Annotated in this window: 50 protein-coding genes and 3 tRNA genes (2 of these 53 running past the window's edge); 39 read left to right on the top strand and 14 right to left on the bottom strand. The window is 55.0% G+C overall.

The annotated features are described in order from the left end of the window. From CRO08_RS10710 to CRO08_RS10775, 14 genes are all read left to right on the top strand, one after another. Positions 1-1,661, top strand: the 3' portion of a protein-coding gene (locus tag CRO08_RS10710) for a tetratricopeptide repeat protein (RefSeq protein WP_097036184.1). Its footprint begins 565 nt before the window's first position; the window shows 1,661 of its 2,226 coding nt (coding positions 566-2,226); its start codon lies off the left edge, out of view; the stop codon is at positions 1,659-1,661. A 46-nt stretch (positions 1,662-1,707) separates the two neighbouring features. Beyond that, a complete protein-coding gene (locus CRO08_RS10715; protein WP_141398335.1) occupies positions 1,708-5,553 on the top strand; it encodes a tetratricopeptide repeat protein in 3,846 nt (1,281 codons plus the stop codon). Between the two features lie 187 nt (positions 5,554-5,740). Next, the gene (locus CRO08_RS10720) at positions 5,741-6,361 is read left to right on the top strand and encodes a MotA/TolQ/ExbB proton channel family protein (protein WP_072807802.1); all 621 of its coding nucleotides are present in this window, start codon (positions 5,741-5,743) and stop codon (positions 6,359-6,361) included. A gap of 40 nt (positions 6,362-6,401) precedes the next feature. Continuing rightward, the gene (locus CRO08_RS10725; protein ID WP_097036185.1) at positions 6,402-7,295 is read left to right on the top strand and encodes a biopolymer transporter ExbD; all 894 of its coding nucleotides are present in this window, start codon (positions 6,402-6,404) and stop codon (positions 7,293-7,295) included. 2 nt (positions 7,296-7,297) lie between these two features. After that, complete coding sequence (locus CRO08_RS10730; protein WP_088637637.1) at positions 7,298-7,846, top strand: biopolymer transporter ExbD; 549 nt, start codon at positions 7,298-7,300, stop codon at positions 7,844-7,846. A gap of 3 nt (positions 7,847-7,849) precedes the next feature. Further along, entirely contained in the window at positions 7,850-8,785 is a 936-nt protein-coding gene (locus CRO08_RS10735; RefSeq protein ID WP_097036186.1) for an AgmX/PglI C-terminal domain-containing protein, read from the top strand. Between the two features lie 118 nt (positions 8,786-8,903). Then, positions 8,904-10,196, top strand: a complete 1,293-nt coding sequence (locus tag CRO08_RS10740) for a hypothetical protein (protein ID WP_097036187.1) — start codon at positions 8,904-8,906, stop codon at positions 10,194-10,196. A gap of 85 nt (positions 10,197-10,281) precedes the next feature. Next, complete coding sequence (locus tag CRO08_RS10745) at positions 10,282-10,662, top strand: hypothetical protein (protein WP_072808000.1); 381 nt, start codon at positions 10,282-10,284, stop codon at positions 10,660-10,662. A gap of 50 nt (positions 10,663-10,712) precedes the next feature. After that, complete coding sequence (locus CRO08_RS10750) at positions 10,713-11,735, top strand: rod shape-determining protein (RefSeq protein ID WP_072807807.1); 1,023 nt, start codon at positions 10,713-10,715, stop codon at positions 11,733-11,735. 18 nt (positions 11,736-11,753) lie between these two features. After that, a complete protein-coding gene (gene mreC / locus CRO08_RS10755) occupies positions 11,754-12,584 on the top strand; it encodes a rod shape-determining protein MreC (RefSeq protein WP_097036188.1) in 831 nt (276 codons plus the stop codon). Further along, on the top strand, positions 12,574-13,065 hold the full coding sequence (gene mreD, locus CRO08_RS10760; RefSeq protein WP_097036189.1) for a rod shape-determining protein MreD: 492 nt from the start codon (positions 12,574-12,576) through the stop codon (positions 13,063-13,065). The genes mreC and mreD overlap by 11 nt, the downstream gene beginning before the upstream one ends. Next, positions 13,058-14,905 (top strand): penicillin-binding protein 2, encoded by a 1,848-nt coding sequence (gene mrdA / locus CRO08_RS10765; RefSeq protein WP_097036190.1) that lies wholly within the window; start codon positions 13,058-13,060, stop codon positions 14,903-14,905. The genes mreD and mrdA overlap by 8 nt, the downstream gene beginning before the upstream one ends. Continuing rightward, positions 14,902-16,155: a rod shape-determining protein RodA gene (rodA, locus tag CRO08_RS10770; protein ID WP_097036191.1), complete on the top strand. Its 1,254-nt coding sequence runs from the start codon at positions 14,902-14,904 to the stop codon at positions 16,153-16,155. Before mrdA ends, rodA begins: the two co-directional genes overlap by 4 nt. A gap of 67 nt (positions 16,156-16,222) precedes the next feature. Beyond that, entirely contained in the window at positions 16,223-16,939 is a 717-nt protein-coding gene (locus CRO08_RS10775; protein ID WP_097036192.1) for a ComF family protein, read from the top strand. 116 nt (positions 16,940-17,055) lie between these two features. Here the strand turns inward: CRO08_RS10775 and CRO08_RS10780 are convergent. Next, a tRNA-Ser gene (locus tag CRO08_RS10780) sits at positions 17,056-17,136 on the bottom strand. 96 nt (positions 17,137-17,232) lie between these two features. On the opposite strand from CRO08_RS10780, the gene CRO08_RS10785 reads away from it, so the two are divergent. Then, positions 17,233-18,396, top strand: coding sequence for an HD domain-containing phosphohydrolase (locus tag CRO08_RS10785; protein WP_073114531.1), 1,164 nt, complete (start codon positions 17,233-17,235; stop codon positions 18,394-18,396). Between the two features lie 114 nt (positions 18,397-18,510). Here CRO08_RS10785 and CRO08_RS10790 read toward each other — a convergent pair. Then, positions 18,511-18,583, bottom strand: a tRNA-Phe gene (locus CRO08_RS10790). Between the two features lie 169 nt (positions 18,584-18,752). On the opposite strand from CRO08_RS10790, the gene CRO08_RS10795 reads away from it, so the two are divergent. The 5 genes from CRO08_RS10795 (at position 18,753) to CRO08_RS10815 (ending at position 23,795) form a co-directional block, all read left to right on the top strand. Then, positions 18,753-21,254 carry a CotH kinase family protein gene (locus CRO08_RS10795; protein WP_097036193.1) on the top strand — a complete coding sequence of 834 codons (2,502 nt, stop codon included), beginning with the start codon at positions 18,753-18,755 and terminating at the stop codon, positions 21,252-21,254. Positions 21,255-21,369: 115 nt separating this feature from the next. Further along, entirely contained in the window at positions 21,370-22,071 is a 702-nt protein-coding gene (locus tag CRO08_RS10800) for a ubiquinone/menaquinone biosynthesis methyltransferase (protein ID WP_097036194.1), read from the top strand. Continuing rightward, entirely contained in the window at positions 22,068-22,694 is a 627-nt protein-coding gene (locus CRO08_RS10805) for a UbiX family flavin prenyltransferase (RefSeq protein WP_097036195.1), read from the top strand. The genes CRO08_RS10800 and CRO08_RS10805 overlap by 4 nt, the downstream gene beginning before the upstream one ends. Beyond that, on the top strand, positions 22,688-23,581 hold the full coding sequence (locus CRO08_RS10810; protein WP_097036196.1) for a 4-hydroxybenzoate octaprenyltransferase: 894 nt from the start codon (positions 22,688-22,690) through the stop codon (positions 23,579-23,581). The genes CRO08_RS10805 and CRO08_RS10810 overlap by 7 nt, the downstream gene beginning before the upstream one ends. Continuing rightward, the gene (locus CRO08_RS10815; protein WP_073114535.1) at positions 23,568-23,795 is read left to right on the top strand and encodes a hypothetical protein; all 228 of its coding nucleotides are present in this window, start codon (positions 23,568-23,570) and stop codon (positions 23,793-23,795) included. The genes CRO08_RS10810 and CRO08_RS10815 overlap by 14 nt, the downstream gene beginning before the upstream one ends. A 1-nt stretch (position 23,796) precedes the next feature. Here CRO08_RS10815 and CRO08_RS10820 read toward each other — a convergent pair whose 3' ends face one another. The 4 genes from CRO08_RS10820 to CRO08_RS10835 all read right to left on the bottom strand — a co-directional run bounded on the left by CRO08_RS10820 (position 23,797) and on the right by CRO08_RS10835 (position 27,285). After that, entirely contained in the window at positions 23,797-24,675 is an 879-nt protein-coding gene (locus tag CRO08_RS10820; RefSeq protein ID WP_097036197.1) for a biotin--[acetyl-CoA-carboxylase] ligase, read from the bottom strand. 45 nt (positions 24,676-24,720) lie between these two features. Then, positions 24,721-25,176 (bottom strand): hypothetical protein, encoded by a 456-nt coding sequence (locus CRO08_RS10825; protein ID WP_176495129.1) that lies wholly within the window; start codon positions 25,174-25,176, stop codon positions 24,721-24,723. Positions 25,177-25,264: 88 nt separating this feature from the next. Then, complete coding sequence (tsaD, locus tag CRO08_RS10830; protein ID WP_097036198.1) at positions 25,265-26,272, bottom strand: tRNA (adenosine(37)-N6)-threonylcarbamoyltransferase complex transferase subunit TsaD; 1,008 nt, start codon at positions 26,270-26,272, stop codon at positions 25,265-25,267. Continuing rightward, on the bottom strand, positions 26,269-27,285 hold the full coding sequence (locus CRO08_RS10835; RefSeq protein WP_073114538.1) for a YbbR-like domain-containing protein: 1,017 nt from the start codon (positions 27,283-27,285) through the stop codon (positions 26,269-26,271). Before CRO08_RS10835 ends, tsaD begins: the two co-directional genes overlap by 4 nt. Positions 27,286-27,327: 42 nt before the next feature. On the opposite strand from CRO08_RS10835, the gene CRO08_RS10840 reads away from it, so the two are divergent. Genes CRO08_RS10840 through CRO08_RS10860 form a run of 5 tightly spaced genes read left to right on the top strand, consistent with a single transcriptional unit; the run spans position 27,328 to position 32,778 of the window. Continuing rightward, positions 27,328-28,215: an ABC transporter permease gene (locus tag CRO08_RS10840; protein ID WP_097036199.1), complete on the top strand. Its 888-nt coding sequence runs from the start codon at positions 27,328-27,330 to the stop codon at positions 28,213-28,215. 3 nt (positions 28,216-28,218) lie between these two features. Beyond that, entirely contained in the window at positions 28,219-29,448 is a 1,230-nt protein-coding gene (locus tag CRO08_RS10845; RefSeq protein ID WP_072807822.1) for a murein hydrolase activator EnvC, read from the top strand. Next, a complete protein-coding gene (locus CRO08_RS10850; RefSeq protein ID WP_255252331.1) occupies positions 29,430-30,569 on the top strand; it encodes a DNA polymerase III subunit delta' in 1,140 nt (379 codons plus the stop codon). Before CRO08_RS10845 ends, CRO08_RS10850 begins: the two co-directional genes overlap by 19 nt. Next, on the top strand, positions 30,569-32,266 hold the full coding sequence (gene recJ / locus CRO08_RS10855; RefSeq protein WP_097036201.1) for a single-stranded-DNA-specific exonuclease RecJ: 1,698 nt from the start codon (positions 30,569-30,571) through the stop codon (positions 32,264-32,266). The genes CRO08_RS10850 and recJ overlap by 1 nt, the downstream gene beginning before the upstream one ends. A gap of 5 nt (positions 32,267-32,271) precedes the next feature. Then, positions 32,272-32,778: a hypothetical protein gene (locus tag CRO08_RS10860; protein ID WP_097036202.1), complete on the top strand. Its 507-nt coding sequence runs from the start codon at positions 32,272-32,274 to the stop codon at positions 32,776-32,778. Between the two features lie 196 nt (positions 32,779-32,974). Here CRO08_RS10860 and CRO08_RS10865 read toward each other — a convergent pair whose 3' ends face one another. Both CRO08_RS10865 and CRO08_RS10870 read right to left on the bottom strand, forming a co-directional pair. Next, positions 32,975-33,400, bottom strand: coding sequence for a hypothetical protein (locus CRO08_RS10865; RefSeq protein ID WP_139258829.1), 426 nt, complete (start codon positions 33,398-33,400; stop codon positions 32,975-32,977). An 18-nt stretch (positions 33,401-33,418) separates the two neighbouring features. Then, positions 33,419-33,501, bottom strand: a tRNA-Leu gene (locus CRO08_RS10870). Between the two features lie 125 nt (positions 33,502-33,626). On the opposite strand from CRO08_RS10870, the gene CRO08_RS10875 reads away from it, so the two are divergent. The 7 genes from CRO08_RS10875 (at position 33,627) to CRO08_RS10905 (ending at position 44,826) form a co-directional block, all read left to right on the top strand. Further along, a complete protein-coding gene (locus tag CRO08_RS10875; protein WP_097036203.1) occupies positions 33,627-34,151 on the top strand; it encodes a hypothetical protein in 525 nt (174 codons plus the stop codon). A 176-nt stretch (positions 34,152-34,327) separates the two neighbouring features. After that, on the top strand, positions 34,328-34,897 hold the full coding sequence (locus CRO08_RS10880) for a Tfp pilus assembly protein FimT/FimU (protein WP_097036204.1): 570 nt from the start codon (positions 34,328-34,330) through the stop codon (positions 34,895-34,897). A gap of 7 nt (positions 34,898-34,904) precedes the next feature. Then, complete coding sequence (locus CRO08_RS10885; RefSeq protein ID WP_097036205.1) at positions 34,905-35,414, top strand: hypothetical protein; 510 nt, start codon at positions 34,905-34,907, stop codon at positions 35,412-35,414. Positions 35,415-35,528: 114 nt separating this feature from the next. After that, positions 35,529-39,626: a hypothetical protein gene (locus tag CRO08_RS10890; RefSeq protein ID WP_097036206.1), complete on the top strand. Its 4,098-nt coding sequence runs from the start codon at positions 35,529-35,531 to the stop codon at positions 39,624-39,626. A gap of 215 nt (positions 39,627-39,841) precedes the next feature. After that, a complete protein-coding gene (locus tag CRO08_RS10895) occupies positions 39,842-41,023 on the top strand; it encodes an acyltransferase (protein WP_097036207.1) in 1,182 nt (393 codons plus the stop codon). A gap of 197 nt (positions 41,024-41,220) precedes the next feature. Beyond that, positions 41,221-43,398, top strand: coding sequence for a glycosyl hydrolase family 8 (locus tag CRO08_RS10900; protein WP_255252332.1), 2,178 nt, complete (start codon positions 41,221-41,223; stop codon positions 43,396-43,398). A 324-nt stretch (positions 43,399-43,722) separates the two neighbouring features. Next, the gene (locus CRO08_RS10905) at positions 43,723-44,826 is read left to right on the top strand and encodes a VWA domain-containing protein (protein ID WP_097036209.1); all 1,104 of its coding nucleotides are present in this window, start codon (positions 43,723-43,725) and stop codon (positions 44,824-44,826) included. On the opposite strand, the gene CRO08_RS10910 is transcribed toward CRO08_RS10905, so the two are convergent. Continuing rightward, on the bottom strand, positions 44,827-45,942 hold the full coding sequence (locus CRO08_RS10910; protein ID WP_097036210.1) for a GGDEF domain-containing protein: 1,116 nt from the start codon (positions 45,940-45,942) through the stop codon (positions 44,827-44,829). It lies immediately after the preceding gene. Positions 45,943-46,125: 183 nt separating this feature from the next. On the opposite strand from CRO08_RS10910, the gene CRO08_RS10915 reads away from it, so the two are divergent. The 4 genes from CRO08_RS10915 (at position 46,126) to CRO08_RS10935 (ending at position 50,879) form a co-directional block, all read left to right on the top strand. Next, the gene (locus CRO08_RS10915) at positions 46,126-47,154 is read left to right on the top strand and encodes a VWA domain-containing protein (RefSeq protein ID WP_097036211.1); all 1,029 of its coding nucleotides are present in this window, start codon (positions 46,126-46,128) and stop codon (positions 47,152-47,154) included. A gap of 468 nt (positions 47,155-47,622) precedes the next feature. After that, positions 47,623-49,173, top strand: a complete 1,551-nt coding sequence (locus tag CRO08_RS10925; RefSeq protein ID WP_097036213.1) for a pitrilysin family protein — start codon at positions 47,623-47,625, stop codon at positions 49,171-49,173. A gap of 3 nt (positions 49,174-49,176) precedes the next feature. Continuing rightward, on the top strand, positions 49,177-50,220 hold the full coding sequence (locus tag CRO08_RS10930; protein ID WP_097036214.1) for a hypothetical protein: 1,044 nt from the start codon (positions 49,177-49,179) through the stop codon (positions 50,218-50,220). After that, positions 50,217-50,879, top strand: a complete 663-nt coding sequence (locus CRO08_RS10935) for an RNA methyltransferase (RefSeq protein WP_254794673.1) — start codon at positions 50,217-50,219, stop codon at positions 50,877-50,879. Before CRO08_RS10930 ends, CRO08_RS10935 begins: the two co-directional genes overlap by 4 nt. Before the next feature lie 24 nt (positions 50,880-50,903). Here CRO08_RS10935 and CRO08_RS10940 read toward each other — a convergent pair whose 3' ends face one another. From CRO08_RS10940 to CRO08_RS10950, 3 genes are read right to left on the bottom strand one after another with little or no spacing between them, the layout of a single operon-like run. Further along, the gene (locus CRO08_RS10940; protein WP_097036215.1) at positions 50,904-52,931 is read right to left on the bottom strand and encodes a hypothetical protein; all 2,028 of its coding nucleotides are present in this window, start codon (positions 52,929-52,931) and stop codon (positions 50,904-50,906) included. Next, entirely contained in the window at positions 52,928-53,560 is a 633-nt protein-coding gene (locus tag CRO08_RS10945) for a hypothetical protein (protein ID WP_097036216.1), read from the bottom strand. Before CRO08_RS10945 ends, CRO08_RS10940 begins: the two co-directional genes overlap by 4 nt. A gap of 2 nt (positions 53,561-53,562) precedes the next feature. After that, positions 53,563-53,916 carry a hypothetical protein gene (locus CRO08_RS10950; RefSeq protein ID WP_097036217.1) on the bottom strand — a complete coding sequence of 118 codons (354 nt, stop codon included), beginning with the start codon at positions 53,914-53,916 and terminating at the stop codon, positions 53,563-53,565. 233 nt (positions 53,917-54,149) lie between these two features. On the opposite strand from CRO08_RS10950, the gene CRO08_RS10955 reads away from it, so the two are divergent. From CRO08_RS10955 to CRO08_RS10965, 3 genes are all read left to right on the top strand, one after another. Continuing rightward, a complete protein-coding gene (locus CRO08_RS10955; protein WP_097036218.1) occupies positions 54,150-54,890 on the top strand; it encodes a hypothetical protein in 741 nt (246 codons plus the stop codon). Between the two features lie 16 nt (positions 54,891-54,906). Next, the gene (locus CRO08_RS10960) at positions 54,907-55,524 is read left to right on the top strand and encodes a JAB domain-containing protein (RefSeq protein WP_097036219.1); all 618 of its coding nucleotides are present in this window, start codon (positions 54,907-54,909) and stop codon (positions 55,522-55,524) included. A gap of 145 nt (positions 55,525-55,669) precedes the next feature. Beyond that, on the top strand, positions 55,670-56,113 hold the full coding sequence (locus tag CRO08_RS10965; RefSeq protein ID WP_141398338.1) for a hypothetical protein: 444 nt from the start codon (positions 55,670-55,672) through the stop codon (positions 56,111-56,113). Positions 56,114-56,181: 68 nt separating this feature from the next. Here the strand turns inward: CRO08_RS10965 and CRO08_RS10970 are convergent, their stop codons facing one another. Together CRO08_RS10970 and CRO08_RS10975 are read right to left on the bottom strand one after the other, a co-directional pair. Continuing rightward, entirely contained in the window at positions 56,182-56,796 is a 615-nt protein-coding gene (locus tag CRO08_RS10970) for a BspA family leucine-rich repeat surface protein (protein ID WP_097036221.1), read from the bottom strand. Positions 56,797-56,852: 56 nt separating this feature from the next. Next, a protein-coding gene (locus tag CRO08_RS10975) for an IS3 family transposase (protein WP_176495013.1) crosses the window boundary here: on the bottom strand, positions 56,853-57,671 show its 3' portion. Its footprint extends 30 nt past the window's final position; 819 of the gene's 849 nt are visible here — the last part of the coding sequence; its start codon lies off the right edge, out of view — the gene reads right to left on this strand; it ends in the stop codon at positions 56,853-56,855.

Raw genomic sequence — 57,671 nt, forward strand, 5'->3', positions numbered from 1 at the left:
TGGTGCTCTTCACCGAAAGTGAAGCCTACAAGATTCCCGCGAACCTGAACTTCTCCTTGTTCTACCGCGGTCTTAACAGGAGCCTCGAAGCGAAGATCGAAGCATCCTTCATTGACATCATGCACGATGACGAGGAAGGCGGCGAAGGCTTCAACCTCGAGACCAGCTTCACCTTGACCTACTACCTCTCCCCGCACTTGGGCGTGCGTGGCCGTTTCACCAAGGAAGGTTACTTCGTTGCTGGTGCTACGGTGAACGTGAAGGACGTGAGCATCTTCCGTTACCTCCAGTTGGATTTGGAAATGTCTCATGACGACCTCTACGCCAAGAAGAACCGTGGTTTCATCTGGGCCGTGAAGATTACTTCTCGCTTCGGTGACACCCGCGAAGAGAAAATCGGTGAGGAACGTTACCGTCGCTTGAAGATCGAACCTGAAAACGACTACCGTGCCGCAATGCGCCTGTACTTGAACCGTCAGTTCCTCGAAGCTGCTTACGCCTTCGGTAAGGTCCAGACCAAGTACCCCGCATTCCACCTCGTTGACCAGGCTGCGTTCTACAAGGCAAAGTCTTTCGAAAACCTCCGCATGCACAAGGCTGCAAAGTCCGTGTACGAAGACGCTATCAAGCGCTATCCGCAGAGCGACCAGAAGGCCAAGTACCACTTCCAGTTGATGAACATCGACTATAAGGAAGGCAAGTACACCGAAGCCATGAGCAAGTACCAGAACATTGCCCAGAAGTTCGGTGAAAGCGACGTGAAGGCCGACGCCGACTACGTTGCCGGCCAGATCAAGTTCGAACAGGGCCTCTACCAGGAATCTGTCGACCTGCTCGCCGCCATCCTTCCGGGTAACGCGAACTACTTCTATGCCCGTTACACCATGGGTATCGCCTACAGCCGCCTCGGCAAGTTCGAAGAAGCTGAAAACTGCTTCCGCGACATTACCGAGCAGCAGTACTCCAACCAGTCCGAACAGGACCTCCAGGACGCTGCCCGCGTGAAGCTCGGCCACCTCTACTTCTCCGGCGAGAAGGCTGACATTGCCGCCGCCGCCCAGATGTATGGCCAGGTGCAGGCCGGTTCTCCGGTGTACGACGAAGCTATGCTCGGCATTGCATGGTCCTTCCTCAAGGTAAACAAGCCGGACGAAGCCATGAAGCCTGCCCAGTGGATCATTTCTAACCTTCCGGAATCCTTCCTCGTGTCCGAAGCCTACCTCGTCCAGGGTTACTGCTACTTCATGAAGAAGGACTACCAGAATGCTGCCAAGTCTCTCGAACAGGCTGAAGCCAAGACCGAGAAGCCGGCTGTGTCCGTGGCTGCCCGCGATAGCGCCCGCCAGGCATACGACGCTATGCAGAGCGAATTCGACTCCGTGCAGGTCCAGGCACTTGACCTCGCTCGCCAGCTGCCCACCCCGCGTGTGGAAAGCAAGCGTGAGGCTCTGCGCCCGACCTTCGACAAGGCCAACCAGGCTATCGAAGACTACGCCGCGTTCACCCAGAGGGCCATCCAGAGTGACCGCTTTGAATCCAACCGCAAGCGCATCCTCGAAGATGCGGGCTTCACTCTCGCTACTGTGAAGACCAAGATGGGCCAGGGCTCGACTTCTTCCGAAGCGGCTCAGGAACTCGAAGAATTGGAGGACCTGGAGTAATCCGGGGCCTTCCCTTTTTTATGATTATATAGGTGGATAGAGAACGATGAAAAAAATCATTCTTGTCGCTGCGATTGTTTGCTCCTTTATCGGAACTTCTTTCGCCGCATCGGATCCTTGTAAGGAAAAGACCAACGAAGCAAAGAAAATGCTTGCCAAGTGCAAGTCCATCGGGAAGGGCAAATCTGGTTATGAGCAGTGCGCCAGTTCCTATAAGGTAATCAAGAACCAGGCCGAACAGGCATGCCGTTCCGGCGGCCTCGACGAACAGGGCATGGTGAAGGCCATCGAGCAGTGGGAAAAGCTCGCCAAGGGCGAAACCTGTAAGGGCAAGAAGTCCGACCGCTGTGCCGGTGCTCTCCAGCAGCTGGGTCACTACCAGTTCATGCTCGAAGAAAAGCAGTTCCTGGATATCCAGGGCCAGTACGAAGAAGATGTCGCCTGGTGTGCCGACCGCGATAACAAGCCGGCCAAGTGTGCGAACATCGGCCAGTACCCGAAGGCCGACCACCAGAAGTCCCTCGGCTACTTCCTCGAGTACATCGACAAGTACCCGAAGGCTCCGAAGATTCCGGTGGTGCTCTACCAGGCCGCTGCCGTGCAGGAAGCTAGCGGCGAAGACGAAAAGGCGTTCAAGCTCCGCGATCGTCTCGTCAAGAACTTCCCGAACGACGGTCTCGTGCCGAAGGCATGGCTCCGTATTGCCGAATACCACTTCATGAACCGCAAGTTCCGTGACGCTATCGCCGCCTACAAGAAGGTGACCGGCTTCGAGAACCTCACCGGTAAGGAAGCGGCTCTCGCCATGTACCACTTGGCTGAATCCTACTACAACATCGCCGAATACGAAACGGCTGCTTACAAGTACTACGAATATATCATCGGTGCCGACAAGGGTAAATATCCTAACGACTTGCGCGCTGAAGCTATGGACTTCATGGCTGCCTCCTTCTCTGACCTTGAAGGTGGTGGTGTCGCCGAAGCTGAAGCCTTCCTCAAGGACAAGAAGGTGCCGTTCAAGGATTCCGTGTACTACCGCATTGGTATGAAGAACAAGGACCACGACCGTAACGAAGAAGCTGTCCAGTCCTTCAAGCGCTTGATGCAGATCAACCCGGACTACATCGACGCTCCGCTCGCCGATATTGCCATGATCGAGATCTTGCTCGTCCAGCAGAAGTTTGACCAGGCTCAGGAATACCGCTATGTCGTGGTGAAGCGCTACGACAAGAACTCCTCCTGGCGCAAGAAGAACGCCAAGTATAAGGAATCCGTCGCGAACGCTGACAAGGCTATCCGTGGCGCTATGCTCGAAATTCCGCACTACCATCACCAGCAGGCTGCCAAGATCACCAAGGAAGGTGATATCGAAGGCGGTAAGCGTCGCTATGCCGAAGCTATCAAGGCTTACGAGGCATTCCTGACCCGCTACAAGAACGAGCCGACTTGGGATGAATACACCGTGCATATCGACCTCGCTGCTGCTTACCAGGAAATGGGCCAGCATGCGAACGCCGCCAAGATGTTCAACTGGATTGTCGATACCGACACTACCCGTTATGGCCGTCGTGCCCTCGGTTCCGCTGCCCTCCTGAAGAAGGAAGAAGCCGCGTACAACGCCGTGCTCATGATGGACCAGGCCCGCGAAGCCGCTCTCAAGAGCAAGGCTAACGGCGATACGGTCAAGGCTTACGACCTCCCCGAAACGAAGGCTTACTTCGCCCAGGTGGACAAGTACATGCAGAAGTTTGGCCAGAACAAGGAAGCTGCCGAACTTTCCTACAACGCAGCCCTTGTCCATTACAATGCCAAGAAGTTTAAGACTGCGGTTACGGTTCTTCGCGAACTCCGCCAGAAGTACCCGAACCACCAGTACATCTTGCTCATCAGCCAGATGCTTGCCAAGTCCTTGCTTGAATCCAACCAGCTCGATGAGGCTCTCACCGAATTCGAATGGCTGTTGAAGCAGTACACGCAGGTGAAGGCCACCAAGAACGACTCGATGGCTAAGGAAACCGAAAAGGCTATCGCATTTGTGCTCTACCAGATGGCTGAAAAGGCTGTCAAGGAAGGCCAGTACGAGAAGGGTGCCAATGCTTACCTGGCTCTCGTGAAGCGTTACCCGAAGGTCGAGATTGCCGACAAGGCTATCTTCGAAGCCGCTGCCGCGTTCGAAAACGCGAACCAGTACAACAAGGCTGCCGAAACCTTCATGATTCTCCCGAAGCAGTACGCAAGTTCTCCGCTCACTATCAAGGGCGTGCTCCGTGCCGCATCCGCATACAAGAAGGACAACAAGCCGCAGATGGCTGCGACCACGTTCCTCTTCATCACGAACAACTTCCCGCAGGATTCCATGGCGTTCCAGGCAATCGGCTTTGCTGCCGCCGTGTATGACTCCATCCCGGATAAGAAGAACGCTGCTGTTACCTACGAACTTGCCTACAAGCGCTACCCGAAGAACGAGAAGACCCCGAGCTTCCTGTACAGCGCCTGCTTGAGCTACGACGAAGCGAAGATGACCGACGAAGCCATCCGCTGCTCCAAGGACCTCGTTCGCGACTACCCGAAGAGCACCTACGCTCTTGACGCCGCGTTCTCCATCCCGATGGCTTACGCTAACGCCAAGAAGTGGGACCTTGCCGCCTCCGAATACCACAACTTCCTCAAGATGTACCAGGAAGACAAGGAAAAGCTGATTGCCGCCTACATCGGTGCAGCCCGTGCCTACATGGAACTGAAGGAAGAAGACAAGGCTATCGAAGACTACCGCAAGACTCTCGAAGCTTACGACAAGTACGGTTTGCAGATCAAGAACGCCGACCCGGGTATCCCGGCCGAAGCCGCCTTCTACATGGGTGAACACGAGTTCCACAAGATGGACCCGATTGTGCTGAAGGGTAAGGAAAAGGACAAGGCCAAGACCATCAAGACCTTGGTGGAAATGCTCCAGAAGGCTATGGGTCACTACTCCAAGTCTGCTGCCTACGCTTCTGAAAAGTGGACCTTCCGCGCCACGAACAAGATGGGTATGCTCTTCGTGACCATGGCCGCCAAGATCCGCGAACAGGAAATGAACGCGAAGAAGGAAGAAGAGAAGTTTGCCGAACGTATTACCATCGTGCAGCAGCTGCCGAGCTACTACGAACAGGCTCGCCCGATCTTCCAGAAGAACATCGACCTTGCCCGCGACCAGGGTTTCTACAACAAGGACGTGATCGAGGCTGAAGAAGGCTATATCGAGATGTTCTACCAGGGCTGCGCCGTGTTCGTCGAGGTTGCCGATGCATTCGCTAACGCACCGCTTCCGGACTCTGCCGCCATCGTTCAGGAATACATCTACGAAGAGATGGTGAAGGCCGACGCTATCGAAGCCGCTCACGAAGACCTCGAGGCCTACCGTGAAGAGCTCCAGAACAAGTCGAACGCCGCAAAGGAACTCGCCGTTCCGCAGTGCGCTACCGGTATCAAGGCTTCTGCCCACTATGGTATCGACAACCAGTGGACCGCGAAGTTGTTCGAAACGTTGAAGTCTCTCGACGAAGCGAACGAAGTTCTCGCCACGAAGATCGAAAAGTTTGACCCGTCGACTCTGTTCTCTGACCCGAGCTACTTCAAGACGAAGGCCCGTATCGAACAGATCTCGAAGTCCGAAGTCATGACTCCGGAAGAAAGGATCAATACCTTCCGCGAAATCATCAAGGATGCCAAGGCTGAAAACGAAAAGTTGAAGGCCGAACTTGAGGAACTCAAGAAGCAGCTGATGGGTGCTCCGGCCCCGTCTGCCGAGCCGGAACCGTCCATGGACGAACCTGCTGCTGCTGAAGAGGCTGCCCCTGCTCCGGCACCTGCCAAGAAGAAGGCTGGTAAGAAGAAGGGCAAGAAGAAGTAGCGGTAAAAACTATTTTACGGGGACCTTGTTCATAGGTTCCCCGTATTTTTAGGGCTTTAGGCGGGTTTCTGACGCGGTAAATAAAGTTTTACTCCGTTGACCCTCCAAAAACGCCCAAAAAAAAATAAATATGAACAAAGATTTCAAAAACAAACACAAAAACAACACTCGAAAGGAGTAATCTAAAATGTCTAAAATGCTTCAATCCTTCAGCCCTGAATCCGATGGTTGGCAGTTCATGTGGATCATCCTGGCCGTGTTCATCATCGGTCTCGGCATCTCCATCGAACGTATCATCTACATCCTGGTGAAGAGCTCCAAGGGCCGTGCCAAGTTCCTCGCTGATTTCGGTAAGCTCATCAGCTCTCAGCAGTATGACCAGGCTCTGAGCCTCGCCAACGCTACCAACCTCCCGGTTGCCCGTATCATGTCTGCTATCGTTGCCAACCGCGCCGGTGGCCGCGAAGGCATGCAGGCTGCTTGCGATGCAGTGTTCCTGACTGAAGCTCCGCGTCTTACTCGTTACATCTCCCTTATTTCTGTGATGGCTTCCATCTCTACGTTGCTCGGACTTATGGGTACGATTTACGGTCTGATCTACACCTTCGACGCTGTGGCTAACAAACCCGCTTCTGAACGTGCCAAGGCTCTTTCCGACGGTATCGCTATCGCTATGGGTACGACGCTTGAAGGACTTCTCTCCGCAGTGCCTCTCCTGGTCATTGTGGGCTTCCTCAACATGAACTCCGAACGCCTCATCCAGGAAATGGAAGAAAAGGGCCTCAAGATTATCAACTCTCTCGTCTAATTTTCTTTGAGAGTTAAGTCTTTTAACGGAGTTTTAAAAAATGGCAAAAGAAATCAAGAAACCAGCAAAGCCTGAAGAACCGGACCTGTTGCCGGCGATGGGCTTGTTCACGATTCTGATTCCTATGCTTCTCTCCATGGCTGCTTTCTCCAAGCTGGCAATTGTTCAGGTGAACCTGCCCGAGCGCAGTATGATCAACCCGAACGATGAAACACCTCCGCCGGATGAGCAGGCATTGAACTTGAGCCTCGCGATTACCAACGAATATCTCGTGATTGGTGCTCGTGGTGGTTTCCAGCCGAACGTCTATTTCAAGGAAATGTGGACGTTCCGCTGCAAGTCCGATGCTAAGCTGATTACCCATGCCGTCGAAGATGTCAAGGCCGCAGTTGAAGCCGGACATGGTCCGAAGTGCAAGGACGGTAGCGAGATGGATAAAGAGAAGTATCTCTACGAAATCGAAGCTATCGAACTCTGGGCTATCCAGAAAGAATCTGAAGAGGATCCGGGTCGCGTGATCTGGGCGCTCTACACCAACGGGGGTACTCCCGAAGAACCTGTTGCCGACAGTGCTTATGTTGACGGCAACAACAACTTCCTCGCTCTCCCGGGTGAAGGCGCTATGGGCCTGACTCCGCCGCCGGCTCTCAAGAAGCCCGCTGCAGGTACGGCTCTCGCAACCCTTACCCCGAACTCTGCTCGCACGCTCAAACCGGACGTTGCGGCGAAGAACCTCATTCATCCGCTTTCCGCATACGATCTCATCGCAAAGGATCTGATCGCAATCCATACGCAGTTCATCGACCTGGAAGACGTCGACAACATCATCATCGTGGCTAACGACGATACGCAGTTCGACAAGATCATCCAGCTCATGGACCGTTCTAAGGAAGCGGGCTTCAGCAAGATCAACCTTGCAAAGTTGGGAGGTTAATCATGGCTAGAAGAACTCGTAAATACGCTGACGACGTCCCGTTCTCGATTACCTCGATGATGGACATGATGACCATCATCCTGGTGTTCATGATCAAGAACATGGACGCTGAAGGTCAGCTTTTGACCCAGGCCGAAAACCTGATCCTTCCGGTCTCCACGTCCAAGGTCCAGCCGACAGAAGTCTCTCTGACGGTCGTGATCGATAAGGAGTACGTGGTGGTCGACAATGAGAAAGTCGTGCCGACTCCGGACGTGCTTGCTCAGGAAGATCTCTGTGTTCAGCCTGTTCTTACTACCCTTTACGGGAAACGTAAGGCCGAAGTGGACCAGCACTTGCGTCAGGGCCAGCCTGCCGACGAAGCCGGTAGCGTTGTTGTCCAGATTGACAAGAGCATCCCCTACGACGCCATGTATAAGGTGATGGCTACCTGCGGTATCGCTGGCGTGCCGTCCTGCACTTCTTCCGAAGGCGAAACTGGCTACGAGAAGATGAGCGGCTATACGAACGTTTCCTTTGCCGTTCTCGAAAAGAACGGAGGGGAGGAATAATCTATGGCTAAGAAAAATACTCCTGTAGATCCGTTAGTTGCGGCTCTTATGCCTGAATCCGACAAGAAGATGGCCACCATCGCTGGTGCGTCTGTGCTTGTCGCTCTTGCCCTTTCTTTCTGGGCCTCCATGTACGAAGTGGTCGTCGATGAAGTTATCTTCGACTCTTCTGAAGGCCCCGACCTGACCGCCCAGATGTCTATGGACGAGAAGAAGGAAGAAAAGAAGGAAGAGAAGAAGAAGGAAGAGCCCAAGAAGCCCCGCAAGAAGGCGGGTGGTGGTGGCAAGCCCCGTGGTAAGGGCCAGCCGAACGCTCCGCAGACTCGCGGCGTGCTCAAGCTCCTCACTGCTCAGACCAAGACTGCTAGTGCTGCTGCCTACGACCTTATGAAGAACCAGAAGTTCACCAAGGACATCGATAAGGTTCTTAAGGACGTGGCTGGCCTCCAGACGACGGGTAAGACCGTTCTCGGTGGCCGTCGCGGTAAGGCTGACGGTGGCTTCAACGAAGGCTACGCTGAAGGCGGTGCCGGTGGTATCGGCGACGGCCTCGCAGGCCTCTTCGGCGGTGGCGGTGGCGGTATTGCTACCAAGGCCAAGGGTAACATCAAGACCCCGTCTGCCCGTGACATTGACATGGGTGCAGGTGGTGGCTCTCGTTCCGCAGCGGACATCATGAAGGTCGTCCGTCAGCGTACCCCGGGTCTGCGCCACATCTACAACAAGTTCCTGAAGAAGAAACCGGGATTCCAGGGTAAGGTTACCCTGAAGTTCACGATCGCTCCGGGTGGCGAAGTTATCAGCATTTCCATTGCGTCTTCCACCACTGGTTACGGCGAATTCGATGCTCAGATCAAGGGCGCCGTCTCCAACTGGACGTTCAGCAAGGTTAAGTCCGGTAACACCACCGTTACGATTCCGTTCACCTTCTCCGAATAACGGAAAACCTGTTGAAAAAAGGCCACGCTCAAAAAGCGTGGTCTTTTTTTATTTTTCTATTGCGTTTTTCTTTAATTTAATCTAACTTTATATCAGAATTTTTAATAGGAGTCCTCAAATGAAGTTGAGATCAGCAATTGCCGTTGGCGCTGCTTTTGGAATCCTCGGGGTAGGTTCTGCATTCGCTACCTTCGCTCGCGTCGAATCCATGGGCAAGAACACGACCTACATCATGGATGATGTGAGTATTTTCGACAACCCTGCAAACATCAATCTCTACCCGAACTACTTGATCGGTGAGTTCGGACCTTACACGCAGGATGTCGATACGGGTAAGAACCAGGACCCGATGCACCCGAACTTCGGCGGTATCTTCTCGCTCTCCCTCGGTGACGAGAACAATCCGGATCCGCGTCTTTCCATTGGTGGTCTCTTCGGCCGCATCAACGAGGAACTCGCACGCTACCTGCCGAACCGCGTGATTGCTGAAAATGGCCGCGACATCTCTAACGTTCCCGAAACCGTTACGAACTTCGACGGCTTCCTCGGGTTCACGCTCTCTAACGGCGACGCTCTCGGCTTGCACATCTACATTGCACACCAGGACGGTGGCTACGAGACCCCGAGTGGCATCTACCAGGTCGATGACAATGCATACGCTTCCATCGTGCAGGCTGATGCAGGCTTGAACATGCAGTTCGGTGCGAACATCGACTTCGAGTTCACGTTCGCTCTCGCTCGCATCCAGTTCGGCCCTGACCACAAGAACTTCTTCGATGATGGCGACTTCAGCTTCCTTGCTAAGTCCCGCGCCTTCTTCACCCTCGAGGCAATCGACGGCGAACTGGTACCCGCGGTTTCCGCTAAGTTCATCGAAGCTCCGGGCATCGACAACAAGCGTGCCCAGGTCGGCCTCGGCATCAACGTCGCTCTCGACCGCGGCTTCTTCTGGTTGGGTCTCGACTTCATCTGGGACAAGCTCGAGGCTCATGACTGGAGCATTGACTACACCACTGGCGAGAGGGTCTACAATTCCTACGACAACGACGATCCGGCTTGGGATGAACGTCGCGACATCGGCGGCATGATCAGCTTCGGTATCGAACGCAACATCTGGTGGGACTGGTTCGTAATCCGCGTCGGCGGTCAGAAGTCCATCCTCTACACCGACTGCGACCAGAACGAAAAGAACAAGGGCCGTTCGGGCATCTGCACCGACAGCGGCAACTTCTTCAGCACGAACCCGCTTGCTAACGGCACTGCCGACGACCACGTGGGCTTCGGCTTCGGTATCAACATCGAAGAAAAGCTGAAGATCGACGTGACTGTCGCCGAAGACCTGCTGTTCCGCAACCCGTTCCAGGGCGAAGGCCGCATCTTCTCGAGAATCTCTGCTACCTACTCCTTCTAGTAGGCAAGGACTGGCTATTGAGGAATGCTCTCCAACCGGAGGGCATTTCTTTTTTTTTGTTGCGATGATAACTATTTTTCCAACCATGAAATACTTGCTTATTTTGCTTACGGCGATTGTCTTGTTAGGTTGTTCTGAAAGGACGGAACGTATTGAGAATAAATTAAACGCGTATGTCCAGGAAGACCTCAAGTTTATTGTGGCTCAGACCATCCATGCATCGGGTGACCGTAGCGGAATCCTCGATACGCCCTACTACCGCGTGAAGGACTTCAGGCTGTTTGCGGGCGACACTGCCGCCATCTATTCGGCGTATGCCGAGGTGGACTTCTTCATTTATCAGGACATCAACATGCACGAGAAGCGCAAGTACCGCTACGACGCCCATGCGCGCCAGTGGGACCGCTATTACAAGGCGCTCAAATTCGGGCAGGATTCCTTGGATCGCAAGGAAAAGCAGAAATAAAAGTTTTATATTTTCGCTTGTAAGGATTCACCTTTTCAAAGGACCATATTTTGTTCGGACTCTTCTCCTGTGATATCGGTATCGACTTGGGTACGGCGAACACTCTCGTTCACGTGGCAGGCCAGGGCATTGTCATTAACGAACCTACGGTGATTGCCGTGGACAGCAAGAACAATCGCGTGTCGGCGATTGGTTTCGAAGCGAAAAAGATGCTCGGCAGGACCCCGGGCGAGACGCGTGCCGTGCGCCCCATGCGCGATGGCGTGATTGCGGATTTTGAACTGGTCGAAACACTCCTCCAGACCTTCATTAAGCGCGTGCAGAAGTACCCGCTATGGATTGTCAGACCCCGCGTTGTTGTGGGTGTGCCGAGCGGCATTACCGAAGTGGAAACCCGCGCCGTTATCGATGCCGCCAAGCAGGCTGGTGCGAAGGAAGTCCACCTGGTTCACGAACCGATGGCTGCCGCTGTCGGTATGGGCATCCCTGTGGAAGACCCTGTGGGTAACATGATTGTGGATATCGGTGGCGGTACTTCCGATATCGCGGTGATTGCCTTGAACCACACCGTCTGTAGCGCGTCTGTGCGCGTGGGCGGCGACGAGATGGATGAAGCCATTGTTCGTTACCTCCGCACGATGTATAACCTCCACGTGGGCGAAAGCACTGCCGAACAGATCAAGATCCAGATTGGTTCTGCAAGCCCGCTCGAGGAAGAACTGACCATGGAGGTCAAGGGTCACGACTTTATTGCCGGCATGCCGCGCACGATGACGATTTCGAGCACGGAAATCCGCGAGGCCTTGAACGAACCCGTGACTGCGATTATCGAGGCTGTGAAGCAGGCTCTGAGCATTACGCTCGCCGAACTTTCTGCCGACATTTACGACAAGGGTATCATCATGACTGGCGGTGGCTCTCTGCTCCGCGGTTTCGATGAACGTATCCGCAAGGAAACGGGACTCTCGGTGAATGTGATTGACGAAGCGCTCACCTGCGTTTGCAAGGGTGCCGCTCGCATTCTCGAGGACCTCGACAAGTATCGCCCCGTGTTGGTAGCATCTTCCAATTAACGGGGATTCTACTGTTCGATGCTTAGGGCGTTCCGCTTTATAGTTGAACTGTTTACTCAAAGGCATGGCGTTGTCGCTTTTGCCTTTTTCTTGCTTGTTGGCCTCTTGATGCGGCAGGCTCCGCAGACGGTGCGCGAGAACATAATCTCTACGGCGCTCGGTACGGTGTTCTATCCGGCACAGATGGTCGTATCTTCGGTGGGCGCATACCATTCGGTAGTTGAAGAGAACGAGCGCCTGAAAGAGGAAAATGCACGCCTGCGTCAGGAAACGTACTACGCGAGCGAGGGCTTGCAGGAACTGACAAGACTGCACACGTTGGTCCGGTTCGATGACAAGTGGGATTACCCGATTGTGACAGCGCGCGTGGTGGGGCATAACCCTGGCAGGTTCCTTACGACGCTCGTGATTAATCGCGGTACGGTACAGGGCGTGAAGGAAGATATGCCCGTGTTCTCGATGAACGGGCTCGTGGGCAAGATTACGAAGGCGACAAGCACGCATTCGCGTGTGCAGTTGCTGGTGGACCCGAACCTTAAGTTGTCTGTACTCGAGAAGAAATCGCGCGTGGTGGGGTTCCTTGAATCGGTTGACGGCCACCTGCTTACGGCGCTGATTCCTTCGCATGCGGGCGTGGAAGTGGGCGATACGCTCATTACTTCGGGACTTGGCGGGATATTCCCGAAGGGGATTCCCGTGGGTACGGTGAAGGCGGTGCGCAAGTCTGACCTCGATGTGATGCGCCAGATGGACGTGGTGCCGTTCCAGGAATTCTCGGCGCTCGAGGAAGTGTTCGTGATGGAAAAGGAACCGGAATGGATTATCCAGGAGTTGCTCGATGAACAATAGCTGGAAATGGATTCGTGTTCTTATTTTGTTTGTAATCTGCTTCGCGTTGCAGACGACGGTTGCGGATTGGCTCTCCATTTTTGGAGCAGGGCCCGACTTCGTGCTTATTTTGATTGTGTCGATTGCGATAAAGCACGGGCCTGCGGCCGGTGCGCTGTGGGGATTCCTTGCGGGCTTTACGCAGGACGTTTACGCCCCGGTGGAATGGCTCGGCGCAAATACGATTTCGATGACGGTGCTCGGGTTCTTTGTGGGCCAGCTTGAAGAGCGGTTCCTTACGCTGAACCTGCCCGCGAAGGTGGGCGTGCTCGGTTTCGGGTTCCTCCTTTGCGACATGCTCTATTTCTTCTTGACCGGACTAGAGAAGGACGTGGTCACGAACCTGTTCTTCTCGAAGACATTGCCGGAATGCGCCTATACGATGGTTATCGGGGCCGTTGTGTTCCACTTGTCTGTCGGAAAGAAGAAACGCCATGCTTAGCATGTCGGATAACGACAGCGTCCAGACCAGGAACTGGAATGTGCTGGTGTTCATGGCCGGCGTGGTGATTCTTTTTACCGTTCTCCTGGTTCGACTCTTTAGCTTGCAGTATCTCGATTACGACGAGAACTTCCAGCGCTCCGAGAACAACCGCCTGCGCCGTGTTGTGCTTGTGGCGGAACGCGGGTTCATTTACGACCGCAATGGCGAAGTGCTGGTGCGAAACCGCCCCTCTTACCAGATTGCCTTGCAGGCGATGCACTTGCCGCGCAGGGATTCTGCCCGCGCGATTATTTTCAACCGCCTCTTGCAGATTGTGGACAAGAACGGCGAGCGCATGTTCGACTCGCTTTCGCTCGATACGGCATTCCAGAGGGCGCACTGGATTAAGAACCGCCCGATTCGCATTCTCGAGGACGCATCGCCCGAGCAGGTGGCGATAATCGAGGAACACTCGAGCGAACTCCCGGGCGTTACGACCCTCATCGAATCGAGACGCGAGTACCCTTACGGGACGCTTGCTTCGCACGTGCTCGGTTACACGAGCGAGATTTCGGAAGAACAGCTGAAGTTGCCCGAGTTTGCGGATTACTCGCAGGGCGATCGTATCGGCCAGAAGGGTCTAGAGCAGCATTACGATAGCGAGTTCCGAGGCAAGAACGGCCTGAAGCTTGTGGAAGTGAACGCGATGGGCCGCGAGGTGGGCCTGGTGCGCGGTGTGGAGAGTGAACCGCCTGTCCCGGGACTGCACCTGGTTTCTACGATTGACCTCAAGTTGCAGAAGGTGGCGGAAGAGGCGATTGCCGACAGCGTGAAGGGCGCGCTCGTGGCGATTGACCCGCGCAATGGCGAGATTCTCGCCATGGTGAGTTCGCCGCGCCTCGACCCGAACATTTTCTCGTTGAAGAAGCGCGAACGCAACAAGGGCTGGGCACAAGTGGCGCTCGATTCCATGCGCCCGCTCACGAACCGTGCGATTTCGGGAACGTACCCCCCTGCATCGGTGTTCAAGCTTGTGACCGCCGGCGCGGGTCTCGAGAGCGGAATACTTTCGGAAACGAAGTATTACCCGAAGCCCTGTACGGGCGGCTACCAGTTCGGTTCGCGTTACCAGAAGTGCTGGGGCGTGCACGGCAACCTGAACGTGGTGCATGCATTGAGGCTTTCGTGTGACGTGTTCTTCTACCAGGCGGGTCTCGATATCGACATGGCCCGCATCAACGAGTTCGGGCGCCGCTTCGGCTACGGCGAGCAACCGCTCGGCATTGACATTCCGGGCGAGAAGAGCGGCTGGCTCCCGGATTCGGTGTCGTTTAACGAAAGGAACAAGAGGCTCGGTTGGCGATGGGCGCGCGGACTTATCCTGAACCTCTCGATTGGGCAGGGGCAATTGGTTACCCCGCTGCAGCAGGCGACGTTCATCGGCTCGCTTGCGACGAACAAGGGTGTTTACCGCCCGCACCTCATGAAGGAACTGCGTGACTACAAGGGCAACGTGGTGAAGGAATTCGAACCCGAGATAGTGCGGCCCGGGAAGATGAAGCCGGAAACGCACAGGATTCTCCTTGCGGCGATGGATTCCGTGGTGAACCATCCGGGCGGCACGGGCAAGCGCGGCGCGCTCCCGGGTATCCGGGTGGGCGCGAAGACGGGTTCCGGCGAATGGAAGAAGGGCGAGAAGACTCACGCCTGGTATGCGGCTGTGGCCCCGCTCTATGACCCGCAAATCGCGGTCGCTGTGATTCTCGAGGCGGCAGGCGGTGGCGGCGCGAAGGCGGCCCCGATTGCGCGCAAGGTGATGATGGCGTATTTCGGGCTTGAAGAGGAGGCGAAGAAATGAAACTGAACCATTTCCTCGACAATACCAGGAGAGTGGACTGGCTGTTCCTCGGTATAACGCTTGCCCTCATGACGTGTGGCGTCTGCCTGGTGTATTCGGCGACGGCGAGCGACAACCTGCCTTTTTACGAAACTCTCTGGTTCAAGCAGATTCTCTACTTTGCTGGCGGATGCGTCTTGGCCGCGGGTATCGTGTTCCTGAAGATTGACTGGCTGAAAAGGGCGACGGTTCCCCTGTATATTTTGTCCCTGGTGTTTCTCTTTGTGGTGCTGTTCGTGGCGGGTGACGTGGTAAAGGGCGCCGGGCGCTGGATTGACCTCGGGTTCTTCAAGCTGCAGCCTTCCGAATTCGCGAAGATTGCCTACCTGCTCACGATATCGTACTGGCTTTCCCGCCACCCGGTGAGCCTCTACAAGGTAAAGACCTTTGTGGTTCCTGCCCTGTTGTTCATTGTGCCTTTCGCGCTCGTGCTGAAACAGCCAGACCTGAGTACGGCCCTCGTGTTCATCGCGGTCACGTACGTGGCGTTCTTCTTTGCGGGCCTTACGCTTACCGACATGTTCCTGCTTGCAAGCCCGGTGCTTTCGGTGCTGTTCTCGCATTCCCAGGACATCGTATTCCAGGTGCTGTGGGGCCTCCTGATTTGCGCGGTGGTGTTCGCGCTGGTACGCCGCAGGCTCCCGAAGGTGCTGACGGTGCTTTTCCTTGCGGCGAACATCCTTGCGGGTTACGCGAGTTCGATGGCGTGGAATATGCTGGAACCTCACCAGCAGAAGCGCGTGCATACGTTCCTCGACCCGACGAGCGACCCGAAGGGTGACGGTTACCAGGTGCTGCAGTCGCTTACCGCGATTGGCTCGGGCGGCCTTACGGGCAAGGGCTTTGGTCAGGGCACGCAGACAAACCTCGCGTTCTTGCCCGAAGAACACACCGACTTCATTTTCAGCGTGCTCGGGGAACAGTTCGGCTTTGCGGGCTGCCTGTTCATACTCTCGCTCTACACGCTGTTCCTGTGGCGGGCGAGTTCCACGTGCAAGCTGTTCGCGGACCCCTTCATTACGCTCATTACCATGGGGGCCTGTACCATATTCCTGTTCCACATGATAGTGAACATCGCGATGACTATCGGGCTCATGCCCGTGACGGGGCTTCCGCTCCCGTTCCTTTCGTACGGCGGGTCGTTCGCCCTTACCTGCATGGTGCTTGTGGGCGGAATCCTCTGCATGCGATTCCAGGGCTGGCGTCAGTAAAAAAAACAGGCATTTTGGCTCATTTTCCGTTTGAAGCCGTTTATAGGTATAGGAGGGCGGTTTCATTATGGAAATTATCCGTCGTTGTACAAACTTTCTTTTTGGTATGGAGTGCCTGGGCTGCGGCCGGGCATCGGAACAGCTGGACCCCTGGCTGTGTTCTGCCTGCAGGGAAGAACTTGCCCGCGAGGCGCTGGCATATTCGTTCCCTTCGCCCGATGCCATGTGCATGTTCCCCGTGCGCCCGCTTACGCGCAGGCTCGTGCATGCGCTCAAATACAGGGGGATTCCGGGAATGGCGTCGTACCTGGTAAGGCGATCTACCGCGGTGAAGGGGGGCGAAATCGCGCAGAGCATGGCGTTGCTTGCAAGGCCGTTCTACTTTGTGCCTGTCCCCCTGCACAGTTCGAGGTTCAGGGAACGCGGATACAACCAGGCGCAGAAGATTGCATCGGCGCTCGCCACCTGTACCGGGGGCCGTGTTTGCAACTGGCTTTCACGTACGAACTTCAGGGTGTCGCAGACCAAGCTTTCGCGCGAGGAGCGCGGCTATAACGTGGCGGGCGCGTTCGAGCCGAAACTGCCGAGGAATATGCCTTCGCGGGGGACTATCTTTGTGGTGGACGACGTGTACACGACCGGGGCGACTACGGGGGCGTGCGTGCATGCCCTGCGCCGCGGGACGGTGCTCGATACGAAGGTATGCACGCTCCTTTATGACGAGCCCATATCCGCGACGATGGACTTCGTGGCGGACTGCCGGATGGAATGGGATGGCAATTGAGTTACTAGTTCCGAGTTCCAAATAAAAAAAGCGGGCTTCGATATGCTTCTCGAAACCCGCAATTCAAATAACTAGTAACTATTGACTAATAACTGGCACCGAAGGTGCCGAGGTAGCGGAGGAAGAGGGACTCGAACCCCCAAGCCTTACGGCGGCGGTTTTCAAGACCGCTGACTTACCAATTAGCCTATTCCTCCGGATTCAACGCCAACAATAAAAAACTCACGCCATTTCGTCAATGGAATTTGGGCGATTGTCTTTGGCTGGAATGAATATTAATTAAATTTTTCAATATGGAGACAATTGCAGAAAATACTGTGGTGGAGAACAAGCGGGTCCTTGACCTCCTGTTCTCCTACATGCCGAAAATCGCCGCGGAAAGGAAGATGGACAACCTGCTCGTGCTTATGGCCGACATGGGTCGTTCCCTTGTCCAGGCGGACCGCTGCTCCCTGTGGCTTACCGACGAGGAGCACGGGGAACTGTGGACGAAGGTCGCTCATGGGGTGAGCGAGCTTCGCATTCCGATTGCGGCTGGTTTTGTGGGCTGGTCTGTGAAGAACGGCCAGCCGTTGCTGATTCCCGATGCCTACCTTGACCCGAGGTTCGACCATCGCAGCGACGAGAAAACCCACTACCGTACGACGTCCGTGATGACCGTGCCCCTGTTCGATTCGCAGGGAAAGGTGATGGGGGTTTTCCAGGCGATAAACAAGCAGGGCGAGGAGAAGGTGTTTTCGAACCAGGACCTGGAGCGCCTCTCGCTTACCGCCGTGTATTCTGCAAAGACTGTGGAATCCGCCCGACTGACCTCGGAGGTCGAAGACTCCAAGGATGAACTCGAGGCGACGCAGGAAGAACTGATTCACATCCTGGGCGACGTTTCCGAATCCAGGAGCCGCGAGACGGGTGACCATATCCAGCGCGTGGCCGAAATTTCTTACAAGCTGGCGCAGTATTACGGGCTCAGCGAAGAGGAGGCGCAGCGCATTCGCCTTGCCGCCCCGATGCACGACCTGGGGAAGGTCGCCATTCCCGATGCCATCCTGAACAAGCCGGGCAGGTTCACCGACGAGGAATACGAGGTGATGAAGTCCCACGCCATCAAGGGCGAGGAAACCCTCATGAAGTCGAAGCGCGACCTGTTGCGCTTTGCCGCGACGCTTGCGGGCTCGCATCACGAGCGCTGGGACGGCAAGGGCTACCCGCGTGGACTCAAGGGCGAGGAAATCCCGCTGGCTGGCCGTATCTGCGCCGTGGCCGACGTTCTGGATGCCCTCTCGAGCCCGCGCTGCTACAAGCCCGCGTGGCCCGAAGAGAAGGTCAAGGAAGAATTCATCAAGCAGCGCGGAGCGCAGTTCCAGCCGGAACTCATCGACGTGCTTGTGGAGCACTGGGACGATGTTTTCGAGTGCTTCAGGCAGGCGCGCGCGAAGTTCGAGGCTGCGGCTGTTTAAGACCGTTTATATTGCAAAAAATTTACGGGACCCGGGATGAAGGGGTTCCGTTTTTTTGTTTTTCGGTGTTTTTTGCAAAAAAGAAAACCCCCGACTTTGGGTCGGGGGCCTTCGTGGTTCCGATTGGAGTTGAACCAACGACACGCGGATTTTCAGTCCACTGCTCTACCAACTGAGCTACAGAACCATTTGGTAAGCCAAAGATAGAAGAAAACGTGATATTTGTCAAGGGTAAATAGAATATTACCGAAAAAATTTTGATTTTCTAGAATATTCTTCTAAATTTAGGGTAGGATGTTCGATTGGTTGTGCGCGGCGCTTTGCTCCGTGGGGCTTAACATTTTATAGGCTTGAATATGCGAAACAAATTCCAGATTAGGACCCTCCTTGCAGTCGGGACACTTTGCCTTGGGCTCTATGCCTGTTCCTCCGATGAAGGTAGCGACAGCCCGGTTGTTCCTCCGTTATCGGGTGACGATCCCTCTTCTAGCGATAGCCAGCCGGGTTCGGATAATCCTGGTTCCTCGTCTGCGATTGAAATCGACACCGTTCGCAAGATTGTTAATGGTGATACAATCTTTGACACGATTCATGTCGTTGTGCCCAAGGATACGACGCCCCACTGGGTGGGCAACTCTGCACTCCGCATTACTGAAATTTCTCCGCTGAACCTTTCGTGGCTGGATGAATCCGGCGAGGACCCCGCATGGGTGGAAATCTACAACGCGGGCGATGTCGCTGCGAACTTGAAGGGCTATGCGCTTGTCGAAAGCCTTGAGAAGCCCCGCAAGTGGGTGTTCGGCGACGAGCTTATCGCTGCGAAGTCCTTCCGCATCGTGTTCTGCGACAAGAAGAATATTACCGAAGTCAAGGGCGCAGATAACGGCGACATGCACGCCCGTACCCACACCAGCTGGAAGATGGACAAGGCCGGCGGAACGGTTTACCTGATCGATGCCGCCTACGGCATCCGCGATTCCGTTGCGTTCCCCGAAATCACGAAGGGTGACCTGAGCTGGGGTATTACCGACGGTGGCATCTGGAAGTATTTCGACAAGCCGACTCCCGAAAAGCCCAATACCGGCTCGACCGCTTATGACGCGCTTGCTCCGGAACTCGACCTGAGCCAGATCAAGGGCGGTTTCTACAATGATCCGGTAACAATCAATCCGCCTTCCCTGCCGAGTGGCGTGAAGTTGCGCTGCACCGAGGACGGCTCCGCTCCGGGGGCGAACTCCCAGGAATTCAATTCTGCAAAGACGTTCGACAAGAACACGACGCTCCGTTGCGCCGTCTTCAAGGATGGCTCGCTCAGTACGCAGGTGGTTACGAAGACGTTCTTTGTGGGCGAACACGTGAACATGCCTGTGGTGGCGGTGAGCGTGAATCCGGATTTCTTCAACAAGCATTACATTCAGCCGAGCCCCGGAAGCACGAATGCTAGTAGTCCGGAAGCGGCTCCCTCCGGCCTGTACGAGGATGTCGAATTCCCTGTGCACGTGGAATACTTCCCCAATGGCAGTTCCTCGGACAAGTCTGCATGGGATATCGAAGCGGGAATTTCCATGATGGGTAACTACAGCCGTCTGGAACGCAAGAAGTCCGTCGCTATCGTGATGAGGGAAGAATATCAGGATGGCTGGCTGCATTACTCCCTGTTTGATACCCGCAAGAGCGAAAACGACAAGTACAAGGGATTCAACCTCCGCAACAATGGTAACCGCTTCGTGAGCGACTACTTTGCCGATGCCCTGGGTGGTGCTATCCTTGAAGGCAGCGGTGTCGATTACCAGCGCAGCCGCCAGGTGGTGGTGTTCTACAACGGCAAGTACTTCGGCATCCACGACATGCGCGAACGTTTCAACAAGAACTATGTCGAATCGAACTACGGCATCGAGGCTTCTACCGTGACGATGGTCAAGCACCTTACCGAGACGGTTACGGCAAGCAATGGTACGCCCGACGAGTACATCTCCATGCTTGAACTTGCCGCGGACAACGATTTCAGTGGCGACAACAATGCATCCTATGCACAGCTCAAGACGATGATGGATGTCGGCAACTTTGCAGATTACATGGCTGCCGAGATGTATATCCATAACGGTGACTGGCCGAACAACAACGTGCGTGCCTGGCGCAGCCCGGATAACATGTGGAAGTTCATGGTTTACGACCTTGACCACGGATTCAACTGGGATTGGAACGTGCAGGGCTTTGGTCAGAGTACGAACATGTTTGACTGGGTCAAGCAGGGTGGCCGTAGCAGTGGCAAGTGCTATACGAGCAACGACAAGGCCTTCACGGGCGACAAGAGACACTGCTTCCACGTGTTCTACGTACGCCTCATCAAGAATCCCGACTTCAAGCGCCTGTTCCTCAATCATGCTGCCGTCATGTTGCAGAATTACCTGAACGCCGATGTCATCGAGAAGGTCCGTGCGAAGATGGCGGGCTCGATTGATGAAACTGAAGCGGAAAGGGATTTGGAAGCAAACGGCCAGAAGGAACGTGGCTACGGTTCGTTCACCGTATCGAATTCGAGCATAACGGAATGGGCCCGCCAGCGCGACAGCGATATGCTGCAGCAGTACAAGGACGAGTTCGGCCTGGGCGAAATGGTCAATATGACGATTTCGTCGAACGGGAACGGCTCCGTGCTGATGGAAGGCATGAAGCTCCCGGGCAGCACCGCAACTTCTACCAAGTACACGGGCAAGTTCTTCAGCGGAAACCAGATGGAGGTGACAGCTGTGCCTTCGAATGGAGCCGTGTTTACTGGATGGTCTGACGGTTCTACCGACAACCCGCATCTCGTGAACATCACGGAAGGCCAGACGATTACGGCAAACTTCAAGTAAGCGAACTGACGGGTCGAAATTTTGCGCGGGCTTTTAAGTCCGCGTTTTTTGTTTATCGTGCGAATGTTTGTCACGGGTACGGGAATGCCCGCGGGATATTTCTAGATTTGTGCGTATGAAAAGTCCCGTGCGAAAGATGTTCGACGGTATCGCGAACCGCTACGATTTCTTGAACCACTTCTTGAGTTGTGGCCAGGATATCTTGTGGCGCCGGGCGTGTTGCCGCGAGATTCGGAGGATGCGCCCCGGAAAACGCTTGCTGGACCTGTGTGGCGGTACGGGCGATTTTGCGGTTACGTACGAGAAGTTCAACGGCGTGCTGGACGTGGCCATTCTGGGCGATTTTTCTTACGGGATGTTGAAGGGTGCCGCAGGCAAGAAGACGGCGGCTGTTCCCGTGCAGCTCGATGCGATGAAGATGCCGTTTGCGGATGGTGCGTTCGACGTGATTCTGAACGGGTTCGGGATGCGCAACCTGCCCGATGCCGAGGGTGGCCTGAAGGAATCCGCGCGCGTGCTTAGTGAAGGCGGTTACCTGCAGGTGCTAGAATTTTTCTCTCCGCGGAATGTGTTCAACAAGTTTTTCTACAAGGTGCTTGCCCCGCTGTTTATTCCCGTGCTGGGAGCGTTTTTCAGCAAGCGCGATGCGTATGAATATCTAGTGAATTCGATTATCCGTTTTTTGCCGGTGGCGGACTTTGTCGCGCTCGCCGAAAGGAACGGGTTTGAACTTGTGCATGTGAAACCCTGTTTTTTCGGGGTGGCGTACCGCGTGCTTCTGCGCCGGAAGTCTATGCCGGCGGGAGGTGATGCGTGAGCCGCTATATCCTCGGAGTGACGGGGGCCAGCGGGGCGATATATGCTACCCGCACGGCGATGCACCTGAAGCGCCTCGGGCATGAGGTTTCGCTTGTGGTGACGGCACCCGGCCGCGATGTTGTCAAGTTTGAGGGGCAGGAATCTCTCTACGGTTTTGCGGACAAGCGCTATGACGTGGAAGATTTCTTCGCGGAATGCGCGAGCGGGTCTGCCGACTATGCGGGCATGGCTGTGGTGCCCTGCTCCATGGGCACGCTCGGACGCATCGCTGCAGGGACATCCGACAACCTGCTGGTACGCAGTGCGGATGTTTGCCTCAAGGAGCGTCGCCCGCTGGTGATTGTCCCGCGCGAGATGCCCTACAACCTCATCCACATCGAGAACATGGAACGCGTGACCCGTGCGGGTGCGATTGTTGTGCCCGCCTCGCCGCAGTTCTATAGCAGGCCCGCAAGTATCGAGGAACTGGTAGATACCGTCGTTGCGAAAATCCTGAAGCATCTGGGTGCGGCGTCGGTGGAAGAATGCTCCGGAATCGTGAAGGCATGGGAAGGTTCCGCCGGTCAGGAAATGCCCACGGATGGCGGGTCGCAAAATGCGCTCGGGGGTCCTATATGCTAAAGAAGATTCTTGAATTCGGGCACATGGTGCGCTTTAGCCACTCGCTTTTCGCGATGCCCTTCGCGCTCGGCTCCATGTGGGTGGCGGCGAACGGGTTCCGCGACATGACCGCTGCCGAGACTGCGCGCATCGTGCTCCTGATTGTCGGTTGCATGGTGACCGCCCGCAACAGCGCGATGAGTTTCAACCGCATTGCCGATGCCGATATCGACGCGAAGAACCCGCGCACGGCGAAGCGCCACCTGCCTGCGGGCCGCCTTTCGAAAAAATCGGTAATTGCGTTCCTTGCCATAAACGGCGTGCTGTTCGTTGCGTTCGCGTACCTGTTGCAGCCTCTCGCGGGCATGCTCGCCTTGCCCGTATGGCTTTTGTTGCTTTCCTATTCCTACTGGAAGCGTTTCAGCTGGCTATGCCACTGGTTCCTGGGCTTTGCGATAGGGATGAGCCCGCTCGGCGCCTGGATTGCCATTCGGGGCGAGTTTGCGGTGTTCCCGATATTTTTGCTCGTGATTCTCATGCTCTGGATGGGCGGTTTCGACATCATCTATGCCACGCAGGACGAAGAGATTGATCGCCAGATGGGACTGCATTCCGTGCCCGCGCGTTTTGGCCGCAAGCGCTCCCTGCAGATTGCCTTCTGGAGCCACATTGCCATGCTCGCGCTCTGTGTCGCGTTCGGGCTCGTGTGGAACATGGGAATTCCCTGGTGGGTGGTGACGGGGCTTATGGCTGCCGCCGTCCTGTATATTCATTTGTTCAGAAAATCCGATGACCTGGATGCCATGAACCGCGATTTTTTCCTGGCGAATGTCGCGATAAGCGTGCTCGTGATGGCGGGGCTCATCGTGTGGATTTGCATGGGAGGCGACGTCAATGCCCTTTATTAAGAAAACCGACGGAAAGTTCACGACCGAAGACAAGATCAAGATGTTCCAGCAGATGGGAACCGTGGGCGCGGTGATTGCCGTCGTGTTCGTGATTCTTATAGAGTCGGGCGTTGCGGGCGACAAGACCCCGCTTGCCGAGATGGGGCTAACAGCGATGATCGTGGTGCTTGCCGTTTCGCTCATCGGGAGTATGTACTTTAAGCGGAAACTGTAGGCTAGATTTCCAGGTCTGCGGAATAAACGGTTTCAATTGTTCCGTCATCGCATTCGAACAGCAGGCTGCCATCGGCGTTCATGTCGATGATGCGGCCTGTTTTCTTTATGGCGCCTGTGCCGCTGTCGCGGTTTTCATCGGTGCAACGGTTGTTCACGACGACAGTCCCGCGGGCGCCTATAAACTGGTCCATCTTGCGCCAGGCGGCGACCCACGGAGATATCCCGAAGGCGCGGAACTGCCCGATGGCGCGTTCCAGGCTTGCGATAAGCGACTGCAGCAGTTTTTCGCGGTTGACGCTTTGCCCGCAGATATCCCTGAGGGTGGTGACGGCGCGCCCGAGGTGCGCGTAGTCTGCGGGGTCGCTGTTCACGTTGATGCCTACCCCCATGCTGATGGCGGGTTGCGGCGCGGAACCCGACGCTGCGGGTTTTATATAAACTAATTCAGCGAGTATCCCGCAGAACTTGTGCTTGCCGCACAGGATGTCGTTCGGCCACTTGACGGTAACTTTCCCGATGTCCCTGTTGCCCAGTTCCTGCGCGTTGGAAACTTCTTGCAGGTCGCGGAATACTTCGGCGAATGTGAGCGATGCAACCTGCGTGATTTGCGGGGCCGATGCAAGCGGAATCCCTTCCAGCGGGATGAGGATATTGAAGTAAAGGTTCTTGCCGGCGGGGGAGGCCCATGTGCGCTCGTGACGCCCGCGGCCGGCGGTCTGCGTGTCGGCGACAATGAGCGTGCCGGGTACGATGTCACCCGCGGAGGCGCGTGCCTTCATCAGGCTATGCGTGCTTTCCAGGGTATCGAAAAGGAATGCGGGTGCGTCGCCAAATCCGCACAGGTGCCACTCATTAAAATTACGTTCGCGAGAAAACATATTCAAGTGAAGGTCCCCGGACAAGCCGAGGATGACGAATCGGGCCTATTCTTCGTCTTCCTTCTGCTCCTGCAGTTCCTTGAGGGCTTCTTCGGGGAAGATGGTGAAGAACTCGCGCTTGCGGTCTTCGAAGAGCTGCAGCATGCGTTCCTGTTCGAACTGCTCGCGGTCGATGTTCTGCATAAAGAACTCGTCGCGGGCAAAATCGCGGGTCGTCATCATCTTCTTCAGGTCATCGGAGATTTCCATGCGGTCCCACAGGATGTAGTACGACTGCACGTCCAGGCTACCGAAGATGTCGACGTTCAGGTGTATGGAATTTGCCTTGCTGGAATCGACGAGTTCGACCTTTGTTTCGCGCTTTTCGGGACGGAAAATCTGTGCGTCGCTCACACCTTTCGAAAGATCCTGGGGAGGCTCTTCGGCAAATGCGCCAAGTGCGAGTGCACACAGGGTGGCACCGGCAAATGCGAACGTCTTATGTACTTTCCCGAAAATCATATCCACAATATAACATCATTTAGGATAAAAGAAAAGTTATTTCTGCGTGCCTGTGATAAAAATCGCATTTTCCGCCGGCACTAGGGGGCTAGAGTGCGAGCGGCATCCAGGGCTTTACCACGTCGATGGACTTGAGAAGCCCTTGCCTGTTGCGCCTGATGGCTGCTGCGGCAATCATCGCCCCGTTGTCGGTGCTGAGGCTCCTGTCAGGGATGCAGAACCGGATTCCGTGTCTGCCGCAGTAGTCCTGCAGGCGGTTGCGCAGCCATGCGTTCGCGCTTACCCCGCCACCGACGACGAGCGTCTTCATGCGGGTCTTCTTGAGCGCGTTGATTGTTTTTTCCACAAGGCTCCCGACGATTGCATCTTCCAGCGAGGCGCAGATGTTGCCCAGGTTTTTCTGGATATATTCCGGGTCGTGCGTCTCGGTGTAGCGCAGCACTGCGGTCTTGAGCCCGCTGAACGAAAATTCGCAGTTGTCGTGCGAGTGGAGCGCCCTCGGGAATTCGACGAACTTGCGGTTGCCGTTTTGGCCGAGCCTGCTGATGGTTGCCCCTGCGGGGTACTTGAGGCCGAGCAGTTTGCCGCACTTGTCGAACGCTTCGCCTGCGGCGTCGTCGCGGGTGCGTCCGATGCTCGTGTACTTGAATCCGGGTTCTTCCATCACGAGTTCCGTGTGCCCGCCCGATACGGTGAGCGTGAGGAACGGCGGCTCGATATCCGGGTTGCTGAGCCATGCGGCTGCGAGATGGCCCTCGAGGTGGTTGATGCCGTATGCCGGGATGTTTAGGTCGCGGGCGAGGCCCCTTGCGAAACTCGCTCCTACAAGTAGCGGGCCCATGAGCCCGGGGCCTGTGGTGTAGGCAATCGCGTCGATATCCTTGAGAGCGATGCCCGCTTCCTTGACGGCGGCCTCCGCGATGGGGGCAATCTTCTGCAGGTGGGCGCGTGCTGCGATTTCGGGAACGACACCGCCGTACAGGGCGTGCTCGTCTATCTGGCTGTAGAGCGGGTTGGAAATTACCTTGAGGGGGTCGTCCTGCAGTACTGCGCAGGCGGTCTCGTCACAACTGGATTCAATTCCGAGCCAAATCATTCAAGTTTCTCCTCGGCATCCTCGTCCAGCGAATCGGCGGGTGCGGCGAGTTTCTTGATATCTTGCAGCGACACCTTGTCGGGCGAGAGCTGTATGGCCTTGATGGACATCTCGCGGTTCACGCCCGAGGGGAGCGTGAGCTTTACGGTGGGCGTGAGGCTGTCGACATCTTCGATCTGGAAGCGGTTGAATTCCACGAACAGTTCGATGCTCGTGTTGCTGATGGAATCGAGCGTGCCTTCGCCGCCGGTTATTTCGACGGAAACATTGGGCGGGTTAAGCCTGTACGTTTCACGGTCGAACATGCCGATAAGCTGCACCGGGATATCGCGATAGAACTTCTTGCCGATTTTCTGGATGTTGACCGAAATGCTCGTGAGCGAGTCGCCCGGAGATACGTGTGCGGGGAACTGCTTGAAATCGAGCGGGATAGAGTACGTCGTGTCATGAACGAGCCCGCTGAACGATACGGAGTCTGTCGGGATTTCGATGATGCGCGTGATGACGTTCCTTGCGCCGGAAACCGTGATGAAGTCCGGTTCCAGCTTGGGCTCGTCGGTAAGCAGGTAGCCCGTTGCCGCATCGAAGGTGACCATGGAGCGCACGGGCACGTTGCGTTCGATTCGCGTGTCGAGGTCTAGGTCTATGAACAGGAGCTGGTTGTCGGGTTCAATGAACTTGATGTTTGAAAAGTTTGGTGCCGAGAAGTTCTTTTCGCCGATAGGCTTGCGGGTGGCGCCGAGTTCTGCATCCTGGAGGTCCACGATGATGGCCGCTGCGGTCGTATCGCCCTGCATGACCTTGGAACGCAGACGCATGAGGTCGAACGGCGCGCCTTCCAGGGTGATGCGCATGGTGTGCGGCGGTTTCGAGGCGATGGCGAGCATTTCCGGGAGTTTCACGAGGCGCACGGGGATATCCAGCTCAACCTTGAACGTGTTGAGCGACACGACGTAAAGCCATAGTGCAATCCCGAAGATGAACGCTGTAATCTTTAATGCGATATGTTTCATAGATGCCCCGTGAAGCATTGAAAATTTAGTTATATTCAACGCGTGTTCGGACAACTCGGGTACCTAATATCGGAATCTTTTCGTGGATGGAAGCAGCATCGCACGGTCATATTGCCGTCGCTTCTCACGATTTTCCTGTGCTCGCTCCTTCTCGCGGCATCGCTCACGGTGCTTGGGGGCGTTTTTCGCGTGCTTTCTGCCGAAAGTTCTCTCTATACGGTCGAGGCTTTCCTGCCCGAAACGGTGAGCGAGGATTCCGTACAGGCGGTAAGGCAGAGACTTGAACATTTCAGGGGCGTGGAACGCGTCGAGTACGTGAGCGCCGATTCCGCGCTGGCCGATTTCCGCAGGCATTTTTCGGGCGAGATGCTCGACCTTGTGGACGAGAACCCCATACCGCCGTTTTTCCGCGTGTCTCTTGTGCCGGGAAACCAGAATCCGGCAGACCTTACGGAATTCATTGCAGCCCTCTCGCGCCTGGAATACTTCGAGGAGGTGCAGGCCCCGGTGGACTGGGCGACCCGCGTTTCGGAATGGAAGTTCCGTATGGTGTTCTGGCCTGTTTGTCTGAGCCTCCTTTTGCTGGTGACGCTCTCGCTTATTATCTGCAACTCGGTGCGGCTCTCGCTCCTGTCGCGCAAGCTCCTGGTCGAGAACATGAAGTACGCCGGCGGAAGCCCGTTCTTTATCGAGTTCCCGTTCGTGCTCGAGGGCATGATGCAGGGGCTTGTCGGTAGCGGCTTTGCCGTATTGATCCTTCTTGTGATTGTTGAATCTATCGGTAGGGCGATTCCCCTTGTTGGCGAAAACATTGGCGGGCTCTGGGCGCTCCTTGGACTTGTGGTTTGCCTGGTCACGCTCGTTTCCGCATACTTCAGTTACCGCACCGTCCAGGAATTCCTGCTTGCGAAACGGAGCGAACGGGAATAAGCCATGCGTCTGCTGGTCGTTTTTCTCTGCTTGCTTGTAGGCCTTGCGGGTGCTGCCCCGAAAAAGACGGACGCCCAGATCAAGGAGCAGCGCAACGCCCTCAAAAAGCTTGAGTCCGACCTTGCGAAAAAACGCGAGGAACTCGTGCTCCTGGAAACAGAAGAGAAGGGCGTGCTGAATACGATTTCGCTTTTGGACCAGAACCTGAACCAGACGCGCGTCTACATCACCGAACTTTCGAAAAACGAGAAACTCGTGCAGCAGGCGGTGGAACAGCTCAAGCGGGATATAGATTCCCTTGACCAGAAAATCCACGTGCGTAAGGAAGCCATGAAGGTGCGCGTGCGCAAGTTGTATGTAAACGGCCGCTACAGCGAGGCGGAGGTCCTGTACCGGCTGCTTTCCCGCGAAGGTGACCCGAGGCGGCAGGCGTACTGGGTGCACCACGTGCTGAACGAGGACCGAATGCAGGTGGAAATCCTGACGGCGATGGTTACGGAACGCGACGAGAAAAAGCGCGAGTCGGAAGAGCACCTGGTGGAACTGAACGGCTTGCGCGAAAAGAAGGCGCGGGAAGAGAAGGGGCTTGTAAGCCAGATGGGCAACCAGGAGCGCATGCTCCTGAACCTCAAGCACGACAAGGCGATGCAACAGCGCGCGCTGCAGGAATTCGAACGCAACCAGAAGGTGATGCAGGCCCTTATCGCGAAGTTGGAAGCGAAGCGCAAGAAGGAAATCGAGGAAGCGAAGAAGGCCGAGGCCGCCCGGAAGGCGAAGCAGAAAAAGCAGAAAGAAAAGAAGGTCGTGGAAAAGCCCAAGAAGACTATCGCGGGCTCGGTCAAGGGGCCGAAGTGCATGCCGCTGGAAGGCGAAATCATAAGCAACTATGGCCTGCAGGAACATCCGGTATTGCATATCGCCACGCGCAACCTGGGCGTAGAGATTCGCGGCAAGCGCGGGGCCGCCATACGTGCCGCTGCGGCAGGGACTGTCGTGATGGTCGCAGAAATTGACGGGCGAGGCCCTTCCGTGATTATCGAGCACGAGGGGGGTACGTATTCCGTGTACGGCCACCTGCGCTCCATTCGCGTGCAGGAGGGAAAAGAGGTGCGTAATTGCGAAGAAATTGGCGAGGCGGGCGATATCGCGAGTCTAAATGGAATTAAATTGTACTTTCAAGTTAGCGAAGGCACCCAGACGGTGGATCCGCTACAGTGGTTGAAGACGAAATGATAAAGTATCGCTTAAATGGTCCCGCGTCGCAGGAACGCCAGCGCATCCGCCTGATGGCGGCGCTGTGCGAGAACCGCTTCCCTCAGGCGGTCGTCATTGATGGTACTCCGGGAATCGGCAAGAAGGCGCTTGCCATGGAAATCTCGAAGGCGCTCCAGTGCACCGACATGTTCGAGCGCCCGTGCGGGCAGTGCTTCGGCTGCAAGATGGCCGCCGACCCGGGAGCCGCCGACAACTGGGTGTTCCCGCTTACGGCCGCCGAGGCGCAGGCCAAGTCCGCCGAAGACGTGAAGGCGGGGAGCCGCGCGAAGACGCTCCAGGATATCAAGCAGGGCTATATCGAGCAGATTGTTGCTAACCCGTACCGCACCGATATCTTCGATGCGGGTGCCGAGATTTCGGTAAATCTCATCCGCGCCATGAAGTCGACGTTCGTGATGAAGGGCGACCGTACCCGCGTGGTGATTGTCGCTGAGGCGGACCGCATGAACGATGCCGCCTCGAATGCCTTCCTCAAGACGCTCGAGGAGGTCCCGCCCGATACGTACTTCGTGTTGACCGTGGCCTCGCGCGAAAGGCTGCTCCCGACTATACGTTCCCGTTGCCTTGCGATTCACCTGTCGTCGCTTACCGACGCCGAGGTGAAGGAGGAAACTCTCCGCATGCTGGGCGACGATGCCGACGAGGATCAGGTGTCCCGTGATGTGATAGGGCTTTCGCTCGGGTCTCCCGGCAAGGCGTTCTTTTATCTGGAAAATGCGAAAGCGCTTTGCGGCCTGGCGTCGGACTTTATCGTGAAGAGCCTCAAGAACGACTATAGCGCGCTTTTCGAGGAGCTTGCGGAAAACGACCTGACCGAAGTCTCTGAGGCGAACGGCTTTTTGGAAGTGCTCTCGTTCCTTATCGCCGACATCCTGCGCAAGCAGTCCGGTGCGGCGGTGCGCCTGCCCGATACCATGGCGGGTATGGACATGGATGCGTTCCCGCGGGTAGATGCGGATGCACTCGAGATGGCGCTTGCCACTGTGCAAGAAACTATGGAAAGGATAGCGAGCCGCCGCAGTACTGCGATGATGTGCCTGCAGTCGCTCGCCATAAAGCTTTTCGAGGGTTACAAGTAATGAACGACACCGTAGCTTCGACGCTTGCGCGGGAACTGGAAATCCCGCATCTGGTAGCGAGGCTTCTCGTATCCAGAGGGATCCGTACCGCATCTGCGGCAAACCGGATTCTGGACGACGGCTGCGGTGCAGAACTTTCCCCCTGGCTCATGAAGGGCATGGAAGATGCCGTGCGCTGGATTCTTGCGGTGCGCGAGAAGAAAGGGAAGGTGTTTATTTTCGGGGACTACGACCTGGACGGCATGACCTCGGTGACGCTCCTTTCGAGGTGCTTCGCGCAGATAGGGATTGAGTCGGAGTGGAGACTCCCGAACAGGTTCGGCGACGGCTACGGGCTTTCCATTGCCGCCGTGGAAGAAATGTACAATGCGGGTGCACGCAACCTGGTGACCGTGGATACGGGCATTACAGCGAATGTGGAAATCGCCCGCGCGAAGGAACTCGGGATGTCGGTGATGGTCATTGACCACCATCAGCCCTCGGGGGACGCGCTCCCTCCGTGCGACGTGCTGCTCGACCCGCACCAGCAGGGGGACATGTACCCGAATCCCGAACTCTGCGGGGTGGGGGTTTCGTACAAGTTTATATGCGCGCTGTTCGAACGGCTCGGGATGGAATCTCCCAGGAACCTGCTCGAACTTGTTGCCCTCGGGACGCTTGCCGACCTCGTGCAGATGACTCCCGAAAATCGCTTCTTTACCAAGACCGGACTTGCAAGGCTCCAGAACAGCCAGTTGCCCGGAGTGCAGGCTCTGTATTCCTCGCTCATGAAACCGGGGAGCGCGGTCGGCGGCATCGACGTGATGTACAAGATTGCGCCGCTCCTGAACGCACCCGGCCGTATGGAAAAGCCGGACCCCGCGCTCAAGTTGCTCATGTGTACCGATGTGGCGAACGCTCCGGACCTGATGGCGGAACTGAAGGAATGGAACGCGCAGCGTAAGGCGAAGGAAGCGGAAATTACCGACATGGCGCTTACCCGCGTGAAGGAAATCTACGGCGACAAGATTCCAAAGGTGCTCGTGGTGGATGGCGCCGGCTGGCACGTGGGTGTTATCGGGATTGTATCTGCAAAGCTGGCGCAGGAATTCTGCCGCCCGACCGCGGTGCTCTCGATTGACGAGGGCATGGCGCACGCGAGTGCGCGCGCGGTCCCCGGTTTCAACTGGCACAAGGCGCTCTTTGAATGCCGCGACCTGTTTGAGCGCTGGGGCGGGCACGCGAACGCCGCGGGCTTCTCGCTCCCAGCCGACAAGATTCCCGAACTGCGCGAACGCCTGGCCGCTTCTGCCGAAGAGCAGGGCTATACCGGCGAGGCGTTCGATACCAACGAGCCGCATGCCTACGATATCGACGTGGCGCTCGGCGAACTGATTGTGGAAGGCACGCGCCACCGCATCGAGAAAACGGTGCTTGACTATTTTGACAAGATGGAACCGTTCGGGGGGAACTTCCCGTATCCCGTGTTCCGTGCCGAGGGCGTGACCGTCCATCGGGTGAAGGAACTCCGCGGCGGACACCTCCAGATGGAAATCTCGCAGGCGGGTAGCCCCTCGTTCTCGGCTATCGCGTTCGGGCTTCGCAAGTGCAAGCCTCTCCTGGGCGGTTCGCGCAAGGTTTCCATCGTGTTCGAACCCACGTGGAACTATTTCAATAACAAGAAAACTATCCAGCTTTGCGTAAAGGCCATCGAGTAGGCCGTATGCAGAAGTTGCTCCCTTACTTTTTTTCGTTTGTCGTAGTTGCCGTCCTGGCGATATTCCTCTTCTATTCCGGTTTCAGGGAGTTGTTTACGGTAGCCGTTCCGGAACCGCCCGTCGAAGAACAGCCTGCACCCGAGGAACCGAAGGCGTTTACCGGGCGCGTCGTGATGCCCGACAGCGAAAGCATTCTCGTGCTCGAGAACAGCGCGGATCGCGACATCAAAAAAGTGGCAACGTATTTTTCGGGCCGTGCGGCGGGACTCCACTGGCTTGCACGCCCGTACTTCAAGAAGCATCGCGATGCGGAAGATGTCATCGTGGGCATCCGCATGACCATCGATTCGCTCGGGCGCATCACGTGCAACGAGATTGAGTACACGAATGCCGAAGACGAGAGCCTCAAGGACACCCTGCAGAGGCATATCGAGTATTACTGGCGGTATAGGAAAAGCGAGTACGGCACGACCGAAATCTGGCTCCCCATCCGTTTCCGCACAGTTTATTGACTAACTATGAGATTAGGGCGGGCGTACGCATGGCTAGCCCTCCCTAAGACCCTCCCGACGCGCACATAATCGCCTAGAGGAGGTTTGTTATTTAGGATAGTGGCGATTAAGTGCACGGGCACACCTTCGGTGTGCATAAGGGCGGGCGTACGCACGGCAAGCCCTCCCTAAGACCCTATCGGCGTCGGCGGGAATTTTAGCCTTTCAAAATCTTGAGGAGCTGTTCAGTGCGCTTCTCGATGAGGATGAACGCCTCGAACATGCGGGCCTCGCGCCACTTGGTCAGGTACTTCGCGCGCCATTCCGCGGCAACCTGGTCGGGAGCCTCGGGTGCGTCTTCGTTACGGTACCAAACTTCCTTCGTGATTTCGCGGATCATGTCGCCCATCTCGGCGGCAGGCTGGAGGCTTCCCTTGCACAGCAGCAGGGCGCGGAGGTTGTCGAGTAGCACTTCGTCGCTCGGGTTTTCCGAATCGTCGCGGGCGCAATCCCAGATTTCGCCGCGGTGGCGTTCCGTCCAGCCCATGAGGTGCTTCTCGGTGCGTTCGAGTTCACCCTTCGCGAGCTTTTCTTCCACGGCTTCGCGGGGGTAGTAGATGCTGTTCGGGTAAAATTCGATCATGGTCATTCCCAAGGTTAATGCCCGGGGCGGGACTTGAACCCGCACGAGGTTGCCCCCAAGGGATTTTAAGTCCCCAGTGTCTACCATTCCACCACCCGGGCAGGTGTGCCTGCCAAATATAGGAAATTTCGCCATTTTTCCGTTTGTTGTCCTTTTGTCAAGGCATTTTTCGGCAGAATCTTACAAAAAAGAACCAATCCGGGAAAAATTTGCTAGATTAAGAAACATGAAACACTTAGTGCTTATTTCCGCTGTCATGGCTCTTGCCATAAACGCCTTCTCTGCAGACGACAACGAGAAGGAATTCAAGGAACAGCTCGCCTCGCTCCGCGATAGCTACGCCTCCTCCATCAATATGGCTATGGAAGATGCCATGGAGGGCGACCCTGCCGGCTGGTTCAAGGCCCGCAACGAAGGTCTCGATGCCGACTGGGACGACCTAGAATTCGAACCGCCTACGCTCTCGCTGTTCTCCATCGAGGAAATTCCCTACGGGTTCAAGATTTCGGGCAGCAACCACGATTTCCAGCTCAATGCCGAGGTTTTCGTCTGGACCCGCAATACCGACATCCAGTACACGATTACCTACCTTGATGGCACGAACGAGGCCGCCAAGGAGATTGCGAAGGAAGTGTTCCAGAACGAGCAGTCCGACTACCCGTCCAAGTGCGCGAAGGGCGCCGTGACCTGCTACAACGGCAAGTCTACCTTCGGCGAACTGAAGAAAAAGGGCAAGAAAAAGAAGAAATAATCACTTTTTTCTTACGGGTAAATAAAATTTTACCCTTTTGCCGAAATTTTATATATATTAGAAAGAGCCCGGTCCCGTTTTGGCGCCGGGCTCCGGATTTTTGTACCCTGAAAATTCGTGAAATTGCTAACTTGTTGAGCGTCAATGGATTGTAGTTTTGCCGGAGTCTAGGAAATATGGTCAACTGTTCTAGAAAGCTTGGTTTTACCCTGGTCGAGGTCCTCGTGGTGGTCGCCATCATGGGCATTCTTTCCGGTATCGGGGTGGCTAGCCTGCGCAGTGCGGTTGCGAACAGCCGAATCAAGGACGCCGGTATCAACGTGACCGCCTTCATGCAGCGGGCGGCGAACGAGGCTACGCGGTTGAACGAGAAACTGACCGTGGAAGTGGAAAATAACAACAAGTCACTGAGACTTTATAAATGTACTACAGTTGGCGATGATGGAAACTGCTCTGCGCATGATTCACAAATTCTTGATGAGATGACGCTCGAGTCGATAAGCGCGTTTGTTCCTGGACAGGCTGGTGGTACTGACTGTCCGACGCTTGGGGGCGAAACGACGCTAAATGCCAAGAAGTCAATATTGCTTACTCCTAAAATAGGTGTGTCACCTATTTCCAGTGGTTGTATTTTGATCCGATATGGAAGTACAGACCGGTTTGCGGCCTCCATCAAGTCCCCGACGAAGTTCTCTATGTATTATGAGTTGAGTTACGATTCTGGTGCGAGCTGGTTTGAACCGTAGGTGTGTTATGGATAAGTTAATAAAGAGCAAGAAAGGTTTCGGTATCACGGAGGTGCTTATCTCCGCGGTAGTTCTCGGCCTTTTGTATATGGCGATTCTCCACATGCAGACGGGCAACCGCGAGGCTTTGCTCCGTATCCGTGGGCGTGACGGCGCCATCGAGGTCGCGCAGCAGGTCATCGATTCCCTGAACCGTATCGGCATCGCGTCCATTCCCGACCCGACGAGCGTTGCTTCTGGAGACGAACATATCAAGGAAGGTAACTATGTATGGGAGTGGGACGATATTTCGCGTTCTTGGGACCGTGGTGAAAAGGTCGGTGGCGGCCACTCCACTATCGCTTATACCCCGACTGTGACTGTGTCGCCGGTTGAGGATTATACCGCGAAAAATGTGTCGTACTATACTGGCGTCGATACAATAAGACACGTCTACGCCAAGCAGGTGAACGTGCAGGTCTCCTGGCAGTTCAAGGGCTCCACGCAGTCCATAAACATGTCCACCGTGATACGCTAGGCCGTCTTGCCTGTAATCTGTGCCGGGATTTGCTCCCGGCCTTTCTTTTTTGTTTGCGAGCCCGTTCCATTTATTATACATTTACTTGCATACAGTAAAAACAGGAGTTTCCAGATGGCCGGGAAATCTACCCTCTTTAAGACAGCTGTCGCTTTGGCATTTTCTATTCTCGTAGCAACCCCCTGGGCTGCGGGCCTTTCGGACGAGCAGGAAGGAGCGTCCAGGGTCTATTGCGTCAAGAAGGTCCCTGTCGCCGAAGACGAGTACCTGGTCCAGCTTTCGCAACAGGGTGCCGGTTACGCTCCCGATAGCGATGAACAGTGCTTTGAATGGTGGTATTCCGCTGCTACAGTTTCTGCCTATTCCGCATTGCAGGAACTGTTCTCCGTAGATTTTCCTCCTGGCGAGATTATCCTCACGTCGGATCTGGAGTTTGGCGGCTACGACGACAACGGTGAAGTGTGCGTGTCCGGTGCCACCGCGTTCTATCCGTTCCTATTCGGCAGCAGTGGCAAGGTTTCTCTGATGAGTGCTGGCGATTCCGCATTTACGGTACGCGGGGTGTGTTACATTGGCGGAGCCTCCGAAGCTACCTTTGGCGGGAATCTTCTTACATCCGTATCGAACGTGAATTTTGAAAATCTTCGCCTGGAATCCCTAACCAGTGCGGGCCTATTAGGGTGGAACGAATATGACGCTTCTGTCAATAGGGTCCGTATAGGTAATGCGGTCGTGAACGCTCCGATGGCCGGGGTCCTTGCCGCATCTATTAGGGACCTGTCGGTAAACGAATTTTACGGATATTCCATTGTGCTCAACGCGATACCCAAGTTGAACGATGACGAATCCTTTAGTACCCCAAACGCGAGCATCGGCAGTCTGGTGGGTTATGTCGAAAAGTTGGAAGTCGTATCGGCAAAGCTCGATGATGTCCATATTACGTACAGTCCCTTGGTGGGAACCTCTTATCTCGACAGTTCGCTCCCTGATAGGGATGCTTACGTGGGTGGAATCGTCGGGCATGTCACTACCCATGTCAAGTTGCATCAGGTCGGCCTTGAAAAAATGGAGGTTAGAGACTTTGCGGATGGTGAAGGTATAAACTACGTGGGCGGTCTCGTCGGCATGGTGGATGAGTGCGATTGGTTCTATGTGGAAAGGACGTACACCGCTTTGGCCGATATCATCTGCAACTCTGGCAATTGCGTACAGGGCTTTGGTGCTGGGTACATCAGGTTCGTCGAGGACCCGAGTGTAGTGTCCGCCAGGGCCAATTTCCATTATTCTGCGGACGAGCAGGACGTGACCCGCTATTTTGCCGGCATGGTCGTGGGGGACTATTTGAACAGTTACGGGATAGAGAACACCACCATTACGGATGAGTTCAACAAGGCCGGCACCATGCCTTTCTATTCCGAGGAACTCGTGGGCGACGAATATGAAAATGTGAGGCGCGATGACCCTGTTGCTCTGGGCAATTACCGCAATGCGATGGGGCGTATTAGCGCGACGGAAAATTTTGTCGAGGAATCCTATACGTTTGATGACCCGGAACTGGGAAACTTGCCGAATGGTGTGCTGGATACTACATACATGAAGTCGGCGAAGTTCATCGATATCCTGGACAATATCGGTGGAGTCCTGACGAGCGGGGACGTCCCGTGGAAATATGACGACACGCACCAGACTCTCTATTTCGATGTTGACTGGAACCGCTCCGACGAGGTGGTTGATTTGAACGTGCACAGGATTGTGTTCATGCTTGACTGCATCGAGTCGGGATGCCTTACCGAAAGCGAAGAGCGCATGCTCGGGCAGTTTGATAATTACCGGAGGGGTACTAACGAGTTCGAGTTCGTGACGGATGAATCTGGAGCAATCACGAATACGGCATGGCTCGAATTTGCCGCAAGCCTTGAACAGCCGAATGCTGACCGCGACCCTGTTCATTGGGAAAGTTCGAACGACAACGGTCCGTACAAGAAGTTCTCTGCGGACGAGGCGTACGACGGCGACTACTCCTTTGACCTTGTGGTTGGCGAAGCACCGGAAGAAACGAACGAAGAGTTTGCCTATGTGTTCTTCGGGAAGGGAATCGATTACGACCAGACCATCGTAGAACTCATTAGTTACGATGGCGAGACTGTCGAGAATAAGGGCTCACAAATTGACATGACGAGTTACTCCGGCGGAAGTCAGCCCATTTCGCTCCAGGCGGGCAAGGTGATGCAGATTTTCTCGCGCAACCCCGTGACGACGGACGGCAGCAACTTCAAGGGCTGGAAGGTCCGCGCCGAGATGACGTTTACAACCAACGAAACTGAACTGAAGAAGATTGCTTTTGCGGGTATGGACATTCCCGTGGATGGCGATGGCTACTTCAACTTGTACGAAAATATTGATGCGCTTTACCAGAGGCTTGAAAAAGGTTATGGCGCAAATAGTGATGTGCTGAGTGAAATACAGAAGGTTAGCGCCCAAATGCAAGCCGAGATACAGGCGGGCAATTATGATAACATCCAGTACTATTCTGCAAAGATGGATTCGCTGCAAAAACTGATGGACGCGGGCTCTTCGAACGGGAGCGTGGCTATCGCACTTGCCATATTCCCCAAGGGCTTCGAGGATGTAAACGGCGTGGATGACGATGGCGAGAAACAGGAAGAAGTCGAGGTTGTCTACCCGGCGCTGTTCTGGTCGGGTAACGCTATCCAGCTAGCCGTAAAGACGGACGATTTCGTGAACGAGGAGGGAGCGCCCTTCGTGAGCGTGATGCTTGAGAACTTGAGCGACGAACCGCTGCTGGATACCCTGATGGAATTCCCGAATGGCGATTGGCCCGAGGTGTTCACGTGGGAAAAGTACCCGCTTGCCGCGGGCATGTACCATGTAGTCGCAAAGATATACAACGGGAAGGGCGATAATCCGGACGTGCGCGAGTGGACTTTCGAGGTGGATGACGTAATCAAGAACGATTGCGGTGACTGCTGGCAGATGGTTGCGCTTTCGAATGTCGATTTCGAGAAATACGAGTGGAATGACAATGAGGTGTTCTACTGGTGGGACGAGTTTACCATTTTTGGCGAATACTGGCAGTACAAGGAATTCTCGGAGAAGGATTCCCCGGAACAGGGAAGGGGCTACTGGTACAATTCGCTTGAAGGTCGCCCGCTTGTGCTCAAGGATGAGGCCTTTACCGGCGAGGCCGTGTGGTCGCTCGATAGCGTAAACAGCGGCTGGAACCTGGTCTCTAACCCTTACGGCTGGAAGATGAAGATTGGCGTTGCTGGCCAGGAAAATCGGGAAGAAAAGCCTGAGCTGGAATTCTGGCGCTGGAACAAGCAAACCGGTCAGTACGACCCGCCTGAAGTTGTGAAGGAACTTGAGCCTTACGAGGCTGTGTGGGTAAAACTCAATCGCGGTCCGGAGATGGATTGGAGTCTTCCGGCAACGCCGGCCTTTGTCGATTTCGTGAACGAAGATGGCGAAATAGTTCATGTGAAGTCGCTCAACAAGAAGGGCGTGCTTGCGAAGGCGGCCGGCGCCGACGGCTGGGCGTTGCAGGTGGAACTCTCCGACGCAAGCGGCAAGATGGACAGCTGGAACATGCTCGGCGCGGGCAAGGCCGCGTGGGATTCCGAAGAACCGCCTGCCGGCATGGGCAACCGCGTGAACCTCAGCATCGTGGATGCGGGCAGGCGCCTGGCAAAGAGCGTGAAGGCCTTGGGCGAAGACGCATACGAATGGAACGTGGAACTTTCGGCGACAAGCTCGCGTGCAGGTTGCCTGAAGTTTGCGGGTATCGACGGAATTCTTGCGAGCGGGCTTCGCGTGTTCGTGACGGTCGATGGCGAGACTACCGAAATGCACGATGGCGAAAAACTGCAGGTGATGCTCTCCACGACGGCGAAGTCCGCAAACATCCGTGTGGCGAAGTCTGCAAGGAAGGTTGTCGCGAGCACTTTGCAGGGCTTGCGCGCTCATGATCTGGGCTCTGCACTGCAGGTGGGCTTCGATGTGGGCGAGGGCCTTGCGGGTGCGAATGCGCGCGTGGACCTTGTGGATACGAAGGGCCACGTCGTGAATACCGCAAGTTTCAAGGCCGAAAACGGGCGTAACGAGGTAAGCCTCAAGAGGCCGGTGCGCGGGCTCTACGTATTGCGCGCGGTTGTCGGGCGCGAGATCGCCGTGCAGAAAATTATGGTGAAGTAAGAGACTAGGGAGGGTCCGTGCTACTCCCCCTCCCTAAGACCCTCCCGACGCGCGCATAATCGCCTAGAGCGGGGTTGTTATTTTAGGGTGGTGGCGATTAAGCGCACGGGCACACCTTCGGTGTGCTTATGAGACTAGGGAGGGTATCGCACGGCTCACCCTCCCTAAGACCCTCCCGACGCGCGCACCGGTGTTTTTTCTAAATTTAGCGCACGATGGCAGAGAATTCCCCGAACACAGGTGCGAAAAAGCCGGATTACTTTCCGGCGATTGACGGCCTGCGCCTCCTCGCGAGCATAAACATCGTGATGCTCCACTTGGGCAGCTCGAATGCGCTTGCCTACATGGCAAGCAACACCTGGCTCATGCCCGTCTTTACCGCGCCCGCATTTGCGGCCGGCATATTCTACGTGTTCGCGGGGTTCCTCTTTGCAAGCAAGTTCAGCGACCCGGAACGCCGCATACCGGTAATCCCGTTCATGTTCGCCCGCATAGCGAAGCTATACCGGCTCCACTTCTTCATGACCCTCCTCATGTTCGTGGGGTTGCTGTTCAAGTTCAGCGGCTACACGCACTTGCCCGGCCCAGGCGAAATCGTCGATTGCGCCTCGGCGGGGCTCGCGAAAATGTTCCACCCCTGGCGTAGCCTGCTCCTGCATCTTTCGCTCACGTGGTCCATCGTTCCCGACCTGGGCATGAAACTCAATGAGCCCAGCTGGTCGCTCACGAGTTTCTTCATGTGCTATGCCATCACGCCGTGGTTCAGCCGCTGGCTCTTTAGGCAGAATCGCCGCACCCTCTGGATTCTCTTCTTTGCGGTGTTCATCCCGGGTATCGCGTGGGCGGTGTTCTTCGGGCTTTCGGGCAACCTCTGGTTCGACGGCTACGGCGAAAAGTATCGCTTCTTCCACATGTTCGCCCCCGTGCGCGTGTTCGAGTACATCTTCGGCATGGTCATCTTTCGCCTGTACAAGGAAGGCTTCTTCGAGTTCCTCAAGAGGGGCTACGTGAGCGGAATCGTTCAGGCATTGCTCCTTGCCGCCCTTTACGGGAGCCTGTTCCTCATGTCGCCCTCGTTCAATCCCGGCGTGAACTACTTTATCCACCATAGCGTCGCCGTGTTCATCTACGGGCTGTTCGTGCTCTCGCTCCTTTCGGGCAAGGGATTCATGGCGCGGTTCTTCTGTATCGGCATCGTGCGCAAGGTGGGCCGCGCGAGTTTCTACCCTTACCTAATCCACCTGCCACTCATCTCCATCGCGTGGGGAATCTGCAACCTGAACACACCCAAGAATACGCTCCTCTTTATGCTGTTCGTCTACACGGTGAGCACGCTCTACATGGAGTTCAAGGTCTGGAACAAGAAGCGCAAGAAGCGCCTTGAGCAGGCGAAATAGTTCTGCCCCGGTGTGCTCCCGCTCACACCTCTCTGCGAAGGTTTAAAAATCTTTACTGTGTTTGCCGATTTTTGCGAAAAATCGGAACTTTTTGTCGCCCAGTGCAAGTTATTTATTACATGATTGGGGTGGCGGTTTTTGTTCAATCAAATTATATTTTAGATGGGTGGGAATAACAACAAAAAAAGAGGATGTTGATGAAAAACTTCTTTAAAGCAACAGTGTGCGTGGCCGCCCTGGCCGCGACTTCTGCCATGGCGGGCTCCTTCCCGTTCCCGCAGAACATGAAGAGCCCTCACGGCTACACGATCCCGTTCGCGGATACCCAGGTCATCAAGGACCACTTCAATCTGTGGAAGCAGGCCTGGTACCAGGATAAGGGTAACGAAGCCTGGGTGCTTGCTCCCGAAGGTACCTGCTCTACGGTTTCTGAAGCTATCGCCTACGGTATGTTGATTACCGTGTACATGGACGAACAGAGCATGTTCGACAAGCTCTATGCTACCTGGAAGAACAATGGCGGCAATGGCGCCGGCATGAACTGGCGCATTGGTTGTGATGTCGGTTCGGGTTCTGCTTCTGACGCAGACTTCGATGCGGCCCTCGCTCTAGTGATGGCTTCCAAGCAGTGGGGCGGTTCCTACCTGAACGATGCCAAGACGTTGATCAGCTGGATTGCTTCCAACGATATCAGTGGCAACAAGATTATGCCTGGTAACCAGTGGGGCGACTACTTCAACCCCAGCTATGCCACGACTGCTAACTTCGCCCTTTTCCAGAAGGTTGCTGGCGGTTCCTGGAACAACGTGATTTCCCAGGCTTATACCGACCTGAACGCTTGCCAGAACAGCACCTCCGGCCTCGTGTCCGACTGGTGCGACTGGAATAGCCACAAGCCGGTCAAGAATTCCAAGGCTGCCGTTGCGCAGGACGAAGATCCGGGCTTCTTTGACGACGCAGCCCGTACTCCGTGGCGCATGGCTTGGGCTTACTACTGGTACGGTGATACCAAGGCACAGGCCTTCAACAAGAAGATTAACGACTGGATGATTCCCACCGCCCGTACGGCGAGCGGCATCAACTCCGGTTACTTCCCCAGCGGTCAGGCAGTGACCTCCGAAAAGCGCAACTTCGTCTCTTCTACCTTCTCGGGCGGTATGGGCATGGCTGCGTCTTCCTTTGACGACGCTGCCTCCAAGGACTTCATGGAATCGGTCTACAAGACTCTTTCCAACTTGAAGAGCTGCAAAACGGCTAGTGGCTGTGGTGAAGGCAGCAATGCGGGTGAAAAGTACTACCCCTCCACTCTCAACATCCTCTACCTCCTCCTCATCACGGGTAACATGCCCAACTTCTACGACATGACGGGCTTTACCCAGTTCACTCCGGACCCGAGCCTCGCCAGCGGTGTTTCTACTGCCGAAGGCGTGCAGCAGGCTTCCAGGGATTCTACGGTCGGTGTTTCCGGATTCTGGAACTGGGGTGCATACCACGACAAGCTCGGTATCGGTACCGTGATGTCTCCGGATTCGGGTACTTCTCCGCTCTACAAGACCGGCTGCGAAATTACTGCAGAGGCCACCATGGAAATCGGCCCTGAACCGCAATGGACTCAAGCCAAGGCTGATGTGTGCAAGAATACTCCGGCTCAGTGCGAACTCAAGTACCCGAGCGCCGGTATCGCCATGTCGTTCCTCTCCAACGACAAGAAGGGCGTTGACCTCTATGCTTTGAATGTCAAGTATGTCCGTGTGACCGCCAAGACCAAGGGCCCCATCCGTATGGCAATCCTCAACGAGGCAACTGCCGAAGCGGGGGCTGAACCTGGCATTTATGTGGATCCTACGGACGATTACACGGCCGTGACTTACGACCTTACTCCGGACCAGTTCGGTTTCAAGGGTACCAACAGCCAGTCTATCGATATTCTTGACTGGGTCAATGTTTCCACCGCTCCCTCGGGTGAAGATATCATCAAGGTGGTCAAGGGCCTCAAGTGGGAAGTCAAGGACGCCAAGGGTGGTTTCGGTTCTGTCTCCATCAAGGCGATTGAATTCCTCGATGCCAATAAGCAGGTGATTGACCCCGTGAAGATTACCGGTATTACGGTTCCTGCCGCCCAGTGCGGCACCAACCCGGGTACGGATGCATTCGTGTTCCGTTCTCTCGCCCCGAGCGCGAAGGTCATCGCTTCTGGTTCCCAGATCCAGGTGCTTGGCGCCAAGGTCGGTTCCGACTACGCCGTGTTCAACATGCAGGGCAAGGTCGTGAAGGCCGGCAAGATTTCCGGTGCAACGCAGGGCATCTCTGTCGCCAACAGGGGCACGTTCCTCGTGCGCGTCGACGGCAAGATCCACTCCGTGACCGTGAAGTAATTCACTAGCAGACTCTTTTAAGAGAACCGTGGCCCGCAAGGCTGCGGTTCTTTTTGCGACCGCTCGCTCCTCATTTCTTGTAAAGAAACCTCCGGTTTGTCACTCGCTCTCGCCTCGACGACTCGTTAAGACGAGTCGCCTCTGGCTCACGTTTTGCGATTGTAAAGCCGTGGTTGCGGCGGGCTCTTTTTTTGTATATGGGCTCTGCATGTGCAGAGCCATATTGTGCGCCTCGGTCATGTGCAAGTGTACTTGCCCACGACTCTCGGCTTTTGTATATTCTTCGTGCGGGGTTGTTGCCCCAGGTATTTTTAGGAGTTTAGAATGGATATTGGCGCACTTCATTTTCAGAATCCCGAAGCCTTCTGGCTGCTCGTTTTGGTTCCTGTACTTATAGCACTGTACGTATATCGCCAGCACAAACGCAAGAGTACCATCAAGTTCCCGGCACTTTCCATAGCGAGGCGTGCGGTCCCGAGCCGTCGTGTGCGCCTGCGCCACATTGTGCCCGCGTTGCGCCTTGCGGCCCTCTGCTGCTTCGTGGTGGCGCTTGCCCGCCCGCAGAACGCGATGGAGGTGGAATACACGAATACCGACGGCGTGGATATCATGCTGGCACTCGACGTTTCGGGTTCCATGGGCACGCTCGACATGCTGACCCGCGCGGAGCAGGCGAAACTCGGGGTGATGAACGCCGAACGCATCCTCAATTCCGGTGAATACTGGAAGTATAGCCGTATGGGTTACGCGCAGGGGGTGATTGCGGACTTTATCCAGAAGCGCCACAGCGACCGTATTGGGCTTTCTGCCTTCGGTAGCCGTGCCGTGACGCAGTGCCCGCTCACGCTTGATTACGGGAGCCTGCTCGAAATCTTGAAGGCGACGGACGAACTTGCGAAGGATTCCATCATCGCGGGTCGCACGGCGATTGGCGATGGCCTGATGAACGCGCTTGCACGCCTGCAGAAGTCCGAGGCTAAATCCAAGGTGGTGGTGCTCCTGACCGACGGGCGCGACAATGCGAGCGTGATTTCACCGGTCCGTGCCGCGGATGTGGCGCAGTCGCTTGGCGTGAAGGTGTATACCGTGGGCGTAGGCAAGAGGAAGGGCAAGATTCTCGCCTTCCAGCAGAACCCCTGGACGGGCGAAATCTCGTGGGGCGAGCGCGACATTACGCCGGAAGAAGAGGTCGACGAATCTACCCTCAAGGAAGTCGCCGCAAAGACGGGTGGCAAGTTCTACCGCGCCGAGAACAAGGAACAGCTCGAGGAAATCTACTCGGAAATTGACCAGCTCGAGAAGACCGAGATAGAGACGGTCGCCTACGCGCGGTATGCCGAGAAGTTCTACCCGTGGCTCCTGGCGGGTGCATTGCTGATTCTACTGGAATTGCTCCTCGCGAATACGCGCTTCGTGCGCATCCCGTAGTTACAGCGGTGTCGCGGGCTTGATGCAGTTGCTTTCGGCTTTCTCGAGGAACTTGTCGATGGTGCGCGTCTCGGACGTGCCGTACTCGGACCAGTGTATACTGAACGTGATGGGCCACGGGCCCTGTAGGAGATCCTGGCTCGTTGCGCTTGCCGTAATCAGCTTGTTTGCGAAAGCCTCGATTTCTGCATAGTCGCTACATTCGGCAATGACCGCAAAGGTCGCCTTGCCGTAGCGGGCGATAAACGTGCCGCGCTGCACGCTCTGTTCGCGTATGAATGTTGCCATTTTCTGGAGGGCGACCACGCAGGCCCTCTTGCCGTGCTTCTTTTTCCTTGCCTTGAAATTGTCTATCTCTATCTTGAGAAGGAATAGCCTCTTGGCCGGGTCCTGGCTCTGCGTGATGGATTCCAGGTACGATGACAGCTTGTTTGTGTTGTTGAGCCCTGTTGTCAGGTCTACGGTAATATGCTGTCGGGTGCGGTACATGTGGATAAACAGGGTGACGAGGACAAATACCGTCGAGGTTATGGGGAGCTCGTAGAATTTTGCCTGCAGGATCAGGGTGAGTAGCGGGATGAGCATGACGATTGCGATTATGTAGAAACACCGCCTATGGAGCTTGTTGGTGCATTTGCTTGCCTTTTTTAAGCAGAGTCCGGATGCCGCTGCAATGTAGAGGATGGATAGCATGTTCAGCAAGGCCCATAGGGTGGGATTCATGTCGGTTGGTCCATCCGTCAGGTGCATCAGCGCGTCGACGAGGGCGATTGCGCTGACGATGACGCTCGGGCCTATGATGGGGATGAGCCACTTGCGCAACGTGTAGGTATTTGCCGATGTCGAGTAGAAAACGGAAAGGAACCAGCAGCAGCCCATGCAGATACAGGCGATGATCTTGAAACTATTGATAAGCCTGATAATGGGGATGTTTGATTCGGGGATGAACAGCCCGAGCGAGTTCATCACGCTGAATAGGATGGATGTTTCTACAAGGCACTGGAATGCGCGCGCCGATTTCTCCAGGACAGCACGTTCCCTGTTGCCGTACCATATCATCAGGTACACGATAACGCTGATAACGTCGATTTCGATTCTAAAAGCGTCTATACCCATAATCACTACCTGATAAGTAAAATATATCTTTTGCTTAACAATAATAACAATTTATTCGAAAAAAACATTTTTTTGTGATTATTGGGCAAAATAATGCAAAAAACGGGGCAAAAAAGGCTGTTTTTTGTATATTCAGGGTGTCGCGGGACGCGTGCCCGCAGTTTTCCGATTCCGGAGGATTTGATGCGTTTTGCTGAACCGAACTTCTTGTGGTGCCTGTTTACGCTCCCGCTATTTGCGCTGCTGTTCTACTATGCCTACCGCCGTCGCAAGAAACTTGCCGCAAGGTTCGTCTCGCTCTCGATGCTCCCGAAACTCTCGACGAGCGTATCGCCGTGGCGCAGGCTCGTGAAGGTGTTCCTGCTCCTGCTGGCGCTTGCCTTCCTGTTCGTGGCGCTTGCCCGCCCGCAGTGGGGCCGCAAGATGGAGCATATCGAGCGCCGGGGCCTGGACCTTGTGCTGCTGCAGGATATTTCGCTCTCGATGCTTGCCGAAGATGTGAAGCCGAACCGCCTGGTGCGTAGCCGTCACGAGATTTCGTCGTTCCTGGAAAGCCTTTCGGGTGACCGCGTGGGTTTGGTCGCGTTCAGCGGCGAGGCGCAGGTGATGGTGCCGCTTACGCTGGACTACGGAACGGTGCAGATGATGCTCCGTGAACTGAATCCGGGCTGGCTCATGCCGGGCACGAACTTGGAAAACGCCATCCGCAAGGGGATGAGCCTGTTCAGGAATTCTGGTGGGGCGGGAAAGTACTCCGTGATGATATTGATGAGCGATGGCGAGGAACTCGAGGATGCCGCCGTGAATGCCGCGAAGGAAGCGGCGGAGATGGGAATCAAGATTTATACCATCGGTATCGGCAGCCGCGAGGGCGTGCCCATACCGGTGAAGTCCAGGAACGGCGATGTCGCCTACAAGAAGGACGTGCAGGGGAATATCGTGACTACGCGCCTCGAGGAAGGGACGCTGCAGGAGATTGCGAGCGTGACCGGTGCGCTGTATTTCTACGCAAGCCCGGGCGAGTTCCAACTGCAGAAGGTATTGACCGAGATTGCGAGCATGGAGAAGAAGGAACAGGCGTCCGACCGCATGGAGAACTACCAGGACCGCTACCAGATTTTCCTCGGGCTTGCCGCCCTCCTGTTCCTGATAGAGGCTGTCGTGTCGGAGCGCGGCCGCCGCCGCAAGCAACTCGCCGGCCGTTTCAGCTAAGGGCCTGTGGCGACACACTCTCTCTTATTTATGTTGGCTTCGGACGAGACTCGCGCGGTCTTTTGTAAAACTTAAAACCAAAGGGGCGGCACACCACGTGCCGTCCCTTGGTTCGTGAGCCCAAAGCGGCCCGTATCAACGGGCCGTGGGGGCGAAAGTGAGCGCATACCGGAGTAATTTAATCCCCGGGTGAAGCGCGAACGGTTTCTTATATATCTTAAAACCAAAAAGGTCTGCGGCGACGCGCAGACCTTTTGGTTTTAAGGAGAATAGAGAAAAGCCCTTCGGGTGGATTTGTCTCTCTTGGAGACGGGCGGCTCGCGTTTGCGACACCGAGTTGATATCCACCGGAGGGGCTCAATAAGTAATATAACCCCTTTTTTCAAAAAAAGGCGCCTTGGCGCGAAAAACATTACTCCAACTTGGAAGATGCCACTCCCGCAGGCATTAAAATCTATATTATAGACAATGCGAAAAGTTTATAGTTCATTGTTTGGCCTGGTGAGTGGGGTCGCCTGCATTGTGGCGTGCTCCTCGGCACCGGAACCGTCCGCCGAACCCGTGGCGCAGCCCGCGCCCGCCCCGGCCGTGGAATCAGCACCCGTGCAAGCGGCCGCCGCACCTGCGGATACCGCGAAGGGTCCTGTGTTGCCGGCATCCTACAAGGATATTGTCTACCCGGAATACAAGTACGTGGCGCCCTACCCGAAGGACTACCGCGTAGAAATTGCCGAAGGCATTTCCGGTTACATCGTTCCCGATTCGAGCCTCCCGCTCGTGAACCTTTCCGTGTATTTCGATAATCCGGAAGTCGCTTCGACCATCAAGGATGCTGCCGCCTCCGGGATGGTAGGCGCCATGTTCCGCCGTGGTGGCAGTACGCACTTATCGGCGCACGCCCTCGACGATACGCTCGAGTTTATCAGTGCGGGCCTTTCTACAAGCTCTGGTACCTGGATTTCCAGTTTCTCGATAGATTGCCTTTCGAAGGACTTCGCTTCCATGCTGGATATGGCGGGGAAGGTGATTTCTTCTCCCGCATTCGACGCGAAGCAGCTTGAAATCGTGAAGACGAACTACGTGACCTCCCACGAACAGCGTTACGACACTCCCGCGAAGGTGCTTTCGGCCTTGAGGACCAAGGTCAACTATGCCCCGAACCCGAGGCTGTGGGACCCCACTCTCGAAGAATACAAGAAGGTTTCCGTCAATGACATGAAGCGCCTTTCGGTATCTACCTTCGCGTCCAAGCACATCGTGTTCGCGCTGTCGGGTGACGTGAAACGCGACTCCGCGGTTGCCATGCTCAAGGAATTCTTCGCGACGCTTCGCAAGTCGGCCGATGCGAAGGCGAAGCCTTCTCCCTATAGCGCCCCGCAGCCGCTCGTGTTCCTGAACAAGCCTGGCACCTACGTGGTGGACAAGGATATCACGCAGGCGAATATCTCGATGAACCAGCCCTTCGTGAAGCGTCCGCATGCAGATTACTACCCGACGGCTGTCGCGAACTTCATTCTCGGTGGCGGCAGTTTTGCCTCGCGCCTCATGACGCGCGTGCGTAGCGACGAGGGGCTTGCCTACCACATCAGCAGCCGTGCGGGCAACGACTACCGCGATACGGCGATGATTTCGATCAGCCTGCAGACGAAGGTGGAATCCGCCGCGTTCGCGCTGAAGCTCGTGTTCGAGGAAATCGAGAAACTTGCGAAGGATGGCCCCACGGAAGAGGAACTCGCGATGGCGAAGAAGACTCTCGTGGAAAGCCTTCCCGGCCTGTTCGATTCCCCGTCATCGACGGCGGCAATTTTTGCGGGCGATGAACTGCTGGGCAAGAGTCCGGACCATTACCTCGACTACGTGAAGGAAATCAATGCCGTGACCGCCGACCAGGTGAAGGCGATGATCAAGAAGTATTATGCGAAGGAAAAGATGACTATCTCGGTCGTAGGTCCGGTCGCAAAGCTTGAGGCCCTGAAGCCCTTTACGGTTGTCCCGCTCGATAGTCTCGATATCAGGTAGTCTATGTTCAGGGGCGTTTCGGAATATCTTTCCCGTCTGGCTGTCGCGGCACTGCTCGTGATGCTTGCGGGCGTATGCTCCCATGCTGCGGGTTCCGACAACATGCTCGGGGCGGATTCGGTTGTCCGCAACAGGCTCCTGAAACAGCTCGGTAACGAGGACGACTTGCGCTCGCTCTGCTCCGGTCTCAAGACTTGCCTCAACATCGACTATCCCGGTTGTTCCGCCGGCGATAAGCACCCCTGGCCGCATCTCAAGTACAACGAGGAATTCTGCGCGCCGTACCACGAGGTAACGAAGCGAGGGTTTGCCCCCACTCCGGGTGCACCGATGGTCCCCGAAGTCTATGCGAGGCTTGGCCGCAGGTACCGCGCCATCTACGAGAACAAGGGCACGCTCCCGCTGGGCCAGAACGTCATCAGTTACCTGTTCGATAACATGCCCTTTACGGCAGACCTCATCAATGCATACCTGGGCACGAACTACACTCTCGAATATACGAGCAAGAACCGCAGGTATTTTAACGGGAGCAACGGCCGCAGCCTTTCGGGCGAGTTCTACTGGGCCCTGCAAGATAGCGCGGGGCAGAAGCTCGGCATGCGCAACCTCTTTTTCGGGTACGGGCACGCGAAGGTGCTTCGGTGGTCGCTGCATGGAACCGCAATTGCGTATCTCGACATGGACGAGATTTCGAAAAACGAAATCAGGTACAAGCTGACGGCCATCGTTTTCCCGGGCAACTCCGTGCTGAATTCCATCATGCAGATGCAGGTGTTCAAGAGCGTGGTGAACGACAAGATAGACCACATCGTGAAGGATATCAAGAAGGCTTCGGGTCGCTACTTCGGGGGTGACAAGGAACCCATGCTGAACAGTGCGAAGCTCAAGTCGTTCGATAACGTGCAGTACGTGATAGATTTCGAGAACGTGGTGAACGGAGCCCCGTGGAAACTGGGCGACTTCGAGAGGCTGAAGCGTGAACGCGAGAAGCAGAAACGCGAGAGCGTTCCCATAATATTTGAAGATACAAGGACTCAGGCAAAATGAGCGAAAAAGAGAAAGAAAGTCTGGAATCCCTCCTGGCGCGCGTGACTGACCGCCGCAAGGAACTGCTGACCTCCGTGGTGGACCGCCGCACGAGGCATTTTTGCATGGTGCTGGAAGACCTGTTCGACCCGCATAACATTTCTGCCGTTATCCGTACCGCGGAAGTGTTCGGCCTGCAGGACGTGCACATTATCGAGGAGGACAACGCCTACAGCGTGAACAAGTCTATCCTCAAGGGCAGCTACAAATGGATGAGCCTGTACCTGTACAAGAAACGCATGCTCTGCATGGAGAAGCTGCGCGCGAAGGGCTACAAGATTGCGGTCGCGAGCACCAACACCACGAATTCCGTGCTTGACCTGGATTTGAGCCAGCCTACGGCATTCTACCTCGGGAGCGAGTTCCACGGGAACCACCCCGATACGCTCGCGCATGCCGATTACGAGTTCAAGCTGCCGCAGTACGGCATTACCGAATCGATGAACGTCTCGGTCGCGGGTGGCGTGCTCATGACCTACCTCGACGTGTACATGCAGAAGGAAGGCCGCGAGAAGTTCCTGCTCCCGAAGGAGGAACGTGACGCGCTCCTTTACGACTGGCTCGACCGTCACGTGAACGGTATCGAGAACAATAGCCCGATTACGCACGTGGACGGGTAAGAAATCCCTATAAGTTAGTCTTTTTTACGGGTCGTCCTCTTCGCCTCGCAGCATGTTTGATGCCGCGGCCTTGAAGCGTTCCCTCATGAAAGCGTCGTAATCAGGGTCGCCCTTCTTGGGAAGGTGGAAATCTTTCTTTATAGCGGGTTTCTTGTTCGGGTCTTTTTCTTGTATAGACATGGTTTCTTCCTCTATGGTTTGCAACTCTCTTTTCAGTTGTTCTTCGTACAATTCGATGTTTTCTTTTAGGTGTTCTTCGGACAGATCCTCTGCTGTGCCGCGTTCGAATTCGTCGTTGAAACCATCGTTGATGTCGTCATAGTTGAGGCCAAGTAGATAGGTGTCCGGATGCTTGTCCAAAAGTCTTTCGTAGTTATGCAGAATGTTCAGTAGTTCTTCTTTAGACGCCTCTTCGAGCTGATAGGGCTTGCCTCCCTTTACGAGGCTTATCAGTTCTTCGGTAGTCGCAGCTACGTTGGAGAACTTTTTCGGGTTCGATTCACTTTTTAGTGCCTTCGTGCCGGTGAGGAAATCTTCGGGATCTTCTGCGTAGATTTCGCTCAGTTTTAACAGATGTACGGCGTGCTCAAAAGACATTTTAGATACGAATTGGTTATGGCAATGCTTCCAGCAATCCATGAGCCAGTAGAAAGTTGCGTACAAGTTCCTGGGAGTCTTGTTGACATCGCCGCCGATTTCGCTTTCTTCACCGCAGGAACTGCACCGTACGAATGCGGTGGTGTCTTCATAGCAATGATCTTCGTGCTCGCCCTCGCATCCGAACCAGCCACAGCTGCAATGCGGGAACAGGTGATAGTCCATATCTGTGTAGGGCATGTAGTAAGCGGTTGCCTGGCACCGAGGGCAAGTGCCCTTCAAATACGATGCTCCCCAGGCGAATACGAGCGCCCCAAGCGTCAAGCCTTTCGGAAGGTAGGAGGGTTGTAGCGAGTCCATCGGGATGTTTGACAAGATGGGGTATTTCAGAATTTTGTCACGGTTCCTCATGATGAGAGCGAAGTTTTCCCAGAACAACTTGCGCTGCCTTTTCGCGTGCCTAGACATGACGGCGTTGATCTCGGCTTTTTCCTTTTTGAGAATGTCTTCCTGCTCGCTGAATCGCGGGAGCCCAGCCTTTGTCCGCCGGGTATACTGGCGGTAAGTCTCACAGTGCTGAGAGTAAGCACCTTCGTCGCGGTTGTTATTACGACGGACATTGTCCAGGATTGTCTTGGGGGTCGTTTCATTTGTTTTAATCTTGTATATCTGCCTGTGGCCGTGTCCGAAATCGTCATCTTCTTCGGAATCGATATCCTCAATAATGTGCTCGTAGCCGTCCCACATCTCGGAACCCCCGCATCGCGAAGTCAGAATCAGCTGGGGGAGTGCGCCTGTTCTTTTGGCAATCCTGTGGAGCAGTTCGTTCTTCCTGAAATAGGCGTACTGGCAGCCCCATCCGTAGTCCTCGATCAGTATGGCGAACAAGTTGGCGTTCTTGTTCGCGTAGAGCGCGTTGAATACGGGGAAGGCGTCGCCGCCGATATACAGCAACGCGAAACGTTGGGCGCTAGAAGTGATGTTGTCCGGATTTTTTTCAAATACGAGGAACTTGACGAAGTGCTTTATCTGGTCGAAATTATCGATTTCCCAGGTATTGTAGCAGAAATCATCTTCTCTCTCGCCACTATGGGACCTGAAATTTTCCAGACCGAAGTCGGTAATGTACGAATATGGCTGGTGGAACATTGCCAGGAACACGTTTTCGCTCAGGTTACGTTCGTAAATGATGGAATACCCCGGGAACATCGGTTTTTTCAGCTCGTCCTCGAGTTTTTCCCTCGAAAAATGGTAGTCGACGTTGACGAAACAGTGCGCGCTGTGGCTGCGTGTGAAGATATTGACCGTATAGGGGTCAAATGCGGAACCCGGGTAAAAGACGGTCCGCTCCGCGAAGAATTCCTTCCATGGAATCTCGGAATCCTTGCGGATGTCAAGGAGCCAGGACGGAGTTGCTTCCAGGTAGAACTTGTTGAGATAACTTACTTGATTCATAGAGCTCCTTCTTCGTCTGAGTTTTGGTTTTCCAGCTCTTCACGCTCCATCTCGTACATGGCGACTTCGTCGAGAGTCGCGCCGATCTGCTCGTCGGTGGTGAGCGTGGTGTGCATGCGAAGGGTAACCGGAATGCATTTCTCGTCGAGCCGCATCAGAAACTCTACGACGCGGCGCTTACCTGCAGGCGACAGGTTATTGAAGCAGAAGTCGATATTGGGGTCTTCTCCTTTCTTGGGGGCCTGCACCAATATCGCGTCTTCGATCTTTTCGCGCAGTTTGTACTGCATGTCCAAAAGCGTGCTCAATCGCAGGTTACTCTGCGTTGCAGGGAATTGCTCCATGAATTCCGCAACTTTCTTTTTGACATAATCCAGCGAGTCGTCGCCGATGGTGCCATCAACATAAATCCTTTGGTTGTCTAACGCGTCCTGGTAGTGGATGTCGATGCCCACTACGTTCTGCGCGAACAGATCCGCAATCAGTTTGCCGTCGTTGTCGCGGAACAGGAACGACGCGACGTAATCCTTGTTTGCCTGTACCCTGTAGAAAATACGGTACATCAGGGGGAGGCTCATCAGGTAATCGATGACCCCCTGGCTAATCCACTGGTGCTTAAAAATGCTCATCTTTATGCTCCTTCCGAAGGGACGTCGTTCAAGATAGTGTCGATGTTTTCCAGGCATTCCCTGGTGTACATGTCGTAGTGCATCGCTATCATCGGTGCGAGATAGTCTGCTACTTCGGCCCAACGCTCTGCGCCCGAATGGTCGGGATTGGTCGCAGCCGTTATGACATGGCTTGTAATGCAACGGAGAATGGGCAGGATTACCCCTGCGCCGAGGTCGGAATTGCCCTTCGCAAGGTCATTGAACGCCTGTTGTGCATTCTGGGCGTGGTCCTGGACGTGAACCATCATCTGGTTGAAATAGCCACGATCGGCCGACATTTCCTTGTAGAGCTTGCGGATGTTTTCTACGGACATACAACCTCCTTTCCTTTGCCGGCACGACATGTGCCGTCAAAATAGTATCGAAAAATTCGAAGCCGATGTAAAAGGGGTCTGGGATTTTTTTTTCGTGACTGTTCGGCAACCTCGTTTGTAAATGAAACTTTACACAAGCTGGACGGGTTTTAAAAAAACTTTATGCATGTATTTACATCTATGCATAAATAATCGATAGATATAGTAGAAGGACTAACCACAAGGAGGCGCGTATGTCCGAAACCCATCATGAATCCTTTGCTGAATTATACAGGCGCCTGAAGGCGGGTATTCCGCTTGTCAGCGGAGAACAGGAGCAGGAAAAGGCCGCCCGCGATGCCCAGGCGGACTTCATGAAAGGGCAGCAGGAGCGCAAGTACAAACTGTTCTACGACAACCTGGACCTGGTCTTGCGCCACAAGGACGAAATCTTGGCGAACCCGCGCTATGCCAACATCGACGCGCATTACCTGATCGGTGGTGGCGGCTGCTGGGTTGGTAGCTTGCCTACGGTAAGGCGCCTGAACTTTGCGGGAACCACTGTCTCCATTAGTCTTAAGTTGGGGACGCTGCTCCTGGCTTGGGAAGAAAGCCAGTTCCGCGTCGAATGCGAATGCGGCGCCGTCGCAGTCGTTCGCCATTTTGTCGGGTCGCCGCTTTCGGGCGGTTGTTACGCGACGGCTTTTTGCCCTTCGTGCAAGAAGGAGATTCATGGAATTGGTGACCGCCGTTTCGGGAGTTTTTTCTGGTTTTTGCAGACCAAGCTCGCCGAAGACATCGGGACGTTTGCAAAGGATTTTGTCGCAAGGTGGACTCTTGCCGAGTCTGAGAACGAGAAGCGCGTTGCCGCAGGGAATTTTCGCGATCCTCGCCCGGGTGTGTGCTTTAGGGGTGATTGCGCTCCCTGTGACATTGAATCCTTGATTCATGATTTGCGCCTGAAGGAATTCAGGGAAACGGGCAGGACACACTAAATAAAAGGAGACTGGCATGACAGAAAAAGAAAAGATCGAACTGTTGAAGCCCATTATGGGCTCTGCCAAGATGGCCACAAGGGCGGTAGAGTTCCTTGCGGGGAAAGTGTATGTGCCCAGCGTGGAGGAGATCTCCCAGGAAATGCGCGTGCCTTTGCGCACTGCCGCCAAGGTGAGATCGTCCGCGTTGCTCTCCGGCTCCTACATGATGTCTGCTAAGTCGATGAGGATTAGTTCACCGGCTGTTGCTGCGGCTATGGTTCCTGAACTCAGGTTCATGCTCAAGGAGCACTTGTTCGTGATCACAATGACCGGTTCCTATGAGGTGATTGGTAAGCACGATATTTCTGTCGGCTCAACCAATCGAACAATTGTTGACCCGAAGGACGTGTATAGCGTCGCTCTTGCAGACCGTGCAAGCAAGGTAATCGTGTTCCACAACCATCCGGGCAACTCGTTGCAACCGTCCCCGGAAGATCTCAAGTTCACCAACAGGCTCGCAAATGCCGGTCGCGTGTTGGGTATTACCCTCAGCGACAGTATTATCGTGGCTCGTTCGGGATTTTTGAGCATTTACACGACGCATCCCGAAGCATTTGAAAAAAGCAAGGAACTTCCTAAAGGAGAATGCTAGTATGAATAATCTTCTATGTAAGGTTATATTCTTTGTTGCCATATTGGCATCGCTCGGTGTGAGCGGTTTTCGTTCCAATTGGGGGCCGTTTACATTCCGCCCGGGGCCGGAAAGTACCGCGTTCTTTGTTAACGGAAACAAGGCCATGAAACATACAATTAACGGAAAGAGGATGTGCCTCTACATGGACGATGTTGAACTCCCCGCCGAAGATGAGATATGCCCTGACATTGTCATTCGTCATCTCGCAACTGTAGACATCTATTACGATGGGAAGGAGTGCGAAACGGTGTGTGGATACGACAATAACATGATGTATAGCGGCGAATTGCTTGTTTATGACCGCAGGTCGTGTCCCGATATTTTAGTCACTATGGTCGGCGGCGGCCGCATAGATGTGGTACAGGAGAAGTATCTCGATTTCGACGACAGGGCGTGGATGTACTACGACACGACCAAGGTGTTTACCTGGGAGTTGGAAACTGACGATGTGTACATCAAGCACTGCATGGATTCCCGCTACAAGAAGCAGATTGACTTCTACGAATGGTATGCGGACAAGGCTCCGAAGAAAAGGTTCAGCCGCTAGTTAGGTAACTTTTCAGTGGTCGCAAACCGAAAGCAAGATTCTCGCGCTGAGTTTTAGAGAAAAAATCACTAGGTTTTATTTTCGTTGTTCCAACGGGAATTTTTGAACCAGTCAGGGAGATTTCCGTTTTTTTCTAGAGCGGAGTTTCGGAACATACAATCCATATCTGTCACATTTGACACATCCCATTGGCTTATGTCGCCATTAAATTGGGAGCCGCTGAACATACTATCCATATATTCCACATTTGACACATTCCATTGGCTAATATCTCCGTTGAATTGGGAATAATAAAACATTAGGGCCATATCTGTTACATTAGAAACATTCCAATGGCTGATGTTGCCGTTAAACAGAGAATCAACAAACATCCTGTCCATATCAGTTACATTCGATACGTCCCATCGGCTGATGTCTCCATTGAACGCTGCAAGCATAAACATTTCTGCCATATAGGTCACCTTTGACACATTCCATCTACTGATGTCGCCATTAAATGGGTTTGGGGAAAAATCGTCATAATCGCCGCAAAACATCCCGCTCATTTCTATCACATTCGAGACATTCCATTGGCTAATGTCTCCGTTAAAATGGGCTCCGCGGAACATTTCGCACATATTTCGCACGTTAGACACTGGATTTGTAGTTTTTTTAATAGTGGGTTCATGAACAACCATATTCATTACCGGTTAAGTTAAAATATATCCTTTTTTCTTGTTAAGTGGTATACCCTTGTGGTCTAGGCAGCCTGTTTTGACAGCCTATATTCCACCGGTGTCATGTAACCGAGCGAACTATGGAGCCGTTTCCGGTTGTAGAACAGCTCGATGTACCTGAAAACGGCCTCCCGCACGTCTTCGATGTCCTTGAAGTCTCGCCTGTAGGCCATCTCCTTCTTGAAGCTTGCGAAGAAGCTTTCCATGCAGGCGTTGTCGTAGGGGCAGCCCGGGGCGCTCATCGAGGGCGTTATCCCATTCTCCGAGAGCATCGTGCGGTAGCCCATGCTGCTGTACTGCACGCCACGGTCGGAATGGAAGATTAGTCCGTCGTGATGGCCGCGTTGCATGATGGCATTGGACAACGCGCGCTTGACAAGTTCCGTGTCGATGTTCTTGCTCACGGCATAACCCACCGCCTCCTTGTTGCATAGGTCAAGTACCACGGCAAGGTACACCCAGCCAAGCGTAGTCTTGACGTAGGTGATGTCGCCGGCCCAGACGGCGTTCAGACTGTCGGGATCGAACTTCCGCTGCACCAGGTTCTCGCTGTACATGGAGTCACATTTGCCCTTGCGGTAGGGTTTCCATTTCTTGAGCGTGACCGGATAGAGACCGTTCTCGCGCATGATGCGGCGCAGTTTCCACACCTTTACCTCGTCACCCTTGTCATGGAGTGCCGCCTGCATCTTCGGGCAACCGTACACGCGGTGGTTTTCTTCGAAGGTGTCGCGGACCTTCTGGACAAGCCGTTCTTCGCGGGCCTTCTTCTCGGCACGTTTTTCCTGCTGGCGCGACCACTGGTAGTAGGAACACTGCGGTATTCCTAGGGCTCTGCACAT

The organism is Fibrobacter sp. UWT3 (assembly GCF_900230125.1).
GTDB lineage: Bacteria > Fibrobacterota > Fibrobacteria > Fibrobacterales > Fibrobacteraceae > Fibrobacter.

Bases quoted from the DNA above. Each gene is read 5' to 3' on its own strand.
- CRO08_RS10715 (WP_141398335.1), top strand. From the start codon at position 1,708: ATGAAAAAAATCATTCTTGTCGCTGCGATTGTTTGCTCCTTTATCGGA.
- CRO08_RS10720 (WP_072807802.1), top strand. From the start codon at position 5,741: ATGTCTAAAATGCTTCAATCCTTCAGCCCTGAATCCGATGGTTGGCAG.
- CRO08_RS10725 (WP_097036185.1), top strand. From the start codon at position 6,402: ATGGCAAAAGAAATCAAGAAACCAGCAAAGCCTGAAGAACCGGACCTG.
- CRO08_RS10730 (WP_088637637.1), top strand. From the start codon at position 7,298: ATGGCTAGAAGAACTCGTAAATACGCTGACGACGTCCCGTTCTCGATT.
- CRO08_RS10735 (WP_097036186.1), top strand. From the start codon at position 7,850: ATGGCTAAGAAAAATACTCCTGTAGATCCGTTAGTTGCGGCTCTTATG.
- CRO08_RS10740 (WP_097036187.1), top strand. From the start codon at position 8,904: ATGAAGTTGAGATCAGCAATTGCCGTTGGCGCTGCTTTTGGAATCCTC.
- CRO08_RS10745 (WP_072808000.1), top strand. From the start codon at position 10,282: ATGAAATACTTGCTTATTTTGCTTACGGCGATTGTCTTGTTAGGTTGT.
- mreC (WP_097036188.1), top strand. From the start codon at position 11,754: ATGCTTAGGGCGTTCCGCTTTATAGTTGAACTGTTTACTCAAAGGCAT.
- mreD (WP_097036189.1), top strand. From the start codon at position 12,574: ATGAACAATAGCTGGAAATGGATTCGTGTTCTTATTTTGTTTGTAATC.
- mrdA (WP_097036190.1), top strand. From the start codon at position 13,058: ATGCTTAGCATGTCGGATAACGACAGCGTCCAGACCAGGAACTGGAAT.
- rodA (WP_097036191.1), top strand. From the start codon at position 14,902: ATGAAACTGAACCATTTCCTCGACAATACCAGGAGAGTGGACTGGCTG.
- CRO08_RS10775 (WP_097036192.1), top strand. From the start codon at position 16,223: ATGGAAATTATCCGTCGTTGTACAAACTTTCTTTTTGGTATGGAGTGC.
- CRO08_RS10785 (WP_073114531.1), top strand. From the start codon at position 17,233: ATGGAGACAATTGCAGAAAATACTGTGGTGGAGAACAAGCGGGTCCTT.
- CRO08_RS10795 (WP_097036193.1), top strand. From the start codon at position 18,753: ATGCGAAACAAATTCCAGATTAGGACCCTCCTTGCAGTCGGGACACTT.
- CRO08_RS10800 (WP_097036194.1), top strand. From the start codon at position 21,370: ATGAAAAGTCCCGTGCGAAAGATGTTCGACGGTATCGCGAACCGCTAC.
- CRO08_RS10810 (WP_097036196.1), top strand. From the start codon at position 22,688: ATGCTAAAGAAGATTCTTGAATTCGGGCACATGGTGCGCTTTAGCCAC.
- CRO08_RS10815 (WP_073114535.1), top strand. From the start codon at position 23,568: ATGCCCTTTATTAAGAAAACCGACGGAAAGTTCACGACCGAAGACAAG.
- CRO08_RS10820 (WP_097036197.1), bottom strand. From the start codon at position 24,675: ATGTTTTCTCGCGAACGTAATTTTAATGAGTGGCACCTGTGCGGATTT.
- CRO08_RS10825 (WP_176495129.1), bottom strand. From the start codon at position 25,176: ATGATTTTCGGGAAAGTACATAAGACGTTCGCATTTGCCGGTGCCACC.
- tsaD (WP_097036198.1), bottom strand. From the start codon at position 26,272: ATGATTTGGCTCGGAATTGAATCCAGTTGTGACGAGACCGCCTGCGCA.
- CRO08_RS10835 (WP_073114538.1), bottom strand. From the start codon at position 27,285: ATGAAACATATCGCATTAAAGATTACAGCGTTCATCTTCGGGATTGCA.
- CRO08_RS10845 (WP_072807822.1), top strand. From the start codon at position 28,219: ATGCGTCTGCTGGTCGTTTTTCTCTGCTTGCTTGTAGGCCTTGCGGGT.
- recJ (WP_097036201.1), top strand. From the start codon at position 30,569: ATGAACGACACCGTAGCTTCGACGCTTGCGCGGGAACTGGAAATCCCG.
- CRO08_RS10860 (WP_097036202.1), top strand. From the start codon at position 32,272: ATGCAGAAGTTGCTCCCTTACTTTTTTTCGTTTGTCGTAGTTGCCGTC.
- CRO08_RS10865 (WP_139258829.1), bottom strand. From the start codon at position 33,400: ATGATCGAATTTTACCCGAACAGCATCTACTACCCCCGCGAAGCCGTG.
- CRO08_RS10875 (WP_097036203.1), top strand. From the start codon at position 33,627: ATGAAACACTTAGTGCTTATTTCCGCTGTCATGGCTCTTGCCATAAAC.
- CRO08_RS10880 (WP_097036204.1), top strand. From the start codon at position 34,328: ATGGTCAACTGTTCTAGAAAGCTTGGTTTTACCCTGGTCGAGGTCCTC.
- CRO08_RS10885 (WP_097036205.1), top strand. From the start codon at position 34,905: ATGGATAAGTTAATAAAGAGCAAGAAAGGTTTCGGTATCACGGAGGTG.
- CRO08_RS10890 (WP_097036206.1), top strand. From the start codon at position 35,529: ATGGCCGGGAAATCTACCCTCTTTAAGACAGCTGTCGCTTTGGCATTT.
- CRO08_RS10895 (WP_097036207.1), top strand. From the start codon at position 39,842: ATGGCAGAGAATTCCCCGAACACAGGTGCGAAAAAGCCGGATTACTTT.
- CRO08_RS10900 (WP_255252332.1), top strand. From the start codon at position 41,221: ATGAAAAACTTCTTTAAAGCAACAGTGTGCGTGGCCGCCCTGGCCGCG.
- CRO08_RS10905 (WP_097036209.1), top strand. From the start codon at position 43,723: ATGGATATTGGCGCACTTCATTTTCAGAATCCCGAAGCCTTCTGGCTG.
- CRO08_RS10910 (WP_097036210.1), bottom strand. From the start codon at position 45,942: ATGGGTATAGACGCTTTTAGAATCGAAATCGACGTTATCAGCGTTATC.
- CRO08_RS10915 (WP_097036211.1), top strand. From the start codon at position 46,126: ATGCGTTTTGCTGAACCGAACTTCTTGTGGTGCCTGTTTACGCTCCCG.
- CRO08_RS10925 (WP_097036213.1), top strand. From the start codon at position 47,623: ATGCGAAAAGTTTATAGTTCATTGTTTGGCCTGGTGAGTGGGGTCGCC.
- CRO08_RS10930 (WP_097036214.1), top strand. From the start codon at position 49,177: ATGTTCAGGGGCGTTTCGGAATATCTTTCCCGTCTGGCTGTCGCGGCA.
- CRO08_RS10935 (WP_254794673.1), top strand. From the start codon at position 50,217: ATGAGCGAAAAAGAGAAAGAAAGTCTGGAATCCCTCCTGGCGCGCGTG.
- CRO08_RS10940 (WP_097036215.1), bottom strand. From the start codon at position 52,931: ATGAATCAAGTAAGTTATCTCAACAAGTTCTACCTGGAAGCAACTCCG.
- CRO08_RS10945 (WP_097036216.1), bottom strand. From the start codon at position 53,560: ATGAGCATTTTTAAGCACCAGTGGATTAGCCAGGGGGTCATCGATTAC.
- CRO08_RS10950 (WP_097036217.1), bottom strand. From the start codon at position 53,916: ATGTCCGTAGAAAACATCCGCAAGCTCTACAAGGAAATGTCGGCCGAT.
- CRO08_RS10955 (WP_097036218.1), top strand. From the start codon at position 54,150: ATGTCCGAAACCCATCATGAATCCTTTGCTGAATTATACAGGCGCCTG.
- CRO08_RS10960 (WP_097036219.1), top strand. From the start codon at position 54,907: ATGACAGAAAAAGAAAAGATCGAACTGTTGAAGCCCATTATGGGCTCT.
- CRO08_RS10965 (WP_141398338.1), top strand. From the start codon at position 55,670: ATGAAACATACAATTAACGGAAAGAGGATGTGCCTCTACATGGACGAT.
- CRO08_RS10970 (WP_097036221.1), bottom strand. From the start codon at position 56,796: ATGAATATGGTTGTTCATGAACCCACTATTAAAAAAACTACAAATCCA.